The sequence below is a fragment of the Streptomyces sp. NPDC096339 genome (assembly GCF_044762985.1).
GTDB lineage: Bacteria > Actinomycetota > Actinomycetes > Streptomycetales > Streptomycetaceae > Streptomyces.
The window spans coordinates 1-54,342 of record NZ_JBIWFI010000043.1 but is presented as its reverse complement, the minus strand read 5'-3'; the positions used below and the strand labels follow the sequence as shown (position 1 = coordinate 54,342).

The following is a 54,342-nucleotide window of genomic DNA, read 5'->3' as shown; positions in this document are numbered from 1 at the left end:
CAGCCGGTCCGCCTCGCGCTCCACCGCGGCCGCCGCGGCCGTCATCCAGCGCCGGAAGAAGTCTGCGTCACGCACCGGTTCTCCTCGCCTCGACCCGACTCGTACTGCGCGGTCCACCGACACCATACGAGTCAGCGGCCCCAGCGCAGCGCCGCCGTCTGGACGGGCGCGTCCCAGAGCCTGAGCAGTTCCTCGTCGACCCGGCACAGCGTGACCGAACACCCCGCCATGTCAAGCGAAGTGACGTAGTTGCCCACGAGGGTCCGCGCCACCGGCACGCCCCTCGCCGCCAGCAGCCGCGCCACCTCCGCGTGGAACCCGTACAGCTCCAGCAGCGGAGTCGCGCCCATCCCGTTGACCAGCACCAGCACCGGCCCGTCGGCCGGCCCCACCTCCCCCAGCTCCTCCAGTACGGCCCCGACCGCGATCTCCGCGATCTCCCGGGCCGGCATCATCGCGCGCCGCTCCCGTCCCGGCTCGCCATGGATCCCGACCCCCAACTCCAATTCCCCGTCGGGTAGTTCGAACGTGGGGCTGCCCTTCGCCGGGGTGGAACAGGCGGTCAGCGCCACCCCGAAGCTCCGCGACGCCCCATTGACCTTCCGGGCGATCGCGGCGACCCGCTCCAGCGGCGCCCCTTCCTCGGCGGCGGCCCCGGCGATCTTCTCCACGAAGAGCGTGGCCCCGGTGCCGCGCCGCCCGGCCGTGTACAGGCTGTCGGTCACGGCGACGTCGTCGTCGACCAGTACGCGCTCCACCCGAAGGCCGTCCTCCTCGGCGAGTTCGGCGGCCATGTCGAAGTTCAGCACGTCCCCGGTGTAGTTCTTGACGACGAACAGCACCCCCTGCCCGGAGTCCACGGCCCCGGCGGCCCGCACCATCTGGTCGGGCACCGGAGAGGTGAACACCTCCCCGGGACAGGCGGCGGACAGCATCCCGTACCCCACGAACCCGGCGTGCAGCGGCTCGTGCCCGGACCCGCCCCCGGACACCAGCCCGACCCGGCCACCGGCGCGCGCGTCGCGCCGTACGACGATCCGCCGCTCCACGTCGACGTCCAATTCGGGGTGGGCGGCGGCCATCCCCCGCAGCGCGTCGGCGACCACGGTCTCCGCGGAGTTGATCAGCATCTTCACGGGTGTCTCCTCATCCATGAGCGGGGCTGCGTACGCCTGACCGTGACGGTATGTCAGTCGGGCCCGCACCGACAGGAAGGCGGACCCCGCGGCCGGGTCAGCGGCTGCCGGGCCGGCCGAACCAGGTGGTCAGAGCGAGGCGGAGCCCGTCACCGGAACGGGTCGGCGACTCGCCGGGCGCCGCCGCCCAGGCGACGTACCCGTCGGGGCGGATGAGGATCGCGTCGGCGGGCGGGTTCGGGCAGCGGGCGGTGATCACGTCCACCCGGTCCTTCCAGCCGTCGGCGACGTCGGCCGGGGGCTGATCGCCGGAGAGGCGGAGCAGGAGCGGGCGGCCGCTCCGCATGAGTTCCGCGAGCCGCGTCGTGCCGGTCTCGGTGCCGGAGGTGGCGGTGTCCAGACGCAGATCCGGGGCGAAGCGTCCCGAGAGGGGATGCGCGTCGGTCGTCGGGTAACGGGTGTCCGTGCCCGCCATCAGCTCCGCGATGTGCCGGATGTTGGCCTTGGAGCGGAGCAGTTCGCCGAAGAGCTCCCTCAACTGCGTGATCTCGGGGCCGGGGGCCATGAGGGCCGTCTGCGCCTGGGTGTGCATGAACACCCGCCGCCCCACGGGATGGCGCTCGTCGTGGTAGGTGTCGAGGAGCCCGGGCGGCGCCCAGCCGTGGACCTCGGCGGCGAGCTTCCAGCCGAGGTTGGCCACGTCCTGGAGACCCAGATTGAGGCCGGGACCGCCGACGGCGGAGTGCACGTGTGCGGAGTCACCCGCCAGCAGGACCCGGCCGCTGCGGTACCGCTCGGCCAGCCGCGTGCCGCGGCCGACGAGGCGGCGCAGCATCCGCGGGCCGGACGAGGGCGGCGGGGCGAGCGGCAGGTCGGCGCCGAGGACCCGGCCCGCGCTGGCGCTCATCTCCTCCACCGTCATCGGCTCGTCCTCGCCTTGGGGTGAGGGGCCCCACTCGATGGTGCTCACCAGCGGGACGCCGCTCGGCGGCAGTGCGGCGAAGACGAACACGCCGTGCTCGGTACGGGTGTGCGTGAACGGCCGTATCCGGCCGTGGCCCGGCACGTCGAGTTCGCCGGTCTCCGGTACCACCATCGACGCCGGCAGCGTGGCGTGCGCGGACCGGGACACCAGGTCCGGCCCGGTCACGCCGGGGAAGGCGATGCCGGCCTGTTTGCGGACGGCGCTGCGCCCGCCGTCGCAGCCGACGAGGTAGCGGGTGCGCAGCCGGTAGTCCCCGTCGGGCCCGCGGACGTCGACGGTCACCCCGTCCTCGTCCTGGCGCAGCGAGGTCAGCTCGTGCCCGCGACGGATCGTCACACCGAGCTCGGCGGCCCGGTCTTCGAGGACTTCCTCCATGCGCAGCTGCGGGACTTGGAGGATGGACAGCGGGTTGTCGTCCAACTCGCCCAGGGGCAGCGGGAACGCGCCGAAGACGAAGTGCGGTACGGGCCGCGGAGCCCCGGGTCCTCCGCCCAGCCGCTCGTGGAGCCCGCGGTGGTCCAGAAACCTCAGCACCTGTCCGACCAGGCCGTTGGCCTTGGGCTCGACACTCCGCTCGGGCAGCCGTTCGAGGACGACCGGATGGACGCCGGCCAGGATCAACTCGCAGGCCAGCAGCAGCCCGTTGGGGCCGCCGCCGACGATGACGACGTCCGTCGTGAGGTCTGTGATCACGGGAATCTCCTTCTTCAGGGCATGCCGAGGGACGGCGCGGCGAACGCAGGCCGTCGGGCAAGGGCGTGGTGCGAAGGAAGGCGGTGGGTTCCGCCGGGAGTTCGGGGCGGTGTCAGGCCTGACCGGCCGAGGGGTCGGGCAGTCCGGTGGCGACGAGCCGCAGCGCGTCGCGCAGGAGCGGCGCCATCGGCACGGGTGGATCGCAGCGCAACCACTGCTCGGTGGCGGCGTTCAGGGCGGCCTGTACGGCGCCGCCCACCAGGCTCGGATAGAGGTCGCGGTCGGCATCGGTGCCGGTGCGCTCGGCCACCGCGACCGCGAACTCACGGGCCGCCGCCATGCCGCCCTTCAAGTACTCGCCCTGCAAGGCGAGTTCGTTCATCATCAGGCGAACGCCAGCGGTCCACTCCGGCGTTGGAGTGCGCTCCGGTCCCTCGAAAGGGGCCATCATCGCGCAGGTGATGGCGTCCCACAGCGGCTCGTCCGCGGGGCGCGTCCGCAGGGCGGCCGCGGCCTCTCCGGCACGGTCGACGCTGCGCGAGACGATGGCCTCGTACTTGCCGGAGAAGTAGTTGTTGAACGTCCTGGCGGACACGCCGGCTTCGGCGGCGATGTCCTCCACCCGTACGTTCTCCAACCCGCGCTCCACCGCGAGGCGCAGGGCCGCCCAGCTCAGCGCCTCGCGGGTCTGCCGTTTCTTGCGCTCCCGCAAACCGGTTGGGGAGTCGGGTGCGTGGGACCGGTCCGCCGTCATGGGGACTACTCTACAAAATCTTGCGGGCCGCGCAATATTGCGAGGCCGGCAATATTGCGCGGCCCGCAAAATTTGGGGTCAGGGGGCGTAGCGCTCGGGCATGACGTGTTCGACCCCGTCCAGCTCCCAGGTGCACCGGGGCCCGGTCGGGACCAGGTGCGGCTGGCGCACCATGATCCGGAAGGGGTGGGCCGGCTCCTCGGGCAGCACGCCCTCCAACACCGTGGTCCCCGGCTCGTGCTCCTCGCGGTGGGCGATGAGCTTGCCGTTCACGAGGAGCTCGATCTCACCCGTCCGGCCGGGCCCGACGTTGACGGTGATCGAGTGGTCGCCGTGGTCCACGTGGAAGTGGTGAGTGCGCGACATGGGACACCTCCACGGAGTCACGACAGGGCAGCACCCGCTCCCACCATTGTGGGCCCGCGCACCGGCCGCGCGCGCGGGCAGCCGTGCTTCACCGCGAGGGCGTGACCAGCCCGAACTCGTACGCGAGGATCACGAGGTGCACCCGGTCGCGGGCGTCGAGCTTCGTGAAGAGGCGGGCCACGTGGGCCTTGGCGGTGGCCACGCTGATGCAGAGCTCCCCGGCGATCTCCGTGTTGGACAGCCCGCGGCCCACGAGGGTCAGGACCTCGCGCTCCCGGTCGGTGATCCCGGAGGCCGTGACCGGACGCCGGCCGGGGGAGGGGGCGGGCCGGGCGGCGAACTCCGCGATGAGCCTGCGGGTGACGCTCGGGGCGATGAGGGCGTCGCCGGCTGCCAGGACCCTGATCCCGTCGAGGATGGTCTCCAGCGGCATGTCCTTGACCAGGAACCCGCTCGCACCGGCGCGCAGCGCCCCGTACACGTACTCGTCGTCGTCGAACGTGGTCAGGACGAGGACGAGGGTCCGCCGTTGCGGATCCGCGTTGATCCGGCGGGTGGCCTCGATGCCGTCCGTCCCGGGCATGCGGATGTCCATGATGACGACGTCCGGCCGCAGCCGCCGGACCAGCTCCACCGCCTCGGCGCCGTCCCCGGCCTCCCCGACCACCTCCAGATCCGGGGTGTCGGCGATCAGGACCCGCAGACCGGTACGGATCAGCGGCTGGTCGTCGACCAGGACGACCCGGATCATCGGGCCCCCTCCGCTTCCGCCGGGAGCGGCAGCCGCGCCGCCACGTGGAACCCGCCTTCGGGGCGCGGACCGGCGCTGAACTCCCCGTGCAGCAGACCCACCCGCTCCCGCATGCCGATGATGCCGAAACCGGCGCCGGCGTCCGGGTGCGCCGAGGTGGCGCCGCGACCGACGTCGACGATGTCGAGGGCCAGCACGTCCGGGCGGTGGTCGACCGTCACGGTGCATCCGCGGGTGCCGGAATGGCGCACCACGTTGGTGACCGCCTCCTGGATGACGCGGAACGCCGCCAGGTCGGTGTCGGAGGGCAGTTCCCGACGCTCCCCCCGCCAACGGACCTCGACGTCCACCCCGGCCGCCGCGGCGTTCGACACCAGTTTCCCTAGCGCGGCGAGCCCCGGGACCGGGCCCAGCGGTGCGGACTCCTGTTCTCCGCGCCGCAGGGCACCGAGCATCCGCCGCAGTCCGGCCAGGGTCTCCCGGCTGGTGGCCTCGATGGCCTCCAGTGCGCTCCGCGTCTCGGCGGGCTGCGTTTCCATGACCCGGCTGCCCATGCCCGCCTGGATGGCGATGATGCCGATGTTGTGCGCGACCATGTCGTGCAGTTCCCGGGCGATCCGCAGCCGTTCGGCCGTGATCGCCTGCTGCGAGGCCTGTTCGCGCACCGTGTCGGCGTGCGCCCGGCTCTGATGGACCGTGTTGCCGATCAGCCAGGCGATGGCGGTGGTCGCGGTCAGCAGGACCGGGGCCGCGAGGCTGAGGTGGCCGAGCGCCAACCGCCAGGCCGTGTACCCGGCCACGAAGGCGACCGGCAGCACGGCGGCCAGGACCGAGAGGCGCCGCGAGCGGGTCGCCGCGATGTAGCCCACGACCACGTCGGCCAGCAGGAAGAGCACGATGGGTGTCTCCCGTACCTGCATCCCGAGGGAGAACAGAACGCCCGCGAGCGCCACGCCCAGGGCCGCCAGTGGCGCGCGCAGCAGCAGGAACGCGCCCAGGGTCGTGACGACGGCGGTGACCAGGAGCGGGCCGTCCTCCATGTTGCCGTGGTACCGCAGCAGTCGGCTCAGCTCGTCCGGGCGCTGGAAGGTGCGCATCAGGATCAGGGCCGACCAGAAGGCCCCCACCCACGCACCCGCCGGCAGGCGTTTGAGCAGCGGCGGACGCGGAGTGGTGATCATCCGTCGATCGTAACCAGGCTCCGAGTCCCTGGCATTGGCCCACGGGACTAAGCCCCCGGGCCACCCGGATGTGGACCGTCGGCCGATGCCCGCCCGCCGTCCTCACCGGCACGGTGGACCCGTGATCGAATCGACCCGACTGACCAAGCGGTACGGCGACACGGCCGCCGTCGACGACCTGACCTTCACCGTGGAACCCGGCAAGGTCACCGGCTTCCTCGGCCCCAACGGAGCCGGCAAATCCACCACGCTCCGGATGATCCTGGGCCTGAACGCCCCCACCGGCGGGTCCGTGACCGTCGACGGAGTCCCCTTCTCCTGCCGTCCGCGCGGACTGCGCCACGTCGGGGCGCTGCTCGACGCCCACGACGTCCACGGCGGGCGCAGCGCACGGGCGCACCTGTCCGCCCTGGCCCGCGGCAACCGCATCCCGCTGACCCGCGTCGACGAGGTACTTCAGGAGGTGGGGCTGGCGAAGGCGGCGCGGCGCCGGATCGGCGGGTTCTCCCTCGGGATGAAACAGCGTCTGGGCATCGCGGGAGCGCTGCTGGGGGACCCGCCGGTGCTCCTCTTCGACGAACCGCTGAACGGCCTGGACCCCGAGGGCGTCCTGTGGGTGCGCGGTCTGTTCCGCAGGCTGGCCGCCGAGGGCCGCACCGTGTTCGTCTCCAGCCACATGATGGCGGAGATGCAGGCCACCGCCGACCACCTCGTCGTCATCGGCCGGGGCCGGCTGATCGCCGACCAGAGCCTGCGGGAGTTCTCCGACCGCCACGCCACGCCGGGCGTGATCGTGCGGACCCCCGACCCGGCTGCGCTCGACGCCGTGCTGCGCGAGCAGGGTGCCTCGGTGACCCGGCAGGGCGAGGCCGAGGTCCGGATCACCGGGCTGAGCGCGGCCCGGATCGGCGAGCTCGCGCACCGGCACGGCATCGTGCTGCACGAACTCGCCACCCGCGCCCCGTCCCTGGAGTCGGCGTTCATGTCCCTCACCGCCGACAGCGTCGAATACCTCGCGGGAGAAGCCCGATGAGCCACACCGTGCCCGCGACCGCACCGAACGCCCGGTTCACCGATCTGCTCGCCGCCGAGTGGATCAAGATGCGCTCGCTCAGGTCGACGTACTGGGTGCTCGTCCTCAGCGCCGTCGTCGCGGTCGCCGTGAATGTGAACGCCGTCCACTCGTCCCTGCCGTACATAGACCAGCCGCCGCCACCGGCGCACGACATGCCGCCCTTCAAGTACGACCCGCTCTTCCACGGCCTGAACAGCATCGCGGGCCACGTCGTGGCACTCGCCGCGGCCGCCTTCGGAGCCATCACGATCTTCGGCGAGTACGCCACCGGCATGATCCGCACCACGCTCGCAGCCGTTCCCGACCGGCGTGCGGTGATCGCGGCCAAGCTGGTGCTGGTCACGTCGGTCACGCTCCTGCTCGGCGCGGTGGTGTCCGTCACCTCCTTCTTCACCACCAACGCGATGCTGGCCTCCCGGCACGTCGGACTCTCCATCCACGACCCCGGCTGCCTGCGGGCCGTCGCGGCGTACGCGGTGGTCGTCCCCGTCTGCGCGCTCATCGGGATGGCGTTCGGTGCCGTCCTGCGCCATGCCACGGCCTCGATCGTCGGCGTCGTGGGGCTGCTCTTCGTCGTGCCGCTGCTCTTCGGTGGCGACAGGTACCGGTTCCTGAGGGAGATCGGCAACCATCTGCCGATGGCCGCGCAGTCCAGGCTCGCGCTGAACCCGGAGTCACACACCAGCCTGGGCGCGTATCCCGGGACGATCACGGGCTCCTGGCTCGCTCTGGCGGCTTGGGCGCTGGTGTCCGCCGCCGTCGCGGTGACCGTCGTACGGCGCAGGGACGTGTAGGGCCTGTCCGGGAAGAGGGGCGCGCGGAAGGGCCGCCGCCGGTGTGCCGGCGGCGGCCCCGTGCGCGGGGGCGTCGTGCGGTCAGCCGGTGAAGCCCGCCGTGATGGAGGTGAACTGCCAGTCGCTCTGCGCGATGCCCGAGCAGCTCTCCTGAAGGCCGCCACCGGGGCAGCCCCGGTCGCGGTTCACGGACCAGAACGCGAGGCGGGCGATGTGGTGGGAGTTGGCCCAGTTGCGGATGTCGGTCCAGTTCTGGACGGTCGTGGTCTCCTGGGTGTCGCTGATCCCGTTCATTCCGGAGATGCCGATGTGCGCGTAGGCGGTCGCGTCGTCCCAGCCGAAGGTGGACTTGAGCTTGGTCTTGAGGCCCTCGGTCGCGCTGACCGTGCTCGCGTACATGTCGGTCGAGGCGTTGCCGAAGTCGAACGGCATGATGGTGAAGACGTCGATGCCGGCGTTCAGCGCCTTGGCCTGGTCGATCAGGCGGTTGCCCCACGAGGTCGGGCCGGTGGTGCTGGTCCCGAAGGTCAGGATGGTCCTCAGGCCGGGGTTGTTCTGCTTGACGATCTTGAGTGCGCCGAGGATGCGGTCCTGGACCGCGGCGTTCTCGAACTCGTCGGTGTTCTCGATGTCCACGTCGATCGCCTTCAGGCCGTAGGCGTCGATGACCTTCTGGTACGCGCCGGCCAGCGCCTCGGGGGTGGCGCAGTTGGGGCCGAGTTTGTTGCCCTGCCAGCCGCCGATGGACGGGACGACGTCCCCGCCCGCCGCGCGGATCGAGGCGATGGTGCTCTGGTCCGCGCCGCCGGCCAACGGCCGTTGGCCGTCCCAGGCCGGGTTGCAGCCGCCGGAGGAGAGGATGAACGCCATGGTGAACCACTTCGCGCCGGTCGCGCTCATCACCGTGGTCGCGCTCGGAGGGTTGCCCCAGCCGAGGTAGAGGTAGGGCGCGGCCTGCTTGAAGCCCGTCGGGGTCGTCCCGTTGTCGGTGGTGACGGACACGCCGGCGGAGGCGGCCGAGGTGTTGCCCGCGAGGTCGTGGGCCCGGACGGTGAACGTGTAGCTCGTGGCGGGGGTCAGACCGGTGACGGTCGTGCTGGTGCCGGTGGCCGTGGCGACCAACGCTCCGCCCTGGTAGACGTCGTAGCCGGTGACGCCGACGTTGTCGGTGGAGGCGGTCCAGGCGAGCGAGGCGCTGGTGGCGGTCTTGCCGGTGGAGGTGAGACCGGTGGGGACGGTGGGCGCCTGGGTGTCGGTGCCGCCGCCCGGGCCGTCGAGGGTGACGTCGTCGGCGTGGTAGGTGCCCTGCCCGTACCAGCCGTTGAGGTAGACCTCCGCGGTGGTCTGGGAGGCGCCCGTGGTGAAGGTGACGGTCAGCCGGGAGTAGGCGCCGGTGGAGGTCGTCCAGGTCGAGGGCCCGCCGGTGACCCCGAGGTACACGTAGCTGCCGCGGACCCAGGCCGAGAGCGTGTACGTGGTGTTGGGTCGGACGGAGACGGACTGGGTGCACTTGGCGTTGTCGGAGGCCGTGGCCGCACCGGCCAGTGCCCTCGTGCCGCCGTGTACGGGTGACGTGACGACGGAGCCGAGGCCCCCCGAGCAGGACCAGCCGGTCGGGGTGGCGGCCGCCTCGAAGCCGCCGTTCACGAGCAGGTCGGCGCCGAACGCCGACCCGGGAGCCGTCAGCACCGCGGCCGCGCCGAGCAGCGCGGCGCCCAGGCCGCAGGCGAGACGGGTGCGGGTGCGTGTGCGTGTGGGGGTGCGCAAGGAAACGCCTCCGGCGTGGGGTGGGGGGATGGTGGCAACACCGTTGCGAGTGGCGGCAGTTGGGGGCTGCGCCGCCTCGTCGCCGGGAACGTATTCCTCCGGATGCCCCGCCGTCAATAGGTCTGGACCAATTGGCCGAGAGGTGGCGGAGACGGCGGCCTGTCAGACTTATTCGCGCACATGTTCGGTTGTCGGGGTTAGGCTGGGGACATGTACGCAGTCCAAGGCCTTCAGGGTTCCCTCTTCGACCAGGGCGACGAGATCCGGCTCGGCCCGCTGGACGCCATGCGCCGGACGGACCTCGGGGCGGGGGCGTGGGTCGACCACCTGCCCGGCTGGCTGAGCGGCGCCGACGCGCTCTTCGAGCGGCTCGCCGCCGACGTGCCCTGGCAAGCCGAGCGGCGCCGGATGTGCGAGCGGGAGGTGGCGGTGCCCCGACTGCTCGCCTTCTACGCGGAAGGGGAGCCGCTTCCGCACCCCTCGCTCACCGAGGCCCGCGAGACGCTCTCCCGGCACTACGCGGCCGAGCTCGGCGAACCCTTCGCCACGGCCGGGCTGTGCCTGTACCGCGACGGCCGCGACAGCGTCGCCTGGCACGGGGACCGCACGGGCCGCTCCTCCACCGAGGACACCATGATCGCCATCGTCTCCGTCGGCGACCCGCGCGATCTCGCGCTGCGCCCCCGCGACGGAGGCGCCACGCTGTTGCGGCTGCCGCTCGGCCACGGCGACCTCGTCGTCATGGGCGGCTCCTGCCAGCGCACCATGGAGCACGCCGTACCCAAGTCGGCGCGGGCCGTGGGGCCGCGGATCAGCGTGCAGTACCGCACTCGCGGCGTGCGCTGACCCCGGAGTCGACCCGGGACCCGCCGCCGGCTACGCGGCGCCCGGCTCCTTGCCCGCGCGGGCCGCGGTGGCCGCCGCCTGGAGGGCGCGCAGGGCCAGCAGCAGGATCCCGATGTCGTCCAGGTACACCGGATCCGGGATCAGGTCCACGGGGGAGATCGTGTACGCCACGGCGACCCAGAAGAGCGCCTTGTCGTGCAGCGGGATCCCCGCGTCCAGCAGGAGCCGCCGCGCCTTGAAGACGCGTACGAGCAGCACGGCCGCCGCGATCGCGAGGCCGACCGCGAGGACCGTCGCCAGCGTGAGCCACACCGTGGTGTCCATGACGCCCATATACCCCGATTCGGACAGGTGCTACCGAACGCACCACCGAAGACGCTACCGCTACGCGCCCTGTCCGCGCAGCCTGCGGCCGACCTCGCCCAGCCCGTCGGCGAGCGCGTCCAGCTGCGCCGGTGTCAGGACGTCGACGAGGACCTCCCGGACCGTCGCCACGTGGCCGGGCGCGGCCTCGCTCAGCTTGGCCGCGCCCGCGTCGGTGAGGACGGCGAACACCCCGCGGACGTCGGAGGGGCAGCTGCGGCGCCGGACCAGCCCGGCCTTCTCCATCTGGGTGACCTGGTACGTGAGCCCGCTCTTGGAGTTGATCAGGCCGTTGGCGAGCTCGGTCATCCGCAGTTCGCGGCCGGGCGCCGCGGCGAGGCGCACGAGGATCTCGTACTGCGGGTGCGAGAGTCCGGAGTCGTCCTTGAGCTGCTGGTCCAGGCGCCGGTGGACCAGCGCCGACGCGGCCAGGAACCCGCTCCAGGCCCGCATCTCGCGGTCGTCCAGCCATCTCGTCCCAGCGGTTTCAGCCGAATCAGCCATGTCTCCACCCTACACGGGTTGTTCGAATTTGAATCACTGGCTAGGGTCGGTGGCCGAGTTCGAATTTGAACCACCTGAACCACCGCAGCGAACGGCCCGCCCCTCCGGAAGGAACCGAACCCCCCATGACCAGCCCCTCCACCACCACGGCGAAGTCGCCGGCCGCCGCCACGGCCTCCGCCTCCACCCTCCCCGCGGCCCTCTCGACCCCCGGCCACGACGTCGGCCTGCTGATACTGCGCCTCGTCCTCGGGCTGACCATGGCCGCGCACGGCTCCCAGAAGCTGTTCGGCTGGTTCGGGGGCGGCGGCATCAGCGGCACCGGGCAGTTCTTCACCGCCAGCGGCTACCCCGCCGGGGACGCCATGGCCGTCCTCGCGGGCCTGACCGAGACCCTCGGCGGCCTCGGCCTGGCCGTCGGACTCCTCACCCCGCTCGCCGGAGCGGCCGTCGTCGGCACCCTCGTCAACGCCATCGCCGTCCACGGCACCGGGTCCTTCTTCGCCCCGCAGGGCATCGAGTACGAACTGCTCCTGACGGCGGGCGCCGCGACCCTCGCCCTCACCGGCCCCGGGCGGTACGCCGTCGACCGCTTCCTGCCCGTCCTGCGCGCCCACCGCCTGGCGCACGGAGCCCTCGCCGTCGCGCTCGGGGTCGTCCTCGCGGGCGTCCTCCTCCTCGTGCGCGGCTAGCGCGCGGCCGATGCCCGGGGTCCGTTCTGATTGACCCCGGGCATTTGGTGGAACAAGGCACAAATGACACAACCCATCGAAGACTACGCACTCATCGGCGACCTGATGACCAGCGGGCTGGTCGGCCGTGACGGGTCCCTCGACTGGCTGTGCCTGCCGCGCTTCGACTCCGGTGCCTGCTTCGCCAAACTCCTCGGCGACGAGGAGAACGGCCACTGGCGGATCGCCCCCCTCGGCGCCGCCGACGACGAGCGGTGCACCCGCTGGGCCTACGTGGACGGCTCGCTGGTCCTGGAGTCCTACTGGGAGACGGACACCGGAGCGGTCAAGGTCATCGACTTCATGCCGCAGCGCGACGTGGCCCCCGACGTGATCCGCATCGTCGAGGGGATCTCCGGCCGGGTCAGGATGGGCAGCACCCTGCGCCTGCGCTTCGACTACGGCCACATCGTCCCCTGGGTCCGCCGCAGCAACGGCGACCGCGTCGCCATCGCCGGACCCGACTCCGTATGGTTCCGCAGCGAACCCCCGGTCCGCACCTGGGGCGAGGAGAACAGCACCCGCTCCCAGTTCCCCGTCACCGAAGGCCAGCGAGTCGCCTTCGTGCTCACCTGGCACCCCTCCCACGAACCGCGCCCCGAGCCCGTCGACCCGTACGACGCCCTGGAGCAGAGCATCGCCGACTGGCGCGAGTGGACCGCCCAGTGCCGCTACGAGGGCCCCTACCGGGAAGCCGTCACCCGCTCCCTGATCACCCTCAAGGCCCTCACCTACGCCCCGACCGGCGGCATCGCCGCCGCGGCCACCACCTCCCTGCCCGAGGAGATCGGCGGAGTCCGCAATTGGGACTACCGCTACTGCTGGCTGCGCGACTCCACCCTCACCCTGGACTCGCTCCTCGCCACCGGCTTCCTGGAAGAGGCCCGCGCCTGGCGCAGCTGGCTGCTGCGCGCGGTCGCCGGTGACCCCGCCGACCTCCAGATCATGTACGGGCTCGGGGGCGAGCGCCGGATCCCCGAGAGCGAGCTGCCGTGGCTGAGCGGGTACGCCGGTTCCGCCCCCGCCCGGGTCGGCAACGCGGCCGCCGACCAGCTCCAGCTCGACGTGTACGGGGAGGTCATCGACTCCCTCTACCTGGCCAGGTCCGCGGGGCTGCCCTCCGAGCACCACGCCTGGCGCATCCAGATCGCGCTCCTCGACTTCCTGGAGCGCAACTGGCAGCGCCCCGACGAAGGGCTCTGGGAGGTGCGCGGCCCGCGCCGCCACTTCGTGCACTCCAAGGTGATGGCCTGGGTCGCCGCGGACCGGGCCGTGCGGACTCTGGAGGGGGACCCCTCGCTCGACGGCGACGTGGAGCGCTTCCGGGCCATGCGCCAAGCGGTGCACCGCGACGTGTGCGAGAACGGATTCGACGCCGAGCGCGGCACCTTCACCCAGTACTACGGCTCGCGCGAACTCGACGCGGCCACCCTGCTCATCCCCAGGGTCGGCTTCCTGCCCCCCGACGACCCGCGCGTCATCGGAACGGTCGACGCGGTGCGCGCCGAACTCGGCAGCAGCGGACTGGTCCGCCGCTACAGCACCGAAGGTGCGCCCGTCGACGGGCTGCCCGGCGACGAAGGAGCCTTCCTGGCCTGCTCGTTCTGGCTGGTCGACGCCCTGCACATGACGGGTCGGGAGAAGGACGCCCGGGACCTCTTCGAACGGCTGCTGGCGGTGCGCAACGACGTGGGCCTGCTTGCCGAGGAGTACGACCCCGTCGCCGGACGCCAACTCGGCAACTACCCGCAGGCGTTCAGCCACATCGGGCTGGTCAACAGCGCGCTTACTCTCGGCGGCTCCGGCTGACCTCCGGCCCGACGCCCGTACGGGCCTCCTCGCGGCGGCGCAGCAGCTCGCCGGACTCCGCGTCGGCCGGCAGGAACGCCTCCAGGTGCAGCTCGGCCAGCGTGACGTCCACGGCCGTCGCGAAGGAGGTCAGGGTGGTCAGCAGCCGCAGCTCGCCGTCCCCCGTGCGCAGCCGCAGCGGCACGGCGAAGCCGAGGTGGTCCGGACCCGGGACCACCCCCGGCGGCAGGTAGCCGCTCAACTCGGCCAGGAGCGCGTCGAGTTCCGGATCCGGGTGGGCGGCGGCACGCGCTCGCACGCTCTGCGTGATGTGCCGCCCCCACGCCGCCAGGTTCACCACGCGCGGCGCCATGCCCTCAGGGTGCAGGGCGAGGCGCAGCACGTTCACCGGCGGCTCCAGCAGATGCGCGGCGGCGCCCTCCGTCAGCACCCCGAACGCCTCGTTGGCCAGGACGAGTTCGCCGCGCGCCCCCGCCACCACCGCCGGGTACGGAAGATGCCCGGTCAGGATGGACCCCAGGGCCGTCATGGCCGGTTCGATCGCGGCCCCGTCCCTCGGCGACTCCGCGTACGCGGGCGCGTAACCGGCCTTCAGCAGCAGCGCGTTGCGCTCGCGCAAGGTCAACCCCAGCGCCTCGGCGAGCCGGACCACCATCGCCCGCCCGGGCAGGGAACGGCCGCTCTCCACGAAGCTGAGATGGCGCTGGGTGGTCCCGGCGAGCACGGCCAGTTCGAGCTGGCTGACGCGGCGCAGCGTCCGCCGGCGGCGCAGCTCGTGCCCGAAGGGAGAGGGTGACGTGGACGCGACAGCGGTGGTGGCCATGGCCCCTTTCTAGCCGCTGCCCGGCGGACCCGGCGATTCCCCGGAGGGAATTGCCGCGCGTGTCCCACGGGCCGCAGCATCGGCGGGTCGAAGAGACGACCCACCCCGACCGCTGGAGGCGCAGATGCGTGCGTACCACCTGGAATCGTTCGGTGACATCGACGGGATCGTGCTGCGCGAGCACGGCGCGGCGGTCCCGGAACCGGCCGGCCCGACCGACATCGTGGTCGCCGTACGGGCCGCCTCCCTCAACCGGCGCGACCTGATGATCCTCCACGGCCGGTACCCGCTGCCGGCCGTCCCCGGGGTGGTCGCGCTGAGCGACGGCGCGGGCGAGGTCGTCGCCGTGGGGGAGGCCGTGACCCGCTTCGCGGTCGGCGACCGGGTCTCCTCCTCCTACTTCCCGCGCTGGCGCACCGGCCGGATCACCCCGGACGCCATCGACCAGCCCGGCTGCACCCTCGACGGGATGCTCGCGGAGTACGCCGTACTGGACGAGCAGTGGGCGGTGCGCGTGCCGGCGCACCTGACCTGGGAGGAGGCCGCGACCCTGCCGTGCGCGGCGCTCACCGCCTGGTCCGCGCTGACCGGCGGCGAAGCACTGCTCCCGGGGCAGACGGTGCTCACCCTCGGCACCGGCCCCGTCGCCCTCTTCGCGGTGCAGTTCGCGAAGCTGATGGGTCTGCGGGTGGTGTCGACCACCTCGGACGAGGAGAAGGCCGACCGCCTCAAGGCGCTGGGCGCCGACGCGGTCTTCGACTACCGGCGCCACCCGGAATGGAGCGCGAAGGTCAGGGAAGCCACCGACGGGCTCGGCGCCGACCTGGTCGTCGAGACGGGAGGCCCGGACACCATCGAGCAGTCGCTGCGCGCCGGTTCCCTCCACGGCCAGATCGCCCTGCTCATCACCGGCAGCGCCCGCAAGCCCGGGATCGAGGTCTCGAACGAGGCGTACGCGTCGAGCCTGGTGACGATCCGCCGGGAGTTCGTCGGCAGCCGGGAGCGGTTCGAGGCGATGAACCGTGCCGTCACGGCCCACGGCCTGCGACCGCAGATAGGCCGTGTGCACTCCTTCGAGGAAGTGCACACGGCCTATCGGAACTACGAGGTGGACCCGCCCTTCGGCAAGGTCGTGATCACCGTGGGAAGTTGAGCCCGGGCTGCTGCGCGGACTACGCCTCCGTGCCCAGGTCGTCCTCCGGGATGCTGACGAGCCAGCGGGTGTCCTGGCGCGGACGCAGGTACAGCGCCCAGTACAGCGTGGCCACGGCGGTGATCCCGCCCGTCCACAGCAGGTACTTGGTGTCCTGCTGGGTCAGGATGTACGCGAAGACGGCGATCAGGACGATCGGCACGGCCGGCCACAGCGGCATCCGCCAGGCGACCGCCTGGCCGTGCGCCCCGCGCCGGCTGAACAGCGCGGCGATCGCGACGAGGAGGTACATGCCGGTCACGGAGACGCCGGTGACGCCGTACAGGGTGTCGAGGTTGACGAAGCACAGGGCCGCACCCGGGACGCCGACGATCAGGGTGGCCACCCACGGGGAGCCGAAGCGGCCCAGCTTGGACAGGGCGTTGTTCACCGGCATGGGCCAGGCGCGGTCGCGGGCGGAGGCGAACAGCACGCGGGAGTTCTGGATGACCATGACGATGCCGGCGTTGATGATGGCGAGGGCCACGCAGAGGCTGACGAAGGTGCCGACGGCCGAGTTGGACCAGGCGGTGACCATCCCGCTGAGGTCACCGGCGGTCAGTGCGTCCAGGTCGGGGGCGCCCATGGTGATGGCGATGACCGGGACCAGGATGACGGCGCTGGAGATGGCGAGGGTGAGGAGCACCGTGCGCGCCACGTTCCGCTTCGGGTTCTCCAGCTCCTCCGAGAGGTAGACGGCCGTGGAGAAGCCCTGGGTGACGAACAGGGCGATGGCGAGTCCGGAGACGACCATCATCGCGGTGACGGCGGAGGTGCCGCCGCCCTCGGCGGCGACCGTGCCGTGCACCAGCGCGTCGGCGCCCCGCTCGCTGTGGGCGAAGCCCAGTACGGCGACGAGCGCCGCGGCGATCACTTCGAGCACCAGGAACACACCGGTGATCCAGGCGTTGGCCCGCAGGTCGAGGAGACCGGCGAGGGTGGCCAGCAGCATCACGGCGCCACCGGCGACCGGCGCCGGTATGTGGACCACGGGGGCCAGGTAGTCGGCCGTACCCATGGCGATCACGGGCGGCACGATCATGACGACCAGCAGGGACATCACGAACACCAGCCATCCGGCGAGCCGGCCGGCCATGGTGGAGACCATCGCGTACTCGCCGCCGGCGCTGGGGATGAGCGTCCCGAGCTCCGAGTAGCAGAACGCGACGCCGATACAGAGGAGCGAGCCGATCGCGATGGTCAGTGCCGTCCACGTGCCGAGGCTCGAGAACAGGTCGGGCACCACGACGAACAGGGTCGAGGCGGGCGTCACGCACGAGAGCGTCAGCAGAGTGCCGCCGACGACGCCGATGGAACGCTTGAGCTTTTGCGGGGCGGGCCCGGCGGAGGGGGAGAGGGCCTGAGGAGCGCTGATCGTGTCAGTCATCGGTGCGGTGTTCCGATCGGCAGAGCGGGGAAGTGAGCGCGGGAGCTGTATCGCCTCCGAGGCGGTGGTGAGCAAGTGGTTCCGTGGCTCCCGGGCCGACATGCAATCTCCGCGAGAACCGCAGGTCAAGAGCTGTTCACCTGCGGATTCCGTTGTCCCGGGCGCTGCCGGGCACCCGGGACGACGTAAAGACCGTGTTAAAGCGGCGTAAGTGGCGGGTGCGAGAACCGCAGCTCGTCCGCCGAAGAATTTCCCTCTGCTTTGCCGGACGCCGTCCTGTATGTGGGCGGCGTCCGGTGTGCGTGCTTGTGCGGTGTCGCGTGCGCTCAGCGCTTGCGGTACCGGCGGGCGTCCTCGGCGGCGGCGAGGACGGAGTCGAGGTCGCCCCCGATCGCCGAGGTGAGGGTGATCGCCACGGCCCCCTCCAGGAACGGCGCGTCCACGATCCGAGTGTCGGCCGGCAGCGGGGAGGGGCTCTCGGCGAGCAGCGACTTCAGGGTCAGCACCGCGCTGCCCATGTCGCACAGGACCGCCACGCCCTGCCCCTCGTCGACCTCGCGGGCGGCCGCCAGGATCCGGTCCGCGCTGGTGCCGATCCCGCCGTCCGGGGTGCCGCCCGCGACGGCGACCGGGGCGGGCTCGAGCGAGCCGAGCAGGGCCCCCGACAGCCCGGCCACGGCCGAGGCGACCTCGGCGCTGTGCGAGACGAGCACCACCCCGACCCGGCCCGTACGGGTCTCCCGCGCGGCCCCGGCCCCCGGCACGGCCTCCCAGGCCGCGTCCGACGCCACGGCACCCGCGGCGGCCGATCCCGCCCCCGACGGCACGACGCCCGGCACCACGCCCGACACCTCGCCCACGCCCGGCACCTCGCCCACGCCCGACACCTCGCCCACGCCCGACACCTCGCCCACACCCGACACCTCGCCCACACCCGGGCCGGGGTCCGCGCCCGCGCCCGGAGCCACGGCACCGTCCGGTGCCGGGTCCACCGTGTCGACCGCCGTGCGCAGGGCCTCCATCAGCAGGGCCACCGAGTTCGCCCCGGCGTCCTGGTGGCCGACGCTGCGTTCGCCCAGGTAGCTCGCCCGGCCCTTGCGGGCCCGCAGGGCCGCCGTGCCGTCGGCGCCCTCGCGCGCCGCCCGGCACGCCTCGTCCAGGGCCTCCCGCAGCGGGCGTCCCGCCCCGGCCGCCTGCGACAGTGCCGCGACCCCGGGGGCCAGCGCGTCCACCAGCGTCGCGTCGCCGACCTCCGCGCCACCCAGCTTCTGTACCGACCGCAGGCCCGCCCCGAGCGCGTCCGCCAGCTCCGCGCCCGTCGGAACGGCCGTGGCGCCGAGCACCTTGCCGGTGCGGCGCAGCGCCGTCCCGAACAGCGGTCCGGACGCGCCGCCCACGGTGTTGGTCAGCGTGGTCCCGGCCAGCGCGAGCAGCTCCCCGGGGGTTTTTGGCCGGGCCTCGGCCACGGCCGCCCCGACGGCGCCGAAGCCCCGTACGAGATTGGCCCCGTGGTCCCCGTCGCCGATGACGGCGTCGAGCTCGGTGAGGCGCGCGCTGTCGCGGCGTACGAGACGGTCGGTCTCGGCGAGCCAGCGCCGGAAGCAGGCCGTGTCCAGGACGGGCGGGGGAAGGGTGGTCGACGTGGTGGTCATCGCGAAGGGCTCCTCGGAACGGAAAACAGGTGGGGCGGACGGGGCGGAGGAGGCTCAGCAGCCCCAGCGCAGGGACGGGGTGTCGACCGGCGCGTCCCACAGGCGCAGCAGCTCCTCGTCCGCGCGGCACAGCGTGAAGGTGCACCCGGCCATGTCCAGGCTCGTGACGTACGACCCCACGAGCGACCGGGCCACGGTGATCCCGCGCTCGGCGAGCACCCGCCCGGCCTCGGCGCGCATCACGTACAGCTCGATCGGCGGAGTCCCACCGAGCCCGTTGACCAGCAGGATGACCGGCGCGCCGGCCGCCTCCGGGAGGTCGGCGAGGATCGCGTCGAGTATGGCCTGCGCGGTCCCGGCGGCGGTGGTCGACGCCCGGCGTTCGCGGCCCGGTTCGCTGTGGATGCCGATGCCGAGCTCGATCTCGTCCTCGCCCAGCTCGAAGTTGGGGCTGCCCTTCGCGGGCGTGGTGCACGAGGACAGTGCCACCCCGTAGCTGCGGGAGAGGCTGTTGACCCTGCGGGCGACCGCGGCGACCTCGGAGAGCGGGGCACCTTCCTCGGCCAGGGCGCCCGCGATCTTCTCCACGAACAGGGTGGCGCCCGTGCCCCGGCGGCCGGGCCCGCCCTCCACCTCGGTCACGGCCACGTCGTCGTCCACGACGACCTGCTCGACCTCGACGCCCTCGTCCTCGCAGTCCTCCGCCGCCATCGTGAAGTTGAGGACGTCCCCGGTGTAGTTCTTCACGATGTGCAGGACGCCCGCGCCCGAGTCGACCGCGGCCGTCGCCGCCGCGATGTTGTCCGGCACGGGAGAGGTGAACACCGGTCCGGCCACGGCGCCCGCCAACATGCCGCGCCCGACGAACCCGGCGTGCAGCGGCTCGTGCCCACTGCCACCGCCGGAGAGCAGCGCGACCTTCCCGGCCGCCGGCCCGCCGGCCCGCGTGACGATGCCCGTCGCGGCCTCGACCGCCAGCCCCGGATGGGCGGCTGCCATTCCTTTCAACGCGTCGGCGACGACGCTCTCCGGGGAATTGATGAGCTTCTTCACGGGGGCCTCTCTCCTGAATTGGAAAAACGCGGAACGGAAAGCGTGGAATGGAAATCCGGTGACGCTTGTCTGCCGCTCGCCAGGCACGTTACCCCCAGTCTCGCCTGCCGGAGGGCGGGCCATTGGTCCCGGATCCGGGCGCGGAAGGCCCCTGTCGCGAGTCCGCCCGGCGCATTGTCTCCGGTCCGGCGATCCGTGATAGGGATGAAATGCAGGAGCAGAAATGAATTCCCATTCAGGAGGTTTCGCCGTGAAGACCGTCGGTACCCGCATGCTCATCAGCCCGCCGAAATACGTCCAGGGAGCGGGAGCCATGCACGACCTGGGCGAGCACACCGCACTCCTCGGCACCAACGCCGTCGTACTCGCCGACAGGGGGGTGTGGGGCTTCGTGGACACCGCGGTGACCGACTCCCTCGCCGCGGCCGGGGTCAAGCTGACCAGAGAGGTCTTCGGCGGGCTCTGTACGCAGAAGGAGATCGACCGGGTCGCCGCGGCCGCCAGGGCGGCCGGCGCCGACGTGATCGTCGGCATCGGCGGCGGTACCGCCATCGACACGGCCAAGGCGGTCGGCCACGCCCTCGACGACATCGCCGTCGTCAGTGCCCCCACGGTCGCGTCCACCGACGCCCCGACCAGCGCACTGGCCGTCATCTACACCGAGGACGGCGCATTCGAGCGCTACTCCTTCTTCCAGCGCAACCCGAACCTCGTCCTCGTCGACACGGCGCTCGTCGCGGGCGCTCCCAGCCGGTTCATCGTCTCCGGCATGGGCGACGCCCTGGCCACCTGGTACGAAGCACGCGTCTGCGTCGCCGCCAACCGCACCGCGATGGCGGGCGGCCTCGCCACCGGGGCCTCCCTCGCCCTGGCCCGGCTGTGCTGGGAGACGCTGATGGAGTACGGCCACCAGGCGCGGATCTCCGCCGAACAGCACGTCGTCACACCCGCGCTGGAGAAGGTCACCGAGGCCAACACCCTTCTCTCCGGTCTCGGTTTCGAATCCTGCGGCCTGGCCGCCGCGCACGGGATCCACAACGGCCTGACCGTCTCCCACAAGGTGCACGGCATGATGCACGGCGAGAAGGTCAACATCGGCACCCTCGCCCAACTGGTCCTGGAGGGCGCTCCGACCGAAGAGCTCGACACCTACCTGGAGTTCAGCCGGTCCGTGGGCCTGCCCACCACGCTCGCCGAGATCGGGCTCGTCGACCCGGGCCGCGAGGAGCTCCTCGCCATCGGGCGCGCGGCCACCGCCGAGGGCGAGACCACGCACAACATGCCGTTCCCGGTGACCCCGGAGATGGTCGCGGACGCCCTGCTCGCCGGTGACGCGTACGCCCGTGCCACCGCGGGCAAGGCCGCCTGAACCCGTACGTCCTACAGGCCCCGAGGGTCGCCGCCCGTGCGGGCGGCCAGCAACAGGGCGATGTCGTCCGGCCGGTCGGTGGAGCTGCCCGCCTCGCCGATCAGCCGGTCGGCCATCTCGGTCAGCGGAGTCGGCCCGGCCGCGGCCAGCGCCGCCCGCAGCCGCTCCACACCGACGTCGATGTCGGTGCCCGGTTTCTCCACCAGCCCGTCCGTGTACAGGGCGAGCACCGAGCCCGTCGCCAGCCGCAGTTCCGTCACCGGGTACGAAGCCTTCGGGTCGATGCCGAGCACCACCCCGCCCGCCAGGTCGAGCACCTCGGCCCGGCCGTCGGGGTGCCGCATCAGCGGCTGGGGGTGACCGGCGCGCACGGCCCGCGCCGCCCCCGACACGGGGTCGAGCAACACGTAGCAGCAGCTGGCGAACTGACCCGGGTCCAGGTCGATGAGCAGCCGGTTGGTGCCGCTCGCCACCTCCTGCGGGGAACTGCCGCTCAGTGCGAAGGCCCGTACGGCGCTGCGGAGTTGCCCCATCGTGGCCGCGGCCGCCACGCCGTGGCCCTGGACGTCCCCGATGACCAGCGCCAGCAGTCCGTCGTCCGTCTCGATCACGTCGTACCAGTCGCCGCCGACATCCATGCCGACCGTGCCCGGCAGGTAGCGGGCCACCGTGTCCACGTGCTCGCGCACCGGCAGCCGGTGCGGCAGCAGGGCGGACTGGAGCCCCCGGGCGCGCGCCGCCTCGTTGTCGTACCGCTTCGCCCGCTCCAGGGCCTGCGCGATCAGCCCGGCCAGCGCCGTCAGCACCGTACGCTCCTCCGGGCTGAAGTCGCGCGGCGCGTCGAAGCCGAGGATGCAGGAGCCCACCGGCCGGCCCGAGGCGATCAGCGGCAGGAAGGCGCGGGCACCGACGTGCGCGTCCAGCGGGATCCCCGGATAGGCGGCGGCCAGGTTCTCCATCGACTCGAAGAACATCGGCCGCCCCGAGGTCAGCGTCTCCACGCCCGGCAGCTCCGCCTCGAGCGAGACGCCGTCGAACCGGTCGAGGAAACCCTTGGGGAACCCCGTCTCCCAGGCGAGGTACAGGTGCCTCTCGTCGAGCATGTAGATCGCCAGCTGGCGGCCTCCGAAGGCCGGCAGCAGCTCGTCGGTGACGACCGCCGACACCTGGCGGGCCGTGACCGCCTCCGTCAGCGCGATCGCGAGGGCCACCGGCCGGTACAGCGCCGAGGCCCGGTCTGCCACCGTGCCGATGTTCCCGTTCGGCCCGCCGGCAGACTCGGGAGGGTAATCGGGCTGCTCGGCCGTGCCGATCAGCACCGTCACCCCGTCGAAACCGGGGTACAGGTCCACCGACAGCCATTCCCTGGGCCGGTGCCGGCCGCCCCGGACCGGGAAGTGCACCGCCTCGCCGGAGAGGAAGACGGCCCGCAAGTGGTCCTCGTAGGCGCGCTGCCCGAGCCAGGGCGCGGCCTCCCACAGCACCTGCCCCAGCAGCCGCTCCTCGCCGAGGCCGAACATCGTGACGGCGGCCGCGTTGGCGAAGCGGATCCTGCCCTCCCGGTCCACGGAGAGCAGCGCCTGCGCGAGCCGGTCCACCGCCGCGCGGGCGCCCTCTGCGGGGCCGGGCGGCGGCAGGCACTCCGGGTCCCCCTCCCAGACCACGGGCTCACCGGCCGCGGTCAGCGCCGCGAGGTCCCGGGCCAGACCGGCCGCGGCCTCGCGGATCCGTTCCCGGTCGGCGGCCTCGACCGGCACACCGGGGGTGGCCGGGCGCAGCACCATCAGCACCCCGAACCGCTCCGAACCGGCGGTGACGGGCTCGAACAGCGAACCGAAGGGGAACGGCAGCCCCGCCATCAGCTGGGGGAAGCGCCGCACGGCCGACTCCGGGTCGGGCAGGTGCACGGCCTGCCCGGAACGGTACGCCTCCGCCACCGGGTAGGGCCGGTTCACCTGCATGCGCCACCAGGCCTTGAACAGCTGCCCCGGCAGCCCCTGCAGTACCGCCAGCAGCAGCTCATCGGTGCGCGAGCGCAGATAGACCCCGCCCGCGTACCCGCCGACGGCCTCCACGGCACGAGCCGTGCCACGCGCGAGCGCCTGGGCCGTGGCATCGGGGGCCGGTCCTGGGCTGTCCCCTCTCGCGGTCACACGGTCAGGATGCGCCCTCGGCGGCTGCCGCCGCACCCCGACGACCGCCTCGCCGGCCCCGTCCGGATCCTCGGTACCGGGCCACCGCCGGCGCGGACACGGGCGGCGGCCCCGCGCCGATCAGCCCGCCGACCCGGGGCAGGCCCGGCCGCGCGACCGCGGGCGCGAACGGCTGCCGGTGCCAGAGCACTAGGCCGACCGCTTACCTCGTCCGGGGGACGCACGGCCGTACGGACCTCCGCGGGCCACGCGCCGGGGCACCATACGCACGCGTCCCACACCCCGCCCCACACCCCGGCAGGCCACCGGAAGGCAGAGCATGCGCTACCAGTACGACGCCATCGGCGAGCGTTACGCGGAGTCGAAGAGCACGGCCGCCTTCTCGGCGGCCGACACCCACACCCTCCTCGGCGCCCTCGACGAACTCGGCGGGGTCCGCGGGCTCGACACCCTCGACCTGGCCTGCGGACACGGCCACAACACCCGGCTACTGGCCCGCGGCGGGGCCCGCAGGACCGTCGGCGTGGACATCTCGGAGGAGATGATCAGGCTCGCCCGCGAGCACGAGACGACCGGGCGCGTGACGGACGGGCACGGCGCGGACGGGGACCGGCCGGCGATCGAGTACCACGTCGCCGACGCCGCGGGCCTCCCGAACCTCGGTCCCTTCGACCTCGCCACGGCCGTCTACCTCTTCAACCACGCACCCGACCGCGGCTCCCTGCACGCGATGTTCCGGTCCGTCCGCGCCAATCTGCGCGCCGGGGGCAAACTCCTCGCCATTGTGCCCAACGCAGGGGCGTTCCCCCGAGTGGACTGGTCCCCGTACGGGCTCCGCATCCTCGACCGGCTCCCGGAGGGCGACGCGCCCCTGCTCAAGGCGCACTTCCTCACCGAGCCGCCGGTGCCCTTCGAGTTCCGCGAATGGGCCCACGCCGACCTCGCCGAAGCGGCCGTCGAGGCGGGCTTCGCCACCGTCGGCTGGCAGCCGACCCGGACCCCGCCCGCCGACCCGGTGCGCGACGAGGAGTACTGGACGGGGTACCGGGCCTGGCCGGTCAGCTCGCTGATGACCTGCACGGCGTAGGGCGTGGGACGCGGGAGGCTGGCCGTCAGGCGTCCGCCGTGGAGCGGATCAGTTCCACGATGCGCTCCCGCGCCGCCCGTCCCTCCGGCACCGGCAGCAGCGGGTACGTGTGCGGCAGCCCCGCCGCCTCGTGGAACTCCACGTCCGTGCCGGCCGCGAGTGCCCGGCTCAGCAGCTCCCTGCTGTCCGTGGTCAGCACGTCCCGGGTCCCGGTGAACACCGTCAGCGGCGCCAGCCCCGCGAAGGACCCGTGCAGCGGGCTCACCCGCGGATCGTCGGCGGCGAGCGTCCCGGCGTACAGCCGCCCGGCCTCCCGCAGCCCGGGCCGGGCCAGCATCGGATCGGCGGCCTCGATCCGCGCCTGGTCGGGATGGCTCATGGTCACGTCCAGCCAGGGCGAGATCAGTACGATCCGGGAGGGCTGCGCCCCCGTCCGGTCGCGCAGCCGCTGCGCGGCGGCCAGTGCCAGCCCGGCGCCCGCGGAGTCCCCGATGAGCACCGTGCCGCCCGCGCCGCCGCTCTCGATCAGGCCGCTGAGCAGGTCCGCCGCGACGGGGACCGTACGGTCGGCGGTCCCGCGCGGGGCCAGGATGTACGCCGGGACGACCACCCGCGCCCGCGCCTGCGTGACCAGCTGCCGGATGAACGCCCAGTGCGGGCGGACCAGCTCGTTGATGTACCCGCCGCCGTGCACGTACAACACCCGTGCCTCCGGCTCGCTCCCGCGGGGCGAGACGTCGTACACCGGCCAGGCTCCGACGAACGTCCGCGAGATCTCGGCGACCCGGCCCAGCGAGCGGGGCGGCAGATGCGACGCGGGCCGCCGCGCGGACTCCGCGACCCGGGTCCGTACCGCCTCGGCGCTCGCGAACCGTCTTCGCCTGCCCGCCGCGATCAGCGCCGCCGACAGCGCCCTGCTGCGCAGACTCGGCACGCCCCTCACCTCCCCTTTTCCCCGGACCCTCGTACCGGCCCGGGACCCTGCCCCGTCACCTGAGGAGCATAGGCGTGAAGCTGCGCTGTCGACCCGCTTAAGAAAGTCTCGATGGACTGATCACCGTGCCGGTCGGCAGATTGGTGCCGTCACCGACGCCGTACGGGCCCGCACGCCCGCGGCGACCCCTTCCGCATGCCTGGAGCCACCCCCATGAAGGCACTCGTCAAGCACAAGGCCGAGCCCGGGCTGTGGCTCATGGACGTACCCGAGCCCGACTACGGTCCGGGCGATGTGCTGATCAAGGTGCTGCGCACCGGCATCTGCGGCACGGACCTGCACATCCGTTCCTGGGACGGCTGGGCGCAGGGCGCCGTCAAGACCCCGCTCGTCCTGGGCCACGAGTTCGTCGGCGAGGTCGCGGCGCTGGGCGCGGACGTCCGGGACATCGAGATCGGCGCGCTCGTCAGCGGCGAGGGCCACCTGGTGTGCGGCAAGTGCCGCAACTGCCTGGCCGGCCGCCGCCACCTGTGCCGCAGCACCATCGGTCTCGGGGTCGGCCGTGACGGCGCGTTCGCCGAGTACGTGGTCCTGCCCGCGCAGAACGTGTGGGTGCACCGCACCCCGGTGGACCTGGACGTCGCGGCGATCTTCGACCCCTTCGGCAACGCGGTGCACACGGCGCTGTCGTTCCCGCTGGTCGGCGAGGACGTGCTGATCACCGGCGCCGGCCCGATCGGGATCATGGCGGCGGCCGTGGCCCGGCACGCCGGCGCGCGCAACGTGGTGATCACGGACGTCAGCCCCGAGCGGCTGGAGATCGCCCGCAAGGCGGGCGCCACGCTCGCGGTGAACGTGGCCGAGCGCTCCATCGCCGACGCGCAGGCGCAGCTGGGCCTGCGCGAGGGCTTCGACATCGGCCTGGAGATGTCCGGCCGCGCCGAGGCCATGCGCGACATGATCGACAACATGACGCACGGCGGCCGGATCGCCATGCTGGGCCTGCCCGCGCAGGAGTTCCCGGTGGACTGGGCGAAGGTCGTCACCTCGATGATCACCATCAAGGGCATCTACGGCCGCGAGATGTTCGAGACCTGGTACGCGATGACGGTGCTGCTGGAGGGTGGCCTCGACCTCACCCCGGTCATCACCGGCCGCTACTCGCACCGCGACTTCGAGGCCGCCTTCGACGAGGCGTCCACCGCCCGCAGCGGCAAGATCATCCTGGACTGGACGGCCTGACCCCCGGGTCGCGGCGGCCGTCGCCCGGGCCGTAGGCCCGCGCGGCCGCCGAGTCCCGGTCCGCGTCCGTACGCGGCCGAGCCGCCCGGTCCGCGTCCGTACGCGGCCGGCCCGCCCGGTCCGCGTTCCACAGACCATCTCCCTCCGGCCGGACCCCGCAAACCCTCCCCCCTCCGCGGGGTCCGGCCCCCTCCCGTCCGTCTCCGCTCCGCCGGACGGCCCACCGCACAAGGAGAACGCAGTATGTTCGAGACCGTCCGCGAAGACCTCCGCGCCACCCTCGACGAGATCCGCGCCGCCGGCCTGCACAAGCCCGAGCGCGTCATCGGCACCCCGCAGAGCGCCGCCGTCGCCGTGACCGCCGGCGGTGCCCCCGGTGAGGTCCTGAACTTCTGCGCCAACAACTACCTCGGCCTGGCCGACCACCCCGAGGTAGTCGCCGCGGCGAAGGACGCCCTGGACCGCTGGGGCTACGGAATGGCCTCCGTCCGCTTCATCTGCGGCACGCAGGAGGTCCACAAGGAGCTGGAGGCGCGCCTCTCCTCCTTCCTCGGCCAGGAGGACACGATCCTCTACTCCTCCTGCTTCGACGCCAACGGCGGCGTCTTCGAGACCCTGCTCGGCGCCGAGGACGCGGTCATCTCCGACGCCCTCAACCACGCCTCGATCATCGACGGCATCCGCCTCTCCAAGGCCCGCCGCTTCCGCTACGCCAACCGCGACATGGCCGAGCTGGAGGCGCGCCTGAAGGAGGCCACCGAGGGCGGCGCCCGCCGCAAGCTGATCGTCACCGACGGCGTCTTCTCCATGGACGGTTACGTCGCCCCGCTCGGGGAGATCTGCGACCTGGCGGAGCGCTACGACGCCATGGTCATGGTCGACGACTCGCACGCCGTCGGCTTCGTCGGCCCCGGCGGCCGCGGCACCCCCGAGCTGCACGGGGTCATGGACCGCGTCGACATCATCACCGGCACCCTCGGCAAGGCCCTCGGCGGCGCGTCCGGCGGCTACGTGGCGGCCCGCACCGAGATCGTCGAGCTGCTGCGCCAGCGCTCGCGCCCGTACCTCTTCTCCAACTCCCTCGCCCCGGTCATCGCGGCGGCCTCGCTGAAGGTCCTCGACCTGCTGGAGTCCGCCGGTGACCTGCGTGAACACCTCGCCGCCAACACCGCGCTCTTCCGTACGAAGATGACCGAGGCGGGCTTCGAGATCCTGCCCGGCGACCACGCCATCGCCCCCGTGATGATCGGCGACGCGGCGAAGGCGGGCCGGATGGCGGAGCTGCTGCTGGAGCGCGGCGTGTACGTGATCGGCTTCTCGTACCCGGTGGTGCCGATGGGCGCGGCCCGTATCCGCGTCCAGCTCTCGGCCGCCCACTCGACGGCGGACGTGGAGCGCGCGGTGGCGGCGTTCGTGGACGCCCGGGCCGCGCTGGAGGGCGAGGCGGCCTGAGGCGGGCCGAGTGGCCCGCGGGGGCCGGGTGACCTGCGCTGCCTGAGATAATGGCGGGGTGATCGACCCCCGCCGGCTGCGCATCCTGCGGGCCGTGGCGGACCACCGTACGGTGACCGCCGCGGCCGCAGCCCTCTACCTCACTCCTTCCGCGGTCTCCCAGCAGCTCGCGGCACTGGAGCAGGAGACGGGCCACACGCTGCTCACCCGCAGCGGCCGGGGCGTACGGCTCACGGCGGCCGGCGAGATCCTGCTCGGGCACGCGCACGAGGTGCTGGCGCAGCTGGAGCGGGCCGAAGCCGAACTCGCCGCCTACGCGGGCGGCTCCGCGGGCGAGGTCACGGTGGCCGCCTTCGCCACGGGCATCGCCGAGGTACTGGCCCCGGCCATCGCGCGCCTCGCCCTGGAACACCCCGGCATCCGGCTGCGGGTCCGGGACGCGGAGGGCGACCAGAGCCTGCCGCTGCTGCTGGACGGCGAGGCCGACGTGGCCCTCGCCGTCGAGTACCGGGGCGCGCCGGGAGCGGACGACGGCCGGCTGTCGGTGCTGCCGCTGTACGCGGAACCCTTCGACGCGGTGCTCCCCTCGGGGCACCCGCTGGCCGACCTCCCGGCGGTGTCCCTGGCGGACCTGTCCGACTCGGACTGGGTGGGCCAGTACCCGGGCAACCCGTGCCACGACGTGACCCTGCTGGCCTGCGAACTGGCGGGCTTCCAGCCCCGGTTCGTGCACTCCTCCGACGACTTCCGCGCCGTCACGGCGCTGGTCGGCGCCGGGGCGGGCGTCGCGCTGGTGCCGCGGTCGGCCCTGCGCGGCATGGACCTCAAGGAGGTCCAGGTCCGCCCGGTGGCCCCGGCGGGAGGCCCCGCATCGGGTCCGGCCGCCACCCGGCGGGTCTTCGCGGCGACCCGCCGAGGCGCGGAGTCGCACCCGCTGATCGCCCCGGTGCTGGCGGCCCTGGTACGGGAGTCGGAGCGGCTGCCGGAGCACTGAGGGCGTACGGTTCAGGACTCGTGCCACTCCGGGTAGGAGAACTCGTCCGCCGGGCTCGCCGGGGACGAGTAGCCGTTCGCGACGACGGTGACGTCGACGGTCGAGGGCTTGGAGACGCCCAGGGTCGGGGCGGGCGCCCGGACGAGCAGTTGCTCGGTGCCGTACTCGAGGAGCTCGGCGAGGTTGTCGCCGAAGTAGACCTGGGCGTCCTGGGTGAAGTAGATGCCGTTGACCTGGACCTGGGTGCCGGCCCGGCCGCTGTCCGGGCTGATGCCGGTGACCAGCACGGGGGCGGGTCCGCCGTAGCTGAACTGGCCGCGCGGGACGGCGGGGGAGGTGCCCAGATTGCCGGTGACCCGGATGTCGACCACGCCGATGCCCTCGGGAGCCCACGCGATCATCACGTCGTCGCGCAGGACGTACTGCCTGACGGCCGGCAGCGTGCCGAAGTCGACCACGACGCCCTGGCTGAACCCGCTGCCGACGACCTCGACCGGGGCACCCGGCTTGCCGACGGGGGTCACGATGCTCACCAGCGGACCGGACGGCACGTCAGGCGCGCCGAGGAGGCCCAGATAGGTGGAGTTGGCGTGCTGGAAGGCCACCTGGCCCATGAAGTCCTCGAGCGACCGCTTCACCACGTTCAGGTCGACGGGCTGGTAACTGTCGTTCAGCGGGTCGTCCTTGCCCGGCTGCGCGTAGACGTGGGGACCGGGGAGGCCGATGAGCGTCGAGACGACGGCATTGACGTCGAAGTCCGGCGCCGGGCCCGGACTCGGGTACCACTGCTTGGTCGCCTCCAGGTTGTTCCAGGCCTGCGGCACCATGTCGTTGATGTTGTAGTGGCGTTCGTTCGCCTGCCACTCCAGGGACTCGACGTAGGCGGCGAAGTCCGCTCCGCCGGCGGTGGGGGCGGCGAACGTGTGCAGCTCGAAGTTGGGTTTCCCGCCCGGCCAGGTGAGCGTCTGCAGGTAAGGGGCGACCATGGTCGCGATGCAGCCGCCCAGGCTGTGGCCGGTCACGTAGACCGTCGGGTTCGGCGGCGCCTGGCCCAGGGCGGTGGTGAGCGCCTGCGCCAGGGTGACCCCCGCCGTGTTCATGACCGCGACCTCGGTGAACGCCTTCATCGCCCCCTTGGCCACCGAGACCGGGGACTGCATTCCGGGGAGGTTGAGCGGGACCACCGTGCCGACGTCGAGGTCCTCCATCAGATCGGTCACGTTGCCGACGGTGCCGCGGATCACCACGGCGAACGAGTTGGAGCCGTCGGTGTTCCGGGCGAGGTAGGCCAGGTTGGCGTTGCCCGGACTCATCCCGAGCCACGACAGGACCCAGGTGCCCCGGGTCGCCAGCGAGGGGTCGGCCAGTTGCCGGTTGATGCCGAGGATGATCCGGGTGCTCTGTTCCGCGAGGGTCTCGCCCGAGGGGCGGGGGGTGGCCGCGGTCGCCGCGATCGCGGAGAGCGTCATGGTCACCTGCGGGACGGTCGGCTGGTTCGATTCGGTCGCCATGCTCGCTCCTCTGGGGATCGCCCGGTCCGGCCGGAGCAGGTTCGCCCCCCAACGTACTTTTCGCCGGGGGGTCCCGGCGGGAGGCGGGTCCCGGGTTCACGCGATCGGGCCCGGCGGACGAGGCCCGGCGCACGAGACCGACGGTGGTGGCCCGGGCCGCGGCTCGGGCCACCACCGTGTACGGAGTGAGGGGCGGGACTAGGCCTGCGGGGCGAGCTCTGCCATGGGACCCCACCCGCTCTGATCGGGAATGGTCACATTGATGATCTCGGGGGTCTCCGCGATGGCGGTGGCCATGGTGGCGAGCCCGGCGGTGAAGTGGTCGGACTGCACGTGGGCCACGGCGGCGGCGTCGTCCGCGAACGCCTCCAGCAGCGTGAACTTGTCGGGGTTCTCGACGCCGCGGGACCAGTCGAAGAAGAGGTTGCCCGGTTCGGCGCGGGTCGCCTCGGTGAAGGGGCCCACGAGGGACAGCCAGTCGTCGGAGTGCTCGGGGCGGACGGTGAAGCGCACGGCGATGAAGATCATGTCCCTACGATGCGGCGCGCGGCGGCCTCCGGCCACCGGGGAACACGCTCATTCCGACGCTGTCGGAAACATGGCCGCGGCCAGCAGGAGGAGGGAGCTGATCTCGCCCCGGCGGCGCCGGAAGTCGGCGAGGGGGAGGGAGACGGACAGGGCGTGGTCCGGACGGGAGGGCAGCGGCACGGCCAGACAGGTGTAGGCCGGGTCCGCCTCGCCGACGGAGACCGCGACGCCCCGGTCGCGGACGCTCGCCAGCTCCGCCTCGAAGCGCCGCTCGTCGGTGATGGTGCGTTCGGTCAGGCGCGCCATCCCGTGGTCGGCGAGGTAGCGCCGCCGTTCGGCCCGGGAGAGCGGGGCGAGCAGCACCTTGCCGTGGGCGGTGGCGTGCGCCCGGGTCTCGGGGCCGGGGGTGAACGGGTCCTCGGAATCGGTCAGGGGCGTGGTGCTGTCGATGACGGTGATGCGTCCGCCGCTGTAGACGGTGAAGTACGCCTCTGCCCCGGTGGCCCGCCGTACCCGCGGCAGCAGCGCGGCGACCGCGGTCCCGGCGCCCAGGTGCCGCTGGAAGGAGCGGTGCAGGGAGGGGATCCGCGGCCCCGGAGCGTACCCCTCGGGTACCCGCACCAGATATCCGCGCGCGGTCAGCGGGCCCAGCAGGTGGTACACGGTCGACAGCGAACACCCCACGCGCCGCGCGAGCGCTTTGGCGCTCACGGGTCCCGGCGCGTCGACCACCAGGTCCAGCAAGGCCAGCGCGCGGTCCACGGACTGCGGCACGGACATGGCGTCGATCCTTTCGGGCGGGTGTCGCGACCACGAGCGTACCGCCGCCGGCCATGGCTGTTCGGGCCGGTGATCACGGCGGCGCGGGCGGCACCACCCGGGCCGGGCCCGCGGCCCTCAGACCCTCACCACTTCCACGCCCGCCTGCGCGAACCGGTCGGCGACCGCGGCCGACAGACCCGTGTCCGTGACCAGCACGTCCACCGACGAGGTCTCGCAGATGCGGGCGAAGGCCCGCACGCCGAGCTTGCTGGAGTCGGCCGCGATCACCACCCGCCCGGCCCGCTCGCACAGCAGGCGGTTGATCGAGGCCTCGTCCTCGTGGCGGGTCGCCGCGCCGTCCGCCGGGTCGAAGCCGTCCACGCCGAGCACGGCGGTGTCCACCGAGAGCCGTCCCAGCACCTGTTCGGCGAGGGGGCCCGTGAGCTCGTACGACTGGGGTCGGGCGACGCCCCCCGTCAGCACGATCTTGAACTGCGGGCGGATCACCAGCTCGCTCGCGATGTTCAGGGCGTTGGTGACCACGGTCAGCGCGGGTGAGCCCGAGGCCAGGTCCGGGCGTCCGGCCAGGGCACGGGCCACCTCGGTGGTCGTGGTGCCGCCCGTCAGGCCGATCACCTCACCCGGGCCGATCAGCGCCGCCACCGCCTCGCTGATCCGCTGCTTCTCGGCGGCCCGCCGTGACGTGCGGTAGCGCAGGGGGAGTTCGTACGAGACGCCGTGCGGGACGGCACCGCCCCGCGTGCGGACCAGCAGTTGCTGCTCGGCGAGCTGGTCGAGGTCGCGGCGGATGGTCGCGGCGGACACGCCGAGGGCGTCCGCCGCCGGCTCCACCTCCAGCCCGCCCTGCTCCACGAGCAGGTCCAGCAGCCCCTGCCAGCGCTCTTTGCGGGTCATCAGCAGCCCCCCTTGGGTGTCGCGCCGCCCTCCGGCATGTTCTCCATTGGCCTACACGCCGACATTAACCCAGCCGATCACCGCACATGATGCTTGAAGTTGCGTGAAACTGCCCGCTACCTTGCAGAAACACGCAAGGATGGCACACTCGCACCCACCCGCTAGGGAGCCCCATGAGTCACGTCGCGTACGAGTTGAGCACTCAGCCCGAATGCTGGGAACGGGCCGCAGAACTGGCCCCGGCGCAGCGGCCGGTGCTGCCGAGGCCCGCCGACCGTATCGCGATCGTCGGGTGCGGGACCTCGTACTACATGGCACAGGCGGCCGCCGTGCTGCGCGAGGAGGCCGGGCAGGGGGAGACCGACGCGTTCCCCGCCTCGGAGTTCCCGCGCCACCGCCGCTACGACCGGGTCGTCGCCCTCACCCGCTCCGGCACCACCACCGAGGTGCTCGACCTGCTCGCCGGGCTGCGCGAGGCGGGCGTCCCCACGACGGCCGTCATCGGCGATCCGGCGACCCCCGTGATGACCCTCGCCGACGAGGCCGTGGTCCTCGACTTCGCCGACGAACGGTCCGTCGTCCAGACCCGTTTCGCCACCACCGCCCTCACCCTGCTGCGGGCCCACCTCGGCCTCCACACCGCGTCCGTGGTCGCCGACGCCCGCGCCGCGCTCGCCGAGCCGCTGCCCGCCGGGCTGGACGGCCACGGCCAGTTCACCTTCCTCGGCCGGGGCTGGAGCGTCGGACTCGCCAACGAAGCCGCGCTGAAGATGCGCGAGGCCTCCCTGTCCTGGGCCGAGTCCTACCCGGCGATGGAGTACCGGCACGGGCCGATCAGCGTCTCCGGGCCCGGCACCGTCACCTGGTCGCTCGACGAGGCCCCCGACGGGCTCGCCGAGCAGGTGCGCGCCACCGGCTCCCAATGGGTGGCCGGGCGGCTCGACCCGCTCGCCGAACTGGTCCGGGTGCACCGGCTCGCCCTCGCCGTCGCCGGCCGGCAGGGGCTCGACCCGGACGCGCCGCGCCACCTCACCCGCTCGGTGATCCTCGCCGCCGGAGAGGAGGCGGTCCGATGAGCCTCGTCCCCGCCGGTCCCCTCGTCCAGGAGGCGGCCCGCGCGGGCCGCGCCGTCGCCGCCTTCAACATCATCACCCTGGAGCACGCCGAGGCCGTCGTCGCCGGGGCGGAGGCGGCCGGCCTGCCCGTCATCCTCCAACTCAGCGAGAACGCGGTGAAGTTCCGGGGCGGGCGCCTGCTGCCCATCTCCCGCGCGGCCGCCGCCTGCGCGGAAGCCGCCACCGTCCCCGTCGGCCTGCACCTCGACCACGTGAAGAGTTCCGAACTGCTCCGCCAGGCCTGCGACGCGGGCTACAGCTCGGTGATGTACGACGCCGCGCAGCTCCCGTACTCCGAGAACCTGGAGGCGACCCGCTCCGCGGCCGACTGGGCCCACGCCAACGGGCTGTGGATCGAAGCCGAGTTGGGCGAGGTCGGCGGCAAGAACGGCGCGGCCCCGCTGGACCCGCACGCACCCGGCGCCCGTACGGATCCCGACGAGGCGCGGCGGTTCGTCGCCGACTCCGGGGTCGACGCGCTGGCCGTGGCCATCGGCAGCAGCCACGCCATGACCACCCGTACCGCCGCCCTGGACCACGTGCTGCTCGCCCGGCTGGCCAAGAGCGTGGAGGTGCCGCTCGTCCTGCACGGCTCCTCGGGGCTGCCGGACACCGAACTCGCGGCCGCCGTCGCGGGCGGCATCCGCAAGGTCAACATCGGCACAGCGCTGAACGTGGCCATGACCGAGGCCATCCGCGCCCACCTGACCCCGGCGGACCCGCGACCGTACCTGACGGCCGCCCGTACGGCGATGACGGCGACGGCCGAGGCTATGATCAGCGCCCTGAACTGAGCGAAGGCGGGGGGCGGTCGTGGACGCGCAGCGGGGGCGCACGAACAGGCGGCGGTTCCTGCTGATCGCGGGCCTCCCGCTGCTGGCGGTGGGCGGCGGCATGACGTACCTCCTGTGGCCGGAGCCGCCGAGCCCGAACCCGTTCACGGTCCGCACCGATGCGGAGCCGCTGAACACGCGGTTCGGCCCGTGGCTCGGCGAGCTGACCGACCCGCACTGGCTGGGCTACGACATCGACGAGGCGGCGGCGGGCGGCGACCGGTTCATCCCGGGCCCCGACCCCCGGATCCGCCTCGTCGGTGTCGCCCGCCTGCCGGCCGGGGGCGCGGCGGCGCTCGCCGGTGTCCCCGGCCGTACGTTCACGCCCGCCGCGCTGCCCGAGCTGCCGGGACCGCTGAAGCCGCACCTGCCCGCCGAGGCGACCTGGCAGCACAGCCCGGAGTTCGACGCGTACGCCAACCACGAGGCCACGGACGGGCACCCGACGGGCCGGTACCTCATCGACGTCGCACGCGACCTCGTCTGCTTCGACGTCGTCTACATCTACTGAGGGGAGGGCCGGGCCGGGCTCGGGACATCCCACTCAGCGGGAGGACGCCCGCGCCGCCGTTGAAGCCGCGCCGCGCACGGTGTTTCGTCGTACGGCAGACCTGCCGAGCCGTACGACGGAAGGGCCCATCCCCGATGCCGCAGCACCGTCTCCCCAGCCGATTCGGGGTGTTCCTCGCCCCCTACCACCGGCCCGACCGCGACCCGGCGCTCCAACTGCGCCGCGACCTCGACCTCGTCGGCGCCCTCGACCGGCTCGGGTACGAGGAGGTGTGGGCCGGGGAGCACCACTCCGCCGGGTACGAGATCATCGCCTCGCCCGAACTGTTCCTCGCGGCGGCGGCCGAGCGGACCGGCCGGATCATGCTCGGCACCGGCGTCAACTCCCTTCCGTACCACCAGCCGCTCATCCTCGCCGACCGGATCTGCCAGCTCGACCAGCAGTCGCGCGGCCGGGCCATGCTCGGGGTCGGGCCGGGACAACTGCCTTCCGATGCCTTCATGATGGGCGTCGACCCGCTCCGCTCGCGGGAGATGATGGCCGACTCGCTCGACGCCGTCATGCGACTGCTGCGCGGCGAGACGGTGACGGCCGCCACCGACTGGTTCGCCCTGGAGGAGGCCAGGCTCCAGCTCGGCCCCTACCGCGGCCGGGAGCTGGACGTGGCCGTCGCCTCGGCGGTTTCGCCCACCGGGGCCGTACTGGCCGGCCGGCACGGGGTCGGCATGCTCTCGCTGGCCGCCGCCGACCCGGACGGTTTCGCCGCGCTCGACGCCAACTGGGCCGCGCACGAAAGGGCCTGCGCCGAAGCGGGCCGGGAACCCGACCGGTCGGCCTGGCGGCTGGTCACCCCGGTGCACCTCGCCGAGACCCGCGAACAGGCCCTGCGTGAAGCCGAATTCGGGATGGGTGATCTGGTCGGGTACATCGAGACGCTCGGCGGGACCCGCATCGAGGGCTGCGGCACGGCGGCGGGAGCCGTCGAACGCTGGGTCACGGACGGTCTGCCCACCTTCGGCCGCGCCGTCATCGGCACCGCCGAGGACGCGGTCGAACGCATCGGACAACTGGCCGACAAGACGGGCGGCTTCGGCACCTTCCTGATCCTCCAGCTGGACATCGCGGACCCCGCGGCGGCCCTGCGCAGCCTGGAACTCTTCGCCGAGCGCGTGGTACCGCGCCTCACCGGGACCGCCGACGCCCGCCGGGCCAGCCTCGACTGGGCCGGCCGCAACAGCGAGCGGTTCGTCGGAGCCCTGCGCCGCTCGACCATGGAGGCCATCGCACGCAAGGGAGAGGTCCGTTGAGGGCGGCCGTGCTGGAAGGCGGACGCTTCCGCGTCCGGGAGTACGCCGATCCCGTGCCCGGGCCCGGACAGGCCCTCGTGGAGACCGAGGCCTGTGGGATCTGCGGCTCCGACCTGAGCGCCGTCGCCCACACCGAGGAGTTCCTGCGGGCCTCCCGGGACAGCGGCACCACCAGCTTCCTCTTCGACCCGGACCGGCCGCTCGTCATGGGCCACGAGTTCTCCGGCCGGGTACTCGCCTACGGGCCCGGCGCGAGCGGACCCGAGCCCGGCACCGGGGTGGTCGGCCTGCCCTGGGCGGTCGACACCGGGGGAGTGGTCCGCACCGTCGGCTACAGCAACGCCTTCCCCGGCGGCTTCGGCGAGCGGATCGTCGTACAGGCGCAGGCGCTGCTGCCCGTTCCGGACTCCCTGGACCTGGCGCTCGCCTCCCTCACCGAGCCGCTGGCCGTCGGCTTCGGCAACGTCGCCCGCACCACCGCCGGCGAGGGCACCCCGGCCGTGGTGATCGGCTGCGGGCCCGTGGGGCTGGGGGCCGTCGCCGCCCTGCTGGAGCGCGGCGCCGGGCCGGTCGTCGCCTCCGACCCCTCGGCGCTGCGCCGCGCGGCGGCGGCCCGGCTCGGCGCGCACGCCGTGCTGGACCCGGCCGCCGGCGAGGACCCGGTGGCCCACTGCGCCGGGATGGCCGGGGCCGGGGCGCGGCCGATGCTCGTCGTCAACTGCGTCGGCGTCCCCGGCATGCTCGACTCCCTGCTGCACGCGGTCCCGCGCGGCACCGAGATCCTGCAGATCGGCGGGGTGATGACCGAGGACGTGATCCGCCCCGTGGTCGGCATCTACAAGGACGTCACCATCCGGATGTGCCTCACCTACCCGCCGCAGGAGTTCGGAGCCACCCTCGCCCGGCTCGCCGACGGCCGCATCGACCCGGCCGCCCTGGTCACCGGCGAGGCCGGCTTCGGCGGCCTGGACGCGGCCTTCGCCTCGCTGAGGCGCCCGGAGGAGCACATCAAGGTCCTGATCAGGCCGGGACTCCGGGGCGACGGGATCAACGCGGTGTGAGCCGGGCCTCGTGGCCCCGGAGCCCCTGCCACTCGGCCCGGTCCGGGCGCGCGCCCCGGGCCAGGGACCGGGTGCCCTCCGCGACCGTGAGGGTGCGCCCGGTGGAGAGGCAGAAGGCCACGAACCACACGGTGCGGTCGGTCTCGACGGTCTCGTCGTAGTACCAGTCCGCGGTGACGCCGTCGCCCCCGGAGCCGCCCGGCAGGAAGGGCCGCTGCAGGAAGTCCTGCACGTGCAGCGGGAAATGGCCGAGCACCCCCTGCGCCCGAGCGTCCAGGCCGAGCCGCAGGACCGGAGCCCCCGGCGCGCCGGGGGCGGCGGCCCGCCCGTCCGGCGACGGCTTCCCGTCGAAGGACCGGCTGCGCAGCGAGCCCGGCTCCACCCGGACCCGCTGCCCCCGGAACTCCGGTACGCCGTCGCGCAGTTCCTGCCGAAGCCGGCAGAGCCCGCGGTCGCCGGCCACCAGCGCGGAGGGACGCCCGTCGGCATCCGGCCCGGCCCACCAGGTCAGGGTCCGGCCCGCCTTCTCCAGCAGCCGGGCCGTGACGTCCCCCGGCAGGCCCTCCCAGTACTGGTGGCGTGCCGGGATCCCGGTGTCGACGGGGAGGGCCCCCGGCTCGTGGATCTGCGTCACCGCCAAGCCGTACTCGGGGTTCTCCCGGCGTCGCGCCTCGTGGTCCACGTCGGTCTACCCCCGGCTCCCTCGCCCGCCCCCGCCCGGACGGTCCAGACGGCCATTGTGCGGCAGGGCGCGGGGATCCGGGGGCCGCCGCGCGCGGATCAACTCGCCTGGATCAGATGCCGATCGCCCCGTCGATCCGCTCGCGGAGCAGGTCGGCGTGGCCGTTGTGCCGGGCGTACTCCTCGACCAGGTGGATCAGGACCCAGCGCAGGGACACCTTCCCCCGCCACACGTCAGGGCCCTCGACGTCAAGGTCGGGCGCGTCCGCGACGAACCTTTCGGCGAAGGCCACTTCGTCGCGCCAGGCCTTCCAGGCGGCCACCACCACCTCGGGGTCGTCGACGGCGCCGTCGAAGTCCCCGTCGGGTTCGTCCGCCGAGGAGAAGAGCGGATCGGCGTCCTGGCCCGCCAGGACCTTGCGGAACCAGCGCCGCTCCACGTCGGCGAGATGCCGAACCAGCCCGAGCAGGGAGAGCGTGGACGGTTCCACAGACCGCCGCGCCAACTCCGCGCCAAGCCCTGCGCACTTCAGCTCGAATGTCGCGCGTTGGTCCGCCAGGAAGGCGACCAGCATGCGTCGTTCGTCGCCGGTCGCGGGGCCGTTGAAGCGGTGGTCCCGCTCCGGGTCGACGAAGAATTCCGCTCTGCTCTGTTGGGTCGTCATGGTCGAAAGTATGCGCGCCACGCCGAAACGGCGGCACGCGGGTCCCGCCGAACCGCCGACCCCTTCAGGCCCCTTCCGATTTTTTGGAACGGGTTCTAGTCTGACCGCCGCCATCACCACCGCCGCAGCGAACCGGCTGGACCGCGAGACTCCCGGAGGGGCCGTGCACCTCGAATACACGCCTGAGCAGCAGCAGTTGCGCACCGAGCTGCGCGCCTACTTCGCCGAGCTGGTCCCCGAGGACGTCTACTCCCGTTACGAGGACCCCGCCGCCCAGAAGCGGTTCTACCGGGAGACCATCCGCCGGCTCGGCGCGGACGGCTGGCTCGGGGTCGGCTGGCCCGAGGAGTACGGCGGCCGCGGCATGACCCCGATGGACCAGTTCATCTTCTTCGACGAGGCCGCGCAGGCCGTCGTACCGCTGCCCCTGATGGCGCTCAACACCGTCGGCCCCACCATCATGCAGTTCGGCACCGACGAGCAGAAGGCGTACTTCCTGCCGAAGATCCTCGCGGGCGAGATCGACTTCGCCATCGGCTACAGCGAACCCGACGCCGGTACCGACCTCGCCGCGCTCAAGTGCAAGGCGGTCCGCGAGGGCGACGAGGAGACCGGCACCTACGTGGTCAACGGCCAGAAGATCTGGACCACCAACGGCGACACCGCCGACTGGGTCTGGCTCGCCGTCCGGACCGACCCGGACGCTCCCGCCCACAAGGGCATCACCATGCTCCTCGTGCCCACCTCGGACCCGGGGTACTCCTGCACCCTCATCAACACCCTCGCCTCGCACGACACCACGGCCAGCTACTACGAGGACATCCGCGTCCCCGCGAGCCGCCGCGTCGGGCAGGAGAACAAGGGCTGGCGGCTGATCACCAACCAGCTCAACCACGAGCGGGTCACCCTCGCCGCCCACGGCACCATGGCCATCCGCGCCCTCCACGACGTCCAGCGCTGGGCCGCCGCGACCAAGCTCGCCGACGGCCGCCGCGTCATCGACCTGAACTGGGTCCGCGGCCGCCTCGCCCGTACCCACGCCCGCCTCGACGCGATGAAGCTCCTCAACTGGCAGATGGTCAGCGCGGTCGAGGAGGGCACGCTCACCCCGCAGGACGCCTCCGCCGTCAAGGTGTACGGCTCGGAGGCGCGCAGGGACGCGTACGCCTGGCTCATGGAGGTCGTCGGCGCGGCGGGCTCCCTCAAGGACGGCTCGGCCGGCGCGGTACTGCACGGCGAACTGGAACGCGGCTACCGCAGCGCCGTCATCTTCACCTTCGGAGGCGGCAACAACGAGATCCAGCGCGAGATCATCTCCTGGATCGGCCTCGGCATGCCCCGCGTACGCCGTTAGGGCGAGTGTGACGAGGCCTTTTGGTTGGCACTCGGGCGAGATGGCCGACACCGACGTCGGAGTGCGTGAGCGTTGCCTCCGGCATGAGGCAGGGCGGTGACGTGTGAAGAGCCAAGGTGCTCTCCGCACGTCACCTGGGCCGCGATCACGCTCACCACGCGACCACCGACCGCGACCTCAGGCCGGGACGGGCTCATCGCGTCCACCCGTGGGGTCGGGCACCGACGAGTCGTGGTCCTCGTCGTCGTCGCAGTACGGACACCACGGTGCGAGGCGGTTGTGCGTCCGGAGCATCCATACGGTGGCCAGGTTGAAGACGAGCCCCAGACTGAGGCACACGTCCGCGAAGGCCTCCGCGCCGTCGATCCCGAGCAGTACGTACATGGGGGCGCAGCCCAGCACCCAGAGGCAGACCGCGGCGGTGGCCGCGAGGTGGCGCAGGTTCGTCGCGTGGATGCTGTGGAACGCCCGCAACGCCCACTTCGAGAGGCGCTGACTCTGAGCGGACTCCGCCGGGTTGAGGGGCATCGCCTTGATGCATTCCTCGCAGAGCGGCCCGCTCCAGTGTCGGACCTGCATGAGCATCGAGATGCTCATGAACACGATGCCGAACAGGCCGGCAGCCAACCCGAAGAGGGTGTACGTGGAGGTCACCGCGAGAGAGCAGATCACCACGGCGGCGGTGAACACCTGCAGAAAGTCGCCGTAGTGGCGATGCCGCATTCCCAAGGCTCGTCGACGCCATCCGACCATGATCACATCACCTTGTCCGTTCTCCGGGATGTCGAATCCCCGGCGATGCGGTCCGTGTCGCGGGGCACGAGAGACACCACGAGGTCGGCCCCCATCGCCTCCGCGACCCTGCGCAGTACATCCAGACTCGGAAGACTCTTCGCCGCTTCCAATCGCGAGACGTGCGGCTGCCTCATCCCGGCGGTCTCCGCCAGCCGGCGTTGCGACCATCCAAGGCTCGTCCGGCGGTCATGCACGGCCTGAGCGATCTGATACGCGAGATCCCGCTCTTTGAGCTCGTCATCCTCTGACTCCCTGACCATACCGCCAATGGTATACATACCTCAAGCGGTATGCGAGGTGGTGCTCGGGAATCAGAAGCAGGTTCTCGTCAAGGCCTCATCAAGGGGTCGTCAGAGCCCTTGAGCGCTCGGCCGCAGGTCAGTTGGATGGATCTCGTGAACACCGGATCGCGCCACGAAGACCGGCCGCCGCATACGGTCGCGCCGGGGAAGCGCCCTGTTCACCTGCGTGTCTCCTTCGCCATCGTGGCGGGTTCGGAGTACGCCCGGATGCTCTACCCCGACATCATGCGACTCGGCCGCACACGCCGATCCCGTGCGCTCTGGCATCCTGCCGGAGGCTGCCTGGCACCACCCGGTCCGGTCGAGCTAGGTTCTTCGGCATGAAGATCGGCGAGTTGGTGGGGGCCGGACGGACGGCGGATGTGTTCGCGCTGGACGACGGCAGGGTGCTGCGTCGTTATCGGGGCGGTGATGACGCCACAGGTGAGGTCGCCGTGATGGCATACCTGGCGGAGCGCGGGTTTCCAGTTCCCGCCGTCTGGCCGGGGATGGCCCCAGGTGAGCTGGTGATGGAGCGGCTGTCCGGAATGACCATGGTGGAGGCCCTGATCAGCGGTGCGATCACGGCCGAAGGGTCCGGCGAGATGCTGGCGGAGCTGCTGCGGCGTCTGCATGCGATCCCGGCGCGCCTTTCCGCCGACCCTGGGCACCGGGTCCTGCACCTGGACTTCCATCCCGAGAACGTCGTACTGACACCGCAAGGACCGATGGTGATCGACTGGGCCACGGCGGCGGAGGGTCCGCCCGGCCTGGACTCGGCGATGGCCGCGCTGATCCTGGCCCAGGCCGCCCTCACCATGCCTGCCGTCGCCGTTGTCGCCCGCGCCGTGCTGGCCTCGCTGCTGCGGCATCTCGGCGGTATCGAAGAGACGCACCTTGAGGAGGCCAGGATGCGGCGGGCCGCCAATCCGACGCTGAGTCCGCAGGAGGTCGGCCGTCTCGACGAGGCGGTGGCTCTGATCGCCGAGACGGCTGGTTCCTGAGTCGGGGCCCGCCCGGGGCCCCCGTGGCTTGGGTGAAGCGGCGCCTGCCCTGGTCGACGCCGGTGACCGTGCCGTCGGCGGCGCGGGTGAAACAGCCGCGCTGTCGCCGGACACGCGTCGGCTGACAGGCGGTGGACGCCGACTGGCGGAGTTCCGCTGAGGAACGGCCTGTACCCCATGGCCGTCGTCATGGCTACTTCGGGTCGCGGTTGAACTGTGTCGTCGACCAGCGGTAGCCGAGTGCGATCAGGCCGACGCACCAGGCGATCGTGATCCAGCCGTTGTTGCCGATTTCGGTGCCGAGGAGGAGGCCGCGGAGGGTCTCGATGGCGGGGGTGAAGGGCTGGTACTCGGCGATCGGCCGGAACCAGCCCGGCATCGTTTCGGCCGGGATGAAGGCGCTGGAGATGAGCGGCAGGAGGATCAGCGGCATGGCCATGTTGCCGGCCGCCTCGGGGTTCGGACTGGCCGCGCCCATGCCGACCGCGATCCAGGTGAGGGCCAGGGCGAACAGCGTGACCAGCCCGAACGCCGCGATCCACTCCAGTGCCGTGGCGTCCGTGGACCGGAAGCCCATGGCCACCCCGACGGCGGCGACGAGGACCACGCTCATCACGCACTGCACCACACCGCCGACGACATGTCCGACGAGCAGAGAGCCTCGGTAGATCGCCATCGTGCGGAAGCGGGCGGTGAGCCCCTCGGTCATGTCCGTGCAGACGGACACCGCGGCGCCGATCACGGTGCTGCCGACGGTCATCAGCAGCAGGCCGGGGACGATGTAGGCGATGTAGGCGGAGCGGTCCGCGCCGCCGCCACCGATGCCTGCGCTCATCACGTCGCCGAAGATGTAGACGAAGAGCAGCAGCATCATGATCGGCGTGAGCAGCAGGTTCAGCGTGCCGGACGGGTAGCGCCAGGCGTGCAGGAGGTTGCGGCGCAGCATCGTGTTCGAGTCGCGCACGGCGAGGGCGAGGGAGCTCATCGGGAGGTCTCCTTGGGCTGGTTGGGGACGTTGGCGGGGCCGGTCAGCGCGAAGAACACGTCGTCGAGGTCGGGGGTGTGGACGGTCAGTTCGTCCGCCTCGATGCCCGCCGAGTCGAGCCAGTCGAGAATGGAGCGCAGTTCGCGCTGACTGCCGTCGCTGGGGATGGACAGAGACAGTGCCTCGTCGTCCCGGGTGACCTCGCGCAGGGCGTCGGCGGCGGACTGGTATGCGGCCGGGTCGGTGAAGCGGAGCCGGACGTGCCCGCCCGGGACGAGCCGCTTGAGTTCTTCGGCGGTGCCTTCGGCGGCGATCTTCCCGTCGTTCAACACGGCGATGCGGTCGGCGAGTTCGTCGGCTTCCTCCAGGTACTGGGTGGTGAGGAAGACGGTCACGCCGTCGGAGACCAGGCCGCGGATGATGTCCCACATGTTGTGGCGGGAGCGCGGGTCGAGGCCGGTGGTCGGCTCGTCGAGGAAGATGATCCGCGGGCTGCCGACCAGCGTCATCGCGATGTCCAGGCGGCGCTTCATGCCGCCGGAGTAGGTGGAGGCGGGCTTCTTCGAGGCCTCGACCAGGTCGAACCGTTCCAGCAACTCGGCGGTGATCCGGCGTCCTTCGCGCTTGGACAGGTGGTGCAGGTCGGCCATGAGGAGCATGTTCTCCTCGCCGGTGATCAGGCCGTCGACGGCGGAGAACTGTCCGGTGACACCGATCGCGGCGCGCACCGCCTGCGGGTCGGTGGCCAGGCTGTGTCCGCCGACGTGCAGGTCACCTGCGTCGGCGGTGATGAGCGTGGACAGGATCTTGACGGCGGTGGTCTTGCCGGCGCCGTTCGGGCCGAGCAGCGCGAACACGGACCCGGCCGGGATGTGCAGATCGATGCCGTCGAGGACGAGCTTGTCGCCGTACGACTTGCGCAGCCCGACGGCCAAGACGGCGGCCGGTGACGGAAGACCGTCACCACGACTGGATGTGTGCATGACAGATGAGCGCATGGCGGCTTCCTCTCGGAGGCTGGAGATGCAGCGGATGGAAGATTTCGGAACCCGGATCGAGTGACGGTCCGTAGCGCACGTCAGTCGTGTCGCTTCGGGGAATGGTGTCGAGCGGTCCGCCGCAGGGGACCTGCTCGCCGGGTGCATGGGCGGGACTGGGGCAGGCGGCGCCGGCCTGCTCGACCGCTTCGGTGGACAGGATGTGTCACGGCTTCCGGTGGCCCGCCCGCGCCCGTTCGCACTGCGCCGAGGCGAACGAAGGGCGCGCGCGGGCCACTGCACGCACTGGTGTGGGGGAGGTTGCTGCTACTTCGCGGCCGTGCCGGATTCCCTGCTGATGGACTCCTGATAGGCGTCCGCGTAGGTGCGCGAGTCCTTGATCAGGTCGTCGCAGAACGCGGCGACGTCCGACCCGATGAGCTCCAAGACCCCCTTGCCCGAGGCGACGCCTTCCTCGAAGAAGTCGACGATCCCGGGGAGCAGTGGCCCGTCATGCAGATCGATCGGTCCGACCTTGAACAGGTACTTCTGCATCTCCTTGTAGACGATCTGGTAGTCCGGAGGCAGCGCCTTGACCCGGGCCTTGTGTGCCCGCCACTGCTTCTTGCCCTCGATGATGTCCTGGATGCTCACGTCAGCCTCCCAGTCGGTTCAGTTTCCTGGCGACGTTCCTGTTCAACTGCTCGCGCCACCGGTCGCGGTAGGTTCGAGCCCCTTCTCCGCCGGCCAGAGCCGTGCAGAAGCCGCGGACGTCGTCGCCGAGGACCTCCTGAACGCTCTGCCCGTCAGCGGCTGTTTCCTCGAGCAGTCCCAGGGCGGCGTCGAGGATCGGCATCAGGTTGCGGCCGGTGAAGTCCCCGTGGGGGAGGAGGTGGCCCTTGATCTGTTCCCACGCCGCCCGGTAGTCGCCCGGCAGGGCCTCGGCCCGGGCTTCGAACGCTCTCCATTCCCTGGTGAGATCGCTGCCCGTGATGGTCTCCCAGAAGTTCATCCCTGGCCCTCCCTGAGCCTGTCGATGCGTGATGAGACGTACTGCCACTTCGTCCAGAACTTCGCGAGTTCCTCGCGTCCGGCGTCGTTGAGCGCGTAGAACTTGCGCGGCGGGCCGACCCCGGACGGTCGTTTCGTCACCTGGACGAGCTTGTTCCTCTCCAGTCGCAGCAAGATGGTGTACACCGTCCCCTCGACGACGTCGACGAAGCCCAGCTCGTTCAGCCGGCGAGTGATGGCGTATCCGTAGGTTTCCTCGCTGCCGATGATTTCGAGCACGCACCCTTCGAGCGTGCCCTTCAACATCTCTGTCAGGTCGTCCATCGCGAGCCCTCCCTGCTTTCAGAGGTACTGCGTAGTACCGAGTACCACTATACGGTACCACTGAGTAGTGGGGGTGTCGACGCATCAGCCCTGTCTTCTGCGGGCTTGAAAAGCGGAGCTCGGGCCGGTCCGAGACGCCACAGGGGGTGATCTCGCCCGCCAGGGCCCGGCGCAGGGGGTCCACACGGCTGTGCTCGGCGCTCCGGCCGGCGGCGGTGTGGTCAGTGACCGGCGGAGGGGGTCATTCCAGGCCGGAGACCTTGAAAACCGTCTGGGCCGTCTCGCGGTCGATGCGCTCCGACAGCTCGCGCAGGACGGTCGGGTCGCTCAGCAGGGTGCCGCGCTGGATCGAGGTGCGGGCGTCCACGTCGAGCCGGTGCCACATCGCGGGGTTCCGGACCAGGACGGTCGGGTCGATCTCGACCCGGCTGCCCTCGATGTCCCGGAGCACCATCCGCTGCGCCACGCCGTCGTACCACCGGACCGAGACGAGGGCGTCGGTACGGACGCTGCCCTGTGCGAGCAGACCGCGGGTGCTGAGCCTGCCGGGCCCGACCGAGACCCGGGGTGGCAGCAGGATCACGAAGAGCAGGCCGGCCAGGCCGGTCCAGATGAGGCCGCGCGGCACGTCGAGCTCGCCGAGGCCCGCGTCCATACTGAACAGGGCCGTGAACAGGAGGAACGCGACACCGATCGCCGAGCGCCGCTCACCGACCCAGTGGGTGTCATGAGTGAAACGTCGTTCCATGAGGGCGACGTTAGAGCGAGAAGAGACCTCGGAACCGGACCCTGACGTCTTGCTGATGTGTCGGCTACGGGATCTTGATGGGCGACAGGCTGCCCCGGCACGGTCACCGGGATCGTCTCGTCCTTGGCCGTCATGTCAGAACTTCTTGGGGAACAACAACGCCAGAACCAGATACCCCACGATGCAGACCGCGATGACGATGCCTACGACATTCTCCGTGCTCAACGGACCCCGACTCCTTGATGCGCACTCGACCTCACCAGCGAACAACATCGAGTACATGAACCGAAACGGCCCTTACGCACTCCTGACGCCACTCGGCCGGGACTTTGACGGTGTATTGACGCCCGCTCCATCGCCAGGGTGAAGGCGGTGTGCCGGGAAGTCTGGTCGGCGTTCGGACATCGAAGCCGTCCCCGACGTAGTGGCCGACCGCTTGCGGCGCAGCCTCCAGGCCTGGCTCGACCTGGGGGGCTGAGGCCGTCAGCGGTGCGTCAAGAAGGAGCCGGGCGCCGTCAGAGAGGCGTCAAGGTGGTCAACCGGCGGCCCGGGGCGATCGCAGAATGGCGGGCAGGGGGAAGCGGGCCGTTTCCCGTCGATGCGAGGTCGGGGGAGCGTGACGATCACCGCCCGCCGAGGCCCCGCCCGGTCCGGACCGCGGGGGGTCGGACCGGTGCCGGTACGCATCACGGGGCGGCTCGCCCACGACGGACAGGAAGGCGGCATGCCGATGACCCGGGTGCTGGTGGTGGACGACGAACCGCAGCTGGTGCGGTCGGTGGTCATCAGTCTCAAGGCGCGCACGTACGAAGTGGATTCCGCGCCCGACGGCGTCACCGCCCTGCGGGCCGCCGCGGACCACCGTCCGGACGTGGTCCTGCTCGACCTCGGGCTGCCCGACATGGACGGCGTGGACGTGATCAGGCAACTGCGCAGTCGATCGCAGGTCCCCATCCTGGTCGTCTCGGCCCGCCACGACTCCGGCGAGAAGGTCCGGGCCCTGGACGCCGGCGCCGACGACTACATCACCAAGCCCTTCAGCATGAACGAACTGCTGGCCCGGCTCGGAGCCGTCACCCGTCGGACCCTGGGACAGCCTGAGACCGCTCAGGGGGACACGCCGGTCCAGACGGAGGGGTTCACCATCGACCTCCTCGCGAAGAAGGCCAGACGGGGTGGTGAGAACATCCGGCTCACGCCGACGGAGTGGAACCTGCTGGAGGTCCTGATCCGCAACCGCGGCCGGCTCGTCGGGCAACCGCAATTGCTGCGGGAGGTGTGGGGCTCCTCGTACCGGACGCAGACCAACTACCTGCGGGTGTACATGGCGCACCTCAGGCGGAAGCTGGAACCGGACCCGTCCCAGCCACGCCATCTGATCACCGTCCCCGGCATGGGCTACCGCTTCGACGCGTGAGGGAAGGCCGCGTGGCGCGTGCCGAGCCTCACCCCGCTGCCGTTGCCGCGGGCGCGGCACTCACCGGTGTTCAGCCGGGGAGGGCGTCCGGACGGTGTCCGTGGGAGCGGACGGCCTTGCGGACATGGGGCAGGGTGATCCGGGTGGCGGCGGCGCGTGGAACGTGGTGCCCTCGTTTGCTCGACGCATGTGCAGTTGCCATGCCTATGATCACAAGAAGGTCAAGGGGGAGGACGGGGCATGCCGGGGGAGTTCGACAGTGAGTGGGGCGCGTTACGCGCACGCGCCGCCGATCAGCGGGTGGACATGCGGTTGAACGGCACAGGTGGTCCCGCAGGGTGACCAGTTCCGGCCGATCGGTCAGTCGAAGCTCGGCGGGGAGTAGAACATGATGACCACACCACCGCGGCGGGCCGCCAAGTTCCCACGCAGGGCGCTCGCCGCTGCCGTTACCGCCGTGGCCGTACTGGGCGGTCTGCATCTGTGGCTGAACACGAACACGTTCGGCGCCTCCACCCTCTGCGGGGGTGTGGTGTCGGCCCATGACGCTGAAGCCGTACTCACCGGCACGGGCCGAATCACCAGCCGTCCAGGTGCGCTGAGCAGCGCGGACGACGGCAGGACCCGGTTCGACTGTGTCATCGAGCGCAGCGCCGCGGCGCAGCCGGGCTCCGACACGCAGGTGCTCTTCGTCCGGGGAACGAGTGAACGCGGTGACTTCGCCTTCACGGGCGGCGGCCGGCCCGACGCCTCGACGGTGTCGTTCTTCCCGGGCGGCGGCGTTGCCTCCGGCCGTGCCTGGGTCCAGCTCCCGGCGGCCTGTACGGTCAACGAGGCGGGTCTGGTGTGGGGAAACGCTGCGGAGACCGCGGACTCCGAGAAGTTGGTCCGCTTGCTGACCAGCACCGCGAACCGGATCAGCGCCCGGGCGGGCTGTACCCCGCCCGCGCCGCTGTCGGCCCCCGACCGCATCGCCCCGGCGGCGGAGCAGCGCCTGGCCGCCGCGGGCAGCGTGTGCGGCATGCCCGGCTTCACACTCCCTGCCGTACTGAGGGAAACCGTCCAGGACTCAGGTGCCACCTGGAGCTGCCGAACGGCGACCGGCGAGGGTGCGAAACAGACTTACGCCACCTTCTCCGCGACCCAGGACCCCGCCGTCATCTCAGGAATACGCAAGTCGAAGGGGTTCACGGGGCAGGGCTTCGACGCCACCCACACGCTCTCCGATTGTTCGGGCACGCCCACGTACTTCGCCATGCAGACCGGCTTCTCGTACACCGAATCCCTCGGCGCCGGCGCACCCGCTCCCCAAGAGCTGTTCACCGCCTTCACCAAGGCGGCCGCGGCCAAGTTCGGCTGCGCCAAACCGTAACAGCCCGCAGACGGCGAGGTTTTCCCCCAGAGGGGCCAATACGGGTGCACGGGACTCCGAGAAGTGGTGCGCATGGAGGCGGGGCGGCCCTTCCAGGAAGGCCGCCCCGTCGGGTGTGCGGAGGGCTACTGGCCGGGCTTGCGGCCGTGGTTGGCGCCCTTCTTGCGGCGGGCCCTCTTCTTGCGTGCGCGCTTGGACATGGCGGTGGTGGTTCCCTTCAGGCGGTCTGGCCGACGAGGAGGTCGGCGAGCTTGTTGAGGCGCTTGACGGTGCGGTCCTCGGTGGCGGCCGGGGCCGGGGCGACGCGCTCGGAGCGGTCGTAGTAGGCGCCGTTGACGATCTCGGTGGCCGGGTCGCAGAGCCGCACGACGTGGCCGGCGCCCTCGGCGGCGGACGCGCCCTCGTGTCCGTAGAGCGGGAGCAGGCCGGTGTCGCAGATGCCGGGATGGATGGAGACGGCCGTCACGCGCGGGTCGGACGCGAAGACGGTCAGGGCGAGCTGCGACTGCGCGTAGGCGGCGAGCCGTGAGTAGCGGCGCTCCCGGTTCGGGTCGCTCCACTGGATCGCGCCGGTGCGGTGGAGGGAGGAGGACACGTTGACGACGCGGCCGCCCGGCTCGGTGGTGAGGGCCGGCTCCAGGAGGTTCGTCAGGAGGTAGTGGGCGAGGAAGTTGACCTGGAAGGCGATCTCGTTGCCGTCCACGGTGAGGGTGTGGCGCTCGGGGGCGGCGATGGCCGCATTGTTGACGAGCACGTCGAGACGCGGGTACTCGCGGACGACCGCGTGGGCCAGGTTCTCGACCTCTTCCAGCCGGGCGAAGTCGGCGGCGAGCGGCCGTACCGACGCGGTATTGACACCGGCGGTCGCGATGAGCCGGTCGACGGCGGCCTGCGCCTCTTCGGCGGTACGGCCGTGGACGAGGACTGCGGCGCCGCGTTCGGCGAGCCGGCGGGAGGTCTCGTAGCCGATGCCAGAGGTGGCGCCGGTGACGAGAACGGTACGTCCGGACAGGGACGAAGGCATGTCTGATTCCCGGATACGGGCATGGCCGACATGCCCGGGACCCCGGCGGAAGGGCTGGGGTGTGGGCTCAGGCCATGCGGTGAAGGTGGTGAGGGTGAGGACGCGTACGGATCCGCGGCCGAGGTCCGTCAGGACGCCGGCGCACCGTACGGGAGTGACGCGCGGCCGAGGTCAGATGGCCGGGCGGACAGCGGGCGCCGTCGGCCGCACCCGATGGGGTGGCCGATCGTCGTAGCGCGGACCGCTGTTCATGAGGACGATCCCATCGCATGGGGGGAGGCGCAGGCAAGTCCTTCCGCACTCCTTGACGGCCTTCTGATGTCGCACATCAGGGCCGCGTCAAAGATCGGCTTCCGAGTGGAAGGAACCCGTCAAGGAGTGCTGCCGGGGCCTCGGTTCGGCGTGAGACTGGTGTGGCGGCGGTACGGGAAGACGGTCCCGCGGCGCGCGGCCGAAGGCGGTGACCTGAACACCGGCCGGAGGTAGGCAAGGTCCGGCTCGTGGGGGGTTCGGACCGATGGCGAGCGCGTGCCGGGTCAGGCGTCGCACAACACACGAGCCGTCCGGCTCTCCGGTGTGGGTTACCGGGGCCGGACGGCTCATGTGGTTCCGGGCCGAAGCCCGTGAGATGTCAGGTGACGGCGGAAGTCGGCAGCTCCGCGGAGACCGGTGGACTACCGCCCGCCATCGGCAGGGTGATGACCATGGTGAGGCCGCCGCCCGGTGTGTCCTCCGCGGTGAGGGTGCCGCCTATGGCCTCCGTGAAGCCCCGGGCCACGGCGAGCCCGAGACCCACTCCCGCACCGCGCGGGGCATCGCCGTGGCGCTGGAAGGGCTCGAAGATCCGTTCCTTGGCCTCGTCGGGGACTCCGGGGCCGCGGTCGACGACGCGGAGCTCGACGCGGTCGCGCAGGGCGCTGGCCGAGACCAGGACGGGCTGTCCGTCGGGGCTGTACTTGACCGCGTTCTCGACGATGTTGGCGACGGCACGCTCCAGCAGGCCCCGGTCGACGGCGATCATGGGGAGCGTCTCGGGGATGTCGAGTTCGACGCTGTCCTCCGGTACGCCGCCCAGGGCCATCGGCACGACCTCGTCGAGGTCGGTCTCGCGCATGAGCGGGACGACGGTGCCGGTGTTGAGGCGGGACATGTCGAGGAGGTTGCCGATCAGGGCGGCGAGGCGGTCGGCGCCGTCCTCGATGCCTTCGAGCAGTTCGGCCTTGTCCTCCTCCGACCATTCGACGTCGTCGGAGCGCAGGGAGGAGACGGAGGCCTTGATGCCGGCGAGCGGGGTGCGCAGGTCGTGGCTGACGGCGGCGAGCAGGGCGGTACGGATGCGGTTGGCCTCGGCGAGTTCGCGCGACTTCTCGGCTTCGTCGACGAGGCGCTGGCGGTCGAGTACGACGGCCGCCTGGGCCGCGAACGCGCCCAGTACGCGCCGGTCTTCGGCCGGGAGCACCCTGCCGGTCAGCGCGAGCGCCAGGTTCTCGCCCATGGGCAGGTCGACGTCGGCGTCCTCGGGGCGGGTCACGGGGTACGTGCCGACGGACGCGGCCGTGGTCCAGGGGGCGACTTCGCTGGTGCGTTCGAGCAGGACGACGGACTGCATGGCGAAGGTCTCGCGCAGGCGTTCCAGGAGGGCGTCGAGGGAGTTCTCGCCGCGCAGGACGCTGCTGGCGAGGAAGGAGAGGATCTCGGATTCGGCACGCAGCCGCGCTGCCTGGTGCGTGCGCCGGGCGGCGAGGTCGACCACGGACGCCACGGACACGGCCACCCCCACGAAGATCGCGATGGCCACGATGTTCTTGGGGTCGGAGATGGTGAACTCGTGCAGCGGCGGGGTGAAGTAGTAGTTCAGCAGCAGCGAGCCGAAGGCCGCCGAGGCCAGGGCGGGGAGCAGACCGCCGAGCAGAGCCGCCGCCACCGTGCAGGTGAGGAAGAGCAGCATGTCGTTGGCGAGCCCGAGTTCGGGCACGAGCTGACTCAACAGCACGGTGAGCAGAGCGGGGCCGACGATGCCGGCCAGCCACCCCCAGATGATCCGGGAACGCCCAAGCCGGGTGCCCCGCGCGACGGGCAGGCCGCGCCCCTTGGCGGCCTCGTCGTGGGTGACGATGTGGACGTCGAGGTCGGGCCCGGACTCGCGGGCCACGGTGGCGCTGACGCCCGGGCTGAAGGCGTACTGCCAGGACCGGCGGCGGCTGACACCGAGGACGATCTGCGTGGCGTTGCACCCGCGGGCGAACTCCAGCAGGGCGTCCGAGATGTTGTCGCCTATGACGTGGTGGAAGGTGCCGCCGAGGTCCTCGACCAGGGTCCGCTGGACGGCGAGTTCCTTGGGGGAGGCGGAGGTGAGGCCGTCGCTGGCGGCGATGTAGACGGCGAGGACCTCGCCGCCCGCGCCCTTCTCGGCGAGCCGGGCCGCGCGCCGGATCAGGGTGCGGCCCTCCGGGCCGCCGGTCAGGCCCACGACGATGCGCTCGCGGGCCTGCCAGGTGGAGCGGATGTTGTGCTCGCCCCGGTACTCCTGGAGGTACTCGTCCACCCGGTCGGCCACCCACAGCAGCGCCAACTCACGAAGGGCGGTGAGGTTGCCCGGCCGGAAGTAGTTCGACAGCGCCGCGTCGACCTTGTCCGGCTTGTAGACGTTGCCGTGGGCCATCCGGCGGCGCAGCGCCTGCGGAGACATGTCGACCAGCTCTATCTGGTCGGCCCGGCGCGCGACTTCGTCGGGGACGGTCTCGCGCTGGCGGACCCCGGTGATCGTCTCGACGACATCGCCCAGGGATTCGAGGTGCTGGATGTTGACGGTCGAGACGACGTCGATGCCGGCCTGCAGGAGCTCCTCGACGTCCTGCCACCGCTTGGCGTTGCGCGAGCCCGGCACGTTGGTGTGCGCGAGTTCGTCGACGAGGGCGACCGCGGGACGCCGGGCGAGGATCGCGTCCACGTCCATCTCGGTGAAGGTGGAGCCCCGGTACTCGATCTCGCGCCGCTCCACGAGTTCGAGGCCGTGCAGCATCACCTCCGTACGCGGACGGTTGTGGTGTTCGACGAAGCCGACGACGCAGTCGGTGCCCCGCTCGATCCGGCGGTGCGCCTCGGAGAGCATGGCGTACGTCTTGCCGACGCCCGGCGCTGCACCGAGGTAGATGCGGAGCTTGCCGCGTCCCATGTGTTCGACTCTTCTTCTCTGCTGGTGACCGGGTGGATGATCAGGGTTCGAAGCGGTATCCCATCCCCGGTTCGGTGATCAGATAGCGGGGGTGTGACGGGTCCGCTTCCAGTTTGCGCCGCAGTTGGGCCATGTAGACCCGCAGGTAGTTGGTGTTCTCCCCGTAGGTGGGACCCCAGACCTCCAACAGGAGCCGACTCTGTGTGATCAGGCGGCCAGGGTTGGTGAGCAGGATCTCCAGCAGATGCCATTCGGTCGGGGTCAGCCGCACGGCGCGCTCCCCGCGGTGCGCCTTCTTCGCCAGGAGGTCCACGGTGAACTCGTCCGTCACGACCAGGGTGACCTTGTCGGGCCGGCCGGTCGCAGGCGCCTCCCGCCTTCTCGTTGCGGCCCGCAGGCGGGCCAGGAGCTCGTCCATGCTGAACGGCTTCGTCACGTAGTCGTCGGCCCCGGCGTCCAGGGCCCGGATCTTGTCCTCCGAGGTGTGCCGGGCCGACAGGACCAGAATGGGTACCAGGCTCCAGCCGCGGACTCCCTTGATGACCTCGATGCCGTCCATGTCGGGCAGCCCGAGGTCCAGGACGATGACGTCCGGTTTGTGCGCGGCCGCGAGTCTGAGGGCCGAGCTGCCGTCGCCGGCCTCGGCGACCTCGAACTTGCGCGCCTGGAGATTGATCTTGAGCGCGCGGACGAGCTGGGGATCGTCCTCCACCACCAGCACCCGGGTCATGGGTGTGCAGCCTTTCCTTCGTCGCGGGCACGGTAAGGAGCCGGCGGGGCGCGAAGCGTTCGCGCCCCCCCCGCCCCCCCGCCCGGGGCTGGGGGGCAAAAACACAATCTGGTAACGGCCGAGAGAGCGAATTTGAGTTATAGAAAATTTACAAATAGGAATA

55 protein-coding genes (1 of these 55 only partly in view) are annotated in these 54,342 nt (G+C 71.9%); 20 read left to right on the top strand and 35 right to left on the bottom strand.

Annotated features, from left to right (window positions below):
• The 7 genes from dhaL (ACIQ5Y_RS35140) to ACIQ5Y_RS35110 all read right to left on the bottom strand — a co-directional run.
• On the bottom strand, positions 1-75 hold the beginning of the coding sequence (gene dhaL, locus ACIQ5Y_RS35140) for a dihydroxyacetone kinase subunit DhaL (protein WP_403889999.1). Its footprint begins 531 nt before the window's first position; 75 of the gene's 606 nt are visible here — the first part of the coding sequence; its start codon is at positions 73-75; its stop codon lies beyond the left edge, outside the window.
• Between the two features lie 56 nt (positions 76-131).
• Entirely contained in the window at positions 132-1,136 is a 1,005-nt protein-coding gene (gene dhaK / locus ACIQ5Y_RS35135) for a dihydroxyacetone kinase subunit DhaK (protein WP_403889996.1), read from the bottom strand.
• Positions 1,137-1,233: 97 nt separating this feature from the next.
• The gene (locus tag ACIQ5Y_RS35130) at positions 1,234-2,814 is read right to left on the bottom strand and encodes an FAD-dependent monooxygenase (RefSeq protein ID WP_403889993.1); all 1,581 of its coding nucleotides are present in this window, start codon (positions 2,812-2,814) and stop codon (positions 1,234-1,236) included.
• Positions 2,815-2,926: 112 nt separating this feature from the next.
• Complete coding sequence (locus tag ACIQ5Y_RS35125; RefSeq protein ID WP_403889990.1) at positions 2,927-3,568, bottom strand: TetR family transcriptional regulator; 642 nt, start codon at positions 3,566-3,568, stop codon at positions 2,927-2,929.
• 78 nt (positions 3,569-3,646) lie between these two features.
• The gene (locus ACIQ5Y_RS35120; RefSeq protein WP_403889987.1) at positions 3,647-3,934 is read right to left on the bottom strand and encodes a hypothetical protein; all 288 of its coding nucleotides are present in this window, start codon (positions 3,932-3,934) and stop codon (positions 3,647-3,649) included.
• An 88-nt stretch (positions 3,935-4,022) separates the two neighbouring features.
• Positions 4,023-4,685: a response regulator gene (locus tag ACIQ5Y_RS35115; protein ID WP_403889984.1), complete on the bottom strand. Its 663-nt coding sequence runs from the start codon at positions 4,683-4,685 to the stop codon at positions 4,023-4,025.
• Positions 4,682-5,866, bottom strand: a complete 1,185-nt coding sequence (locus ACIQ5Y_RS35110) for a sensor histidine kinase (protein ID WP_403889981.1) — start codon at positions 5,864-5,866, stop codon at positions 4,682-4,684. Before ACIQ5Y_RS35110 ends, ACIQ5Y_RS35115 begins: the two co-directional genes overlap by 4 nt.
• Positions 5,867-5,987: 121 nt before the next feature.
• On the opposite strand from ACIQ5Y_RS35110, the gene ACIQ5Y_RS35105 reads away from it, so the two are divergent.
• Together ACIQ5Y_RS35105 and ACIQ5Y_RS35100 are read left to right on the top strand one after the other, a co-directional pair.
• The gene (locus tag ACIQ5Y_RS35105) at positions 5,988-6,899 is read left to right on the top strand and encodes an ATP-binding cassette domain-containing protein (protein WP_403889978.1); all 912 of its coding nucleotides are present in this window, start codon (positions 5,988-5,990) and stop codon (positions 6,897-6,899) included.
• On the top strand, positions 6,896-7,735 hold the full coding sequence (locus tag ACIQ5Y_RS35100; RefSeq protein WP_403889976.1) for an ABC transporter permease: 840 nt from the start codon (positions 6,896-6,898) through the stop codon (positions 7,733-7,735). The genes ACIQ5Y_RS35105 and ACIQ5Y_RS35100 overlap by 4 nt, the downstream gene beginning before the upstream one ends.
• A gap of 81 nt (positions 7,736-7,816) precedes the next feature.
• Here ACIQ5Y_RS35100 and ACIQ5Y_RS35095 read toward each other — a convergent pair whose 3' ends face one another.
• Positions 7,817-9,502: a carbohydrate binding domain-containing protein gene (locus ACIQ5Y_RS35095; RefSeq protein ID WP_403889973.1), complete on the bottom strand. Its 1,686-nt coding sequence runs from the start codon at positions 9,500-9,502 to the stop codon at positions 7,817-7,819.
• 210 nt (positions 9,503-9,712) lie between these two features.
• On the opposite strand from ACIQ5Y_RS35095, the gene ACIQ5Y_RS35090 reads away from it, so the two are divergent.
• Positions 9,713-10,348 (top strand): alpha-ketoglutarate-dependent dioxygenase AlkB, encoded by a 636-nt coding sequence (locus ACIQ5Y_RS35090; protein ID WP_403889971.1) that lies wholly within the window; start codon positions 9,713-9,715, stop codon positions 10,346-10,348.
• 30 nt (positions 10,349-10,378) lie between these two features.
• Here ACIQ5Y_RS35090 and ACIQ5Y_RS35085 read toward each other — a convergent pair whose 3' ends face one another.
• Both ACIQ5Y_RS35085 and ACIQ5Y_RS35080 read right to left on the bottom strand, forming a co-directional pair.
• A complete protein-coding gene (locus ACIQ5Y_RS35085) occupies positions 10,379-10,672 on the bottom strand; it encodes a YkvA family protein (RefSeq protein WP_403889968.1) in 294 nt (97 codons plus the stop codon).
• Between the two features lie 60 nt (positions 10,673-10,732).
• A complete protein-coding gene (locus ACIQ5Y_RS35080) occupies positions 10,733-11,215 on the bottom strand; it encodes a MarR family winged helix-turn-helix transcriptional regulator (protein ID WP_403889965.1) in 483 nt (160 codons plus the stop codon).
• A 125-nt stretch (positions 11,216-11,340) separates the two neighbouring features.
• On the opposite strand from ACIQ5Y_RS35080, the gene ACIQ5Y_RS35075 reads away from it, so the two are divergent.
• Together ACIQ5Y_RS35075 and ACIQ5Y_RS35070 are read left to right on the top strand one after the other, a co-directional pair.
• On the top strand, positions 11,341-11,907 hold the full coding sequence (locus ACIQ5Y_RS35075; RefSeq protein WP_403889962.1) for a DoxX family protein: 567 nt from the start codon (positions 11,341-11,343) through the stop codon (positions 11,905-11,907).
• 42 nt (positions 11,908-11,949) lie between these two features.
• Positions 11,950-13,755, top strand: a complete 1,806-nt coding sequence (locus ACIQ5Y_RS35070) for a glycoside hydrolase family 15 protein (protein ID WP_403890054.1) — start codon at positions 11,950-11,952, stop codon at positions 13,753-13,755.
• On the opposite strand, the gene ACIQ5Y_RS35065 is transcribed toward ACIQ5Y_RS35070, so the two are convergent.
• Positions 13,733-14,578, bottom strand: coding sequence for a helix-turn-helix domain-containing protein (locus ACIQ5Y_RS35065; protein ID WP_403889959.1), 846 nt, complete (start codon positions 14,576-14,578; stop codon positions 13,733-13,735). The two genes, ACIQ5Y_RS35070 and ACIQ5Y_RS35065, sit on opposite strands and share 23 nt — an antisense overlap.
• A 124-nt stretch (positions 14,579-14,702) precedes the next feature.
• Here ACIQ5Y_RS35065 and ACIQ5Y_RS35060 point away from each other — a divergent pair, with 124 nt between their 5' ends.
• On the top strand, positions 14,703-15,731 hold the full coding sequence (locus tag ACIQ5Y_RS35060) for an NAD(P)-dependent alcohol dehydrogenase (RefSeq protein ID WP_403889956.1): 1,029 nt from the start codon (positions 14,703-14,705) through the stop codon (positions 15,729-15,731).
• Positions 15,732-15,750: 19 nt separating this feature from the next.
• Here ACIQ5Y_RS35060 and ACIQ5Y_RS35055 read toward each other — a convergent pair whose 3' ends face one another.
• The 3 genes from ACIQ5Y_RS35055 to dhaK (ACIQ5Y_RS35045) form a co-directional block, all read right to left on the bottom strand.
• Positions 15,751-17,157 (bottom strand): APC family permease, encoded by a 1,407-nt coding sequence (locus tag ACIQ5Y_RS35055; protein WP_403889953.1) that lies wholly within the window; start codon positions 17,155-17,157, stop codon positions 15,751-15,753.
• A gap of 326 nt (positions 17,158-17,483) precedes the next feature.
• The gene (gene dhaL, locus ACIQ5Y_RS35050; protein WP_403889950.1) at positions 17,484-18,809 is read right to left on the bottom strand and encodes a dihydroxyacetone kinase subunit DhaL; all 1,326 of its coding nucleotides are present in this window, start codon (positions 18,807-18,809) and stop codon (positions 17,484-17,486) included.
• A 54-nt stretch (positions 18,810-18,863) separates the two neighbouring features.
• Positions 18,864-19,862: a dihydroxyacetone kinase subunit DhaK gene (dhaK, locus tag ACIQ5Y_RS35045; protein ID WP_403889948.1), complete on the bottom strand. Its 999-nt coding sequence runs from the start codon at positions 19,860-19,862 to the stop codon at positions 18,864-18,866.
• Positions 19,863-20,085: 223 nt separating this feature from the next.
• Here dhaK (ACIQ5Y_RS35045) and ACIQ5Y_RS35040 point away from each other — a divergent pair, with 223 nt between their 5' ends.
• Entirely contained in the window at positions 20,086-21,231 is a 1,146-nt protein-coding gene (locus ACIQ5Y_RS35040; RefSeq protein ID WP_403889945.1) for a glycerol dehydrogenase, read from the top strand.
• 11 nt (positions 21,232-21,242) lie between these two features.
• Here ACIQ5Y_RS35040 and ACIQ5Y_RS35035 read toward each other — a convergent pair whose 3' ends face one another.
• Positions 21,243-23,384, bottom strand: coding sequence for a SpoIIE family protein phosphatase (locus ACIQ5Y_RS35035; RefSeq protein ID WP_403889942.1), 2,142 nt, complete (start codon positions 23,382-23,384; stop codon positions 21,243-21,245).
• A gap of 319 nt (positions 23,385-23,703) precedes the next feature.
• On the opposite strand from ACIQ5Y_RS35035, the gene ACIQ5Y_RS35030 reads away from it, so the two are divergent.
• Positions 23,704-24,471: a class I SAM-dependent methyltransferase gene (locus ACIQ5Y_RS35030; protein ID WP_403889939.1), complete on the top strand. Its 768-nt coding sequence runs from the start codon at positions 23,704-23,706 to the stop codon at positions 24,469-24,471.
• 25 nt (positions 24,472-24,496) lie between these two features.
• Here ACIQ5Y_RS35030 and ACIQ5Y_RS35025 read toward each other — a convergent pair whose 3' ends face one another.
• Positions 24,497-25,405 carry an alpha/beta hydrolase fold domain-containing protein gene (locus ACIQ5Y_RS35025; RefSeq protein WP_403889936.1) on the bottom strand — a complete coding sequence of 303 codons (909 nt, stop codon included), beginning with the start codon at positions 25,403-25,405 and terminating at the stop codon, positions 24,497-24,499.
• 213 nt (positions 25,406-25,618) lie between these two features.
• On the opposite strand from ACIQ5Y_RS35025, the gene tdh reads away from it, so the two are divergent.
• The 3 genes from tdh to ACIQ5Y_RS35010 all read left to right on the top strand — a co-directional run bounded on the left by tdh (position 25,619) and on the right by ACIQ5Y_RS35010 (position 29,093).
• Positions 25,619-26,647, top strand: coding sequence for an L-threonine 3-dehydrogenase (tdh, locus tag ACIQ5Y_RS35020; RefSeq protein WP_403889932.1), 1,029 nt, complete (start codon positions 25,619-25,621; stop codon positions 26,645-26,647).
• Between the two features lie 243 nt (positions 26,648-26,890).
• Complete coding sequence (locus ACIQ5Y_RS35015) at positions 26,891-28,099, top strand: glycine C-acetyltransferase (protein WP_403889929.1); 1,209 nt, start codon at positions 26,891-26,893, stop codon at positions 28,097-28,099.
• Between the two features lie 58 nt (positions 28,100-28,157).
• The gene (locus ACIQ5Y_RS35010; RefSeq protein ID WP_403889926.1) at positions 28,158-29,093 is read left to right on the top strand and encodes a LysR substrate-binding domain-containing protein; all 936 of its coding nucleotides are present in this window, start codon (positions 28,158-28,160) and stop codon (positions 29,091-29,093) included.
• A gap of 11 nt (positions 29,094-29,104) precedes the next feature.
• Here ACIQ5Y_RS35010 and ACIQ5Y_RS35005 read toward each other — a convergent pair whose 3' ends face one another.
• The 4 genes from ACIQ5Y_RS35005 to ACIQ5Y_RS34990 all read right to left on the bottom strand — a co-directional run bounded on the left by ACIQ5Y_RS35005 (position 29,105) and on the right by ACIQ5Y_RS34990 (position 32,809).
• On the bottom strand, positions 29,105-30,604 hold the full coding sequence (locus ACIQ5Y_RS35005; protein WP_403889923.1) for an IPT/TIG domain-containing protein: 1,500 nt from the start codon (positions 30,602-30,604) through the stop codon (positions 29,105-29,107).
• A gap of 198 nt (positions 30,605-30,802) precedes the next feature.
• Positions 30,803-31,132, bottom strand: coding sequence for a putative quinol monooxygenase (locus tag ACIQ5Y_RS35000; protein ID WP_403889920.1), 330 nt, complete (start codon positions 31,130-31,132; stop codon positions 30,803-30,805).
• Positions 31,133-31,180: 48 nt separating this feature from the next.
• Positions 31,181-31,912, bottom strand: a complete 732-nt coding sequence (locus ACIQ5Y_RS34995; protein WP_403889917.1) for an IclR family transcriptional regulator — start codon at positions 31,910-31,912, stop codon at positions 31,181-31,183.
• Between the two features lie 117 nt (positions 31,913-32,029).
• Positions 32,030-32,809, bottom strand: coding sequence for a DeoR/GlpR family DNA-binding transcription regulator (locus ACIQ5Y_RS34990; protein ID WP_403889915.1), 780 nt, complete (start codon positions 32,807-32,809; stop codon positions 32,030-32,032).
• A gap of 173 nt (positions 32,810-32,982) precedes the next feature.
• Here ACIQ5Y_RS34990 and ACIQ5Y_RS34985 point away from each other — a divergent pair, with 173 nt between their 5' ends.
• From ACIQ5Y_RS34985 to ACIQ5Y_RS34965, 5 genes are all read left to right on the top strand, one after another.
• Entirely contained in the window at positions 32,983-33,885 is a 903-nt protein-coding gene (locus tag ACIQ5Y_RS34985) for an SIS domain-containing protein (RefSeq protein ID WP_403889912.1), read from the top strand.
• Positions 33,882-34,718 (top strand): ketose-bisphosphate aldolase, encoded by an 837-nt coding sequence (locus ACIQ5Y_RS34980; protein ID WP_403889909.1) that lies wholly within the window; start codon positions 33,882-33,884, stop codon positions 34,716-34,718. Before ACIQ5Y_RS34985 ends, ACIQ5Y_RS34980 begins: the two co-directional genes overlap by 4 nt.
• Positions 34,719-34,737: 19 nt before the next feature.
• A complete protein-coding gene (locus ACIQ5Y_RS34975; protein WP_403889906.1) occupies positions 34,738-35,268 on the top strand; it encodes a hypothetical protein in 531 nt (176 codons plus the stop codon).
• A 134-nt stretch (positions 35,269-35,402) separates the two neighbouring features.
• The gene (locus ACIQ5Y_RS34970) at positions 35,403-36,575 is read left to right on the top strand and encodes an LLM class flavin-dependent oxidoreductase (protein ID WP_403889903.1); all 1,173 of its coding nucleotides are present in this window, start codon (positions 35,403-35,405) and stop codon (positions 36,573-36,575) included.
• Positions 36,572-37,636, top strand: a complete 1,065-nt coding sequence (locus ACIQ5Y_RS34965) for a zinc-binding dehydrogenase (protein ID WP_403889901.1) — start codon at positions 36,572-36,574, stop codon at positions 37,634-37,636. The genes ACIQ5Y_RS34970 and ACIQ5Y_RS34965 overlap by 4 nt, the downstream gene beginning before the upstream one ends.
• Here the strand turns inward: ACIQ5Y_RS34965 and ACIQ5Y_RS34960 are convergent.
• Positions 37,623-38,318, bottom strand: a complete 696-nt coding sequence (locus tag ACIQ5Y_RS34960) for a hypothetical protein (RefSeq protein WP_403889898.1) — start codon at positions 38,316-38,318, stop codon at positions 37,623-37,625. The two genes, ACIQ5Y_RS34965 and ACIQ5Y_RS34960, sit on opposite strands and share 14 nt — an antisense overlap.
• Before the next feature lie 112 nt (positions 38,319-38,430).
• Positions 38,431-38,982, bottom strand: a complete 552-nt coding sequence (locus ACIQ5Y_RS34955) for a DinB family protein (protein WP_403889895.1) — start codon at positions 38,980-38,982, stop codon at positions 38,431-38,433.
• A gap of 163 nt (positions 38,983-39,145) precedes the next feature.
• On the opposite strand from ACIQ5Y_RS34955, the gene ACIQ5Y_RS34950 reads away from it, so the two are divergent.
• Entirely contained in the window at positions 39,146-40,336 is a 1,191-nt protein-coding gene (locus tag ACIQ5Y_RS34950; RefSeq protein WP_403890051.1) for an acyl-CoA dehydrogenase family protein, read from the top strand.
• Positions 40,337-40,513: 177 nt separating this feature from the next.
• Here ACIQ5Y_RS34950 and ACIQ5Y_RS34945 read toward each other — a convergent pair whose 3' ends face one another.
• Positions 40,514-41,059, bottom strand: coding sequence for a hypothetical protein (locus ACIQ5Y_RS34945; protein WP_403889892.1), 546 nt, complete (start codon positions 41,057-41,059; stop codon positions 40,514-40,516).
• Positions 41,060-41,091: 32 nt separating this feature from the next.
• A complete protein-coding gene (locus tag ACIQ5Y_RS34940) occupies positions 41,092-41,391 on the bottom strand; it encodes a helix-turn-helix domain-containing protein (protein WP_403889889.1) in 300 nt (99 codons plus the stop codon).
• Between the two features lie 362 nt (positions 41,392-41,753).
• Here ACIQ5Y_RS34940 and ACIQ5Y_RS34935 point away from each other — a divergent pair, with 362 nt between their 5' ends.
• Positions 41,754-42,416 carry a phosphotransferase gene (locus tag ACIQ5Y_RS34935; RefSeq protein ID WP_403889886.1) on the top strand — a complete coding sequence of 221 codons (663 nt, stop codon included), beginning with the start codon at positions 41,754-41,756 and terminating at the stop codon, positions 42,414-42,416.
• Between the two features lie 193 nt (positions 42,417-42,609).
• Here the strand turns inward: ACIQ5Y_RS34935 and ACIQ5Y_RS34930 are convergent, their stop codons facing one another.
• The 7 genes from ACIQ5Y_RS34930 to ACIQ5Y_RS34900 all read right to left on the bottom strand — a co-directional run bounded on the left by ACIQ5Y_RS34930 (position 42,610) and on the right by ACIQ5Y_RS34900 (position 46,686).
• On the bottom strand, positions 42,610-43,401 hold the full coding sequence (locus tag ACIQ5Y_RS34930; RefSeq protein WP_403889883.1) for an ABC transporter permease: 792 nt from the start codon (positions 43,399-43,401) through the stop codon (positions 42,610-42,612).
• Positions 43,398-44,399: an ATP-binding cassette domain-containing protein gene (locus ACIQ5Y_RS34925; protein ID WP_403889880.1), complete on the bottom strand. Its 1,002-nt coding sequence runs from the start codon at positions 44,397-44,399 to the stop codon at positions 43,398-43,400. The genes ACIQ5Y_RS34930 and ACIQ5Y_RS34925 overlap by 4 nt, the downstream gene beginning before the upstream one ends.
• A gap of 306 nt (positions 44,400-44,705) precedes the next feature.
• On the bottom strand, positions 44,706-45,032 hold the full coding sequence (locus tag ACIQ5Y_RS34920) for a DUF1048 domain-containing protein (RefSeq protein ID WP_403889878.1): 327 nt from the start codon (positions 45,030-45,032) through the stop codon (positions 44,706-44,708).
• 1 nt (position 45,033) lies between these two features.
• Entirely contained in the window at positions 45,034-45,390 is a 357-nt protein-coding gene (locus ACIQ5Y_RS34915) for a DUF1048 domain-containing protein (RefSeq protein ID WP_403889875.1), read from the bottom strand.
• On the bottom strand, positions 45,387-45,713 hold the full coding sequence (locus ACIQ5Y_RS34910; RefSeq protein WP_403889872.1) for a PadR family transcriptional regulator: 327 nt from the start codon (positions 45,711-45,713) through the stop codon (positions 45,387-45,389). The genes ACIQ5Y_RS34915 and ACIQ5Y_RS34910 overlap by 4 nt, the downstream gene beginning before the upstream one ends.
• Before the next feature lie 241 nt (positions 45,714-45,954).
• Complete coding sequence (locus ACIQ5Y_RS34905) at positions 45,955-46,461, bottom strand: hypothetical protein (protein ID WP_403889869.1); 507 nt, start codon at positions 46,459-46,461, stop codon at positions 45,955-45,957.
• 135 nt (positions 46,462-46,596) lie between these two features.
• Complete coding sequence (locus tag ACIQ5Y_RS34900; RefSeq protein WP_403889866.1) at positions 46,597-46,686, bottom strand: potassium-transporting ATPase subunit F; 90 nt, start codon at positions 46,684-46,686, stop codon at positions 46,597-46,599.
• A 505-nt stretch (positions 46,687-47,191) separates the two neighbouring features.
• Between ACIQ5Y_RS34900 and ACIQ5Y_RS34895 the strand changes: the two genes are divergently transcribed.
• Positions 47,192-47,878 (top strand): response regulator transcription factor, encoded by a 687-nt coding sequence (locus tag ACIQ5Y_RS34895; protein ID WP_403890048.1) that lies wholly within the window; start codon positions 47,192-47,194, stop codon positions 47,876-47,878.
• A gap of 388 nt (positions 47,879-48,266) precedes the next feature.
• A complete protein-coding gene (locus ACIQ5Y_RS34890; RefSeq protein ID WP_403889863.1) occupies positions 48,267-49,250 on the top strand; it encodes a hypothetical protein in 984 nt (327 codons plus the stop codon).
• Positions 49,251-49,375: 125 nt separating this feature from the next.
• On the opposite strand, the gene ACIQ5Y_RS34885 is transcribed toward ACIQ5Y_RS34890, so the two are convergent.
• The 4 genes from ACIQ5Y_RS34885 to ACIQ5Y_RS34870 form a co-directional block, all read right to left on the bottom strand.
• Complete coding sequence (locus ACIQ5Y_RS34885) at positions 49,376-49,450, bottom strand: 50S ribosomal protein bL37 (protein ID WP_393830707.1); 75 nt, start codon at positions 49,448-49,450, stop codon at positions 49,376-49,378.
• Between the two features lie 17 nt (positions 49,451-49,467).
• The gene (locus ACIQ5Y_RS34880) at positions 49,468-50,274 is read right to left on the bottom strand and encodes an SDR family NAD(P)-dependent oxidoreductase (protein ID WP_403889860.1); all 807 of its coding nucleotides are present in this window, start codon (positions 50,272-50,274) and stop codon (positions 49,468-49,470) included.
• A 631-nt stretch (positions 50,275-50,905) separates the two neighbouring features.
• Positions 50,906-53,449, bottom strand: a complete 2,544-nt coding sequence (locus ACIQ5Y_RS34875) for an ATP-binding protein (protein ID WP_403889857.1) — start codon at positions 53,447-53,449, stop codon at positions 50,906-50,908.
• Positions 53,450-53,489: 40 nt separating this feature from the next.
• Positions 53,490-54,179: a response regulator gene (locus ACIQ5Y_RS34870; protein WP_403889854.1), complete on the bottom strand. Its 690-nt coding sequence runs from the start codon at positions 54,177-54,179 to the stop codon at positions 53,490-53,492.
• Between the last annotated feature and the right edge of the window lie 163 nt (positions 54,180-54,342).

Bases quoted from the DNA above. Each gene is read 5' to 3' on its own strand.
- ACIQ5Y_RS35125 (WP_403889990.1), bottom strand. From the start codon at position 3,568: ATGACGGCGGACCGGTCCCACGCACCCGACTCCCCAACCGGTTTGCGG.
- ACIQ5Y_RS35120 (WP_403889987.1), bottom strand. From the start codon at position 3,934: ATGTCGCGCACTCACCACTTCCACGTGGACCACGGCGACCACTCGATC.
- ACIQ5Y_RS35115 (WP_403889984.1), bottom strand. From the start codon at position 4,685: ATGATCCGGGTCGTCCTGGTCGACGACCAGCCGCTGATCCGTACCGGT.
- ACIQ5Y_RS35110 (WP_403889981.1), bottom strand. From the start codon at position 5,866: ATGATCACCACTCCGCGTCCGCCGCTGCTCAAACGCCTGCCGGCGGGT.
- ACIQ5Y_RS35100 (WP_403889976.1), top strand. From the start codon at position 6,896: ATGAGCCACACCGTGCCCGCGACCGCACCGAACGCCCGGTTCACCGAT.
- ACIQ5Y_RS35090 (WP_403889971.1), top strand. From the start codon at position 9,713: ATGTACGCAGTCCAAGGCCTTCAGGGTTCCCTCTTCGACCAGGGCGAC.
- ACIQ5Y_RS35085 (WP_403889968.1), bottom strand. From the start codon at position 10,672: ATGGACACCACGGTGTGGCTCACGCTGGCGACGGTCCTCGCGGTCGGC.
- ACIQ5Y_RS35080 (WP_403889965.1), bottom strand. From the start codon at position 11,215: ATGGCTGATTCGGCTGAAACCGCTGGGACGAGATGGCTGGACGACCGC.
- ACIQ5Y_RS35075 (WP_403889962.1), top strand. From the start codon at position 11,341: ATGACCAGCCCCTCCACCACCACGGCGAAGTCGCCGGCCGCCGCCACG.
- ACIQ5Y_RS35065 (WP_403889959.1), bottom strand. From the start codon at position 14,578: ATGGCCACCACCGCTGTCGCGTCCACGTCACCCTCTCCCTTCGGGCAC.
- ACIQ5Y_RS35060 (WP_403889956.1), top strand. From the start codon at position 14,703: ATGCGTGCGTACCACCTGGAATCGTTCGGTGACATCGACGGGATCGTG.
- ACIQ5Y_RS35055 (WP_403889953.1), bottom strand. From the start codon at position 17,157: ATGACTGACACGATCAGCGCTCCTCAGGCCCTCTCCCCCTCCGCCGGG.
- dhaL (WP_403889950.1), bottom strand. From the start codon at position 18,809: ATGACCACCACGTCGACCACCCTTCCCCCGCCCGTCCTGGACACGGCC.
- ACIQ5Y_RS35040 (WP_403889945.1), top strand. From the start codon at position 20,086: ATGAATTCCCATTCAGGAGGTTTCGCCGTGAAGACCGTCGGTACCCGC.
- ACIQ5Y_RS35030 (WP_403889939.1), top strand. From the start codon at position 23,704: ATGCGCTACCAGTACGACGCCATCGGCGAGCGTTACGCGGAGTCGAAG.
- tdh (WP_403889932.1), top strand. From the start codon at position 25,619: ATGAAGGCACTCGTCAAGCACAAGGCCGAGCCCGGGCTGTGGCTCATG.
- ACIQ5Y_RS35015 (WP_403889929.1), top strand. From the start codon at position 26,891: ATGTTCGAGACCGTCCGCGAAGACCTCCGCGCCACCCTCGACGAGATC.
- ACIQ5Y_RS35005 (WP_403889923.1), bottom strand. From the start codon at position 30,604: ATGGCGACCGAATCGAACCAGCCGACCGTCCCGCAGGTGACCATGACG.
- ACIQ5Y_RS35000 (WP_403889920.1), bottom strand. From the start codon at position 31,132: ATGATCTTCATCGCCGTGCGCTTCACCGTCCGCCCCGAGCACTCCGAC.
- ACIQ5Y_RS34995 (WP_403889917.1), bottom strand. From the start codon at position 31,912: ATGTCCGTGCCGCAGTCCGTGGACCGCGCGCTGGCCTTGCTGGACCTG.
- ACIQ5Y_RS34990 (WP_403889915.1), bottom strand. From the start codon at position 32,809: ATGACCCGCAAAGAGCGCTGGCAGGGGCTGCTGGACCTGCTCGTGGAG.
- ACIQ5Y_RS34985 (WP_403889912.1), top strand. From the start codon at position 32,983: ATGAGTCACGTCGCGTACGAGTTGAGCACTCAGCCCGAATGCTGGGAA.
- ACIQ5Y_RS34980 (WP_403889909.1), top strand. From the start codon at position 33,882: ATGAGCCTCGTCCCCGCCGGTCCCCTCGTCCAGGAGGCGGCCCGCGCG.
- ACIQ5Y_RS34970 (WP_403889903.1), top strand. From the start codon at position 35,403: ATGCCGCAGCACCGTCTCCCCAGCCGATTCGGGGTGTTCCTCGCCCCC.
- ACIQ5Y_RS34955 (WP_403889895.1), bottom strand. From the start codon at position 38,982: ATGACGACCCAACAGAGCAGAGCGGAATTCTTCGTCGACCCGGAGCGG.
- ACIQ5Y_RS34945 (WP_403889892.1), bottom strand. From the start codon at position 41,059: ATGCGGCATCGCCACTACGGCGACTTTCTGCAGGTGTTCACCGCCGCC.
- ACIQ5Y_RS34940 (WP_403889889.1), bottom strand. From the start codon at position 41,391: ATGGTCAGGGAGTCAGAGGATGACGAGCTCAAAGAGCGGGATCTCGCG.
- ACIQ5Y_RS34935 (WP_403889886.1), top strand. From the start codon at position 41,754: ATGAAGATCGGCGAGTTGGTGGGGGCCGGACGGACGGCGGATGTGTTC.
- ACIQ5Y_RS34930 (WP_403889883.1), bottom strand. From the start codon at position 43,401: ATGAGCTCCCTCGCCCTCGCCGTGCGCGACTCGAACACGATGCTGCGC.
- ACIQ5Y_RS34925 (WP_403889880.1), bottom strand. From the start codon at position 44,399: ATGCGCTCATCTGTCATGCACACATCCAGTCGTGGTGACGGTCTTCCG.
- ACIQ5Y_RS34915 (WP_403889875.1), bottom strand. From the start codon at position 45,390: ATGAACTTCTGGGAGACCATCACGGGCAGCGATCTCACCAGGGAATGG.
- ACIQ5Y_RS34910 (WP_403889872.1), bottom strand. From the start codon at position 45,713: ATGGACGACCTGACAGAGATGTTGAAGGGCACGCTCGAAGGGTGCGTG.
- ACIQ5Y_RS34905 (WP_403889869.1), bottom strand. From the start codon at position 46,461: ATGGAACGACGTTTCACTCATGACACCCACTGGGTCGGTGAGCGGCGC.
- ACIQ5Y_RS34895 (WP_403890048.1), top strand. From the start codon at position 47,192: ATGACCCGGGTGCTGGTGGTGGACGACGAACCGCAGCTGGTGCGGTCG.
- ACIQ5Y_RS34890 (WP_403889863.1), top strand. From the start codon at position 48,267: ATGATGACCACACCACCGCGGCGGGCCGCCAAGTTCCCACGCAGGGCG.
- ACIQ5Y_RS34880 (WP_403889860.1), bottom strand. From the start codon at position 50,274: ATGCCTTCGTCCCTGTCCGGACGTACCGTTCTCGTCACCGGCGCCACC.
- ACIQ5Y_RS34875 (WP_403889857.1), bottom strand. From the start codon at position 53,449: ATGGGACGCGGCAAGCTCCGCATCTACCTCGGTGCAGCGCCGGGCGTC.
- ACIQ5Y_RS34870 (WP_403889854.1), bottom strand. From the start codon at position 54,179: ATGACCCGGGTGCTGGTGGTGGAGGACGATCCCCAGCTCGTCCGCGCG.